This window comes from Glutamicibacter sp. St.4D3, assembly GCF_059728615.1.
Window position 1 is genome coordinate 2,680,226 of sequence record NZ_AP039380.1, and the last position, 57,671, is coordinate 2,737,896.

Genomic DNA, 57,671 nt, shown 5'->3' on the forward strand with positions numbered 1-57,671 from the left:
CAGGTAGATGTCCTCCAGTTCGGCCTTCGTGGTGGCCGCGGCGATGGCGGCTGCCAACTCGTCGGTGAGCTTGCCCATCTCCTCGATCGCCTGGTGCACCGCGACCCTGCGGTCCTCCAATTCGCGCAGGTAGCGCAACCGCTCCTCGAGCAGGCGCAGCTGGGCGTCGTCCAGCGTGCCGGTCACTTCCTTGCGGTAGCGCGCGATGAAGGGCACCGTGGATCCGGAGTCCAGCAGTTCGATGGCCGCCTTGACCTGCCAGGTCTTCACCTGCGTGGTGGCGGAAAGCTCCTCGGCCAGGCGCTGGATAATTCGTTGTTCTGCACTGCTCACCGATCCATTGTGCACCACCGGGTTCACGGCTTGGATGATCGACTCGGCTCTCATTCAGCTGATCCCCAACGTTGCCTATTAAAGTGGTTTTCCATGGGGAAAGAGCACACACGCAAAGTACTGGGTACGGCCGCACTCGCACTGCTGGCCACCGTGGTCACCGGGTGCTCCATGGTCGAGCAGCAGGCCTCGGAGGCCGTGGGGCAACTCACCGATGCCGCGTCCAAGGAGTTCGTGCGCCAGGCCTGCGCGCCGGTACAGGATGGCCAGCTGGAAAACAGTGAGATCAGGGTCCTGACCTCAATGATTGGCGCGATCGACGGAGGCGGCCTGCCGGCCTCGATCATCGATCCGCTCAAGGAGCTGGCCGATCGGGGCGACAGGACGGCGCCCGAAAAAATTGCCAACAGCCTGAAGCAGGCCTGCACCGATGCCGGGGCCTACAGCGGCTAGCCGCAAAGACGGCCCGCGGGCGCTGGGACCACCAAAACGGCGGGCCCGGCACCTGCGCGGGACACGGCCGGTGCACCGGCAGTGCCCTGGCTTTTTCCTGCCCTGGCACCGGTGAGGGGCAGGCATGGGGTGTGATCTTTGCCTCGGCACGGCGGCGGGCGAGGATGGAAGCCGCCGGGTGCCGCGCCGCAGACGCTATCCGGTTCCCGGCTGCATCCTGGCCTAAACTCGTAGACATGGTCCAGATCCCCACTACTTCCAAAGCGCGGCTGGATGCCTGGCTGTGGGCCGTGCGCATCTACAAGACCCGTTCGGCGGCCACCACCGCGTGCCGGGCCGGGCACGTGAAGCTGAACGGCAGCCCGGTGAAGGCCTCCCAGCAGGTGGTGCCCGGGGACCGGCTGCGGGTGCGCAAGGACGGGTTCGACCGCGAGCTGGAGGTCACCGCCCTGATCACCAAGCGGGTCGGTGCCCCAGTGGCCGCCAAGTGCTACATCGACCACACTGCCCCGCGCGAGAAGCTCGTCATCCCGATGGTTCCGGTCCGCGACCGCGGCACCGGCCGGCCCACCAAGAAGGACCGGCGCGAGATGGAGAAGCTGCGCAGCTCCTGGCAGCAGCCCGACCAGTAGCCGCGCCGCGGCCAGAAGTCCACGCCCGGCCACGGCCAGCGCAGTTGGGTCAGGACAATTCCAGCGGCGGCACGTCCGCCTCGAAGCCGAACACCTGGGCGTAGAACGCCAGGGAGGCTTCCAGTGCGGCGATGATGTTCGCCTCCTGGCGGAACCCGTGCTGTTCCCCGGCAAAGAGCAGGTAGGCGTGCGGGATGCCGCGCCGGGCCAGCTCATCGACGACCACCTGTGACTGGGCCGGGGGCACCACCTTGTCCTCATCGCCCTGCAGCACCAGCACCGGGCAGCTGATGTTCTGCAGGTGGTTGATCGGTGCCCGCTGGGCGTAGAGCTCGGCCTCCTGCGGGTAGGGCCCGACCAGGGAGAACATGTACTGGGATTCGAAGTCATGGGTGTCGGCGACCAGTGCCACCAGGTCGGAGACGCCGTAGCGGCTGATCCCGGCGGTGAACCGGTCCGAGTTGGTCAGCGCCGAGAGCACGGTCCAGCCGCCGGCCGAGCCGCCCTCGATCCCGATCCGCTGCGGGTCGGCGATGCCGCGCTCGATCAGCGCGTCGATCACCGCGACGGTGTCGGCCACGTCCACCACGCCCCACTGCCCACGCAGGCGGTTGCGGTAGGCGCGCCCGTAGCCGCTGGAGCCGCCGTAGTTCACATCCACCACCCCGATTCCCCGGGAGGTGTAGTAGGCGATGGTGGCCGAAAGGGTGGCGGCGGCCTGCGAGGTCGGCCCGCCGTGCACCATGGTGATGAACGGCGGCTTGTGCCCCTCCGGCCCCCGGTAGCCCTGGTTGCGCGGACGGTAGAGCAGCGCGTGCACCGCTTCCCCGTCGGCGTTGCGGGCCTCCAGCTCCTCCACCTGCGGCAGCTGGTCGGCCGCGGGCAGCTGATCGATGGCCCGGGCCAGCGGGCGCAGGCAGGCCGCACCCCGGGTGGCTGCCTCGTCCCCGGTGGCTGCCTCGCCCCGGGTGCCGCCCGGTGCGTCCCGGCCGTCCACCGCCGCCAGGTCGATCAGGCTGATCTGCTCGCCCTGGGTCATCGAGGAGGTCGCGGCCAGCAGTTGGCGGCCGCACAGCTGCAGCGGACGGATCCGGGTCACCGGCAGCCGCAGCGGCTGCAGCTGCCCGCCATCGATGCGCAGCCGGGACAGCCCGGTCAGCCCGGTGCCGTGGCTGACCAGCAGGGTGTTCTCCGATTCCACGGTGTACCAGGTGGTGCCGACCTGCCACAGCGGGCCGGCGAATTCCTCCTCGCGCTGCAGCAGCGGGCGGCTGGTGCCGGCGGCCACGTCGTACAGGTACGGGTTCCACCAGCCCGAGGCGTCGCTGATGAACGCCAGGCGCTGCCCGTCAACCCATTCGGGCTGCAGCACCGAGGTCTGCCCGGAGCCGGCGATCACCCGCTCATCGGCCAGCCCGGCGGTGCGCAGCGAGGTGCCGGTGAGGGTGGCCAGGTGCAGCTCGGTGCCGTCCCAGGGCATGTTCGGGTGCTCCCAGCTGATCCAGGCCAGCTGCCGCGCATCGGGGCTCAGCCGCGGGAAGGCGACGAAGCGGGCCGGCGGGGTCAGCACGTTCAGCGCCGCACGGTCGGTGGCGGCGCTGGCATCCAGCGGGACCGCCACGATGTGGCGCACCGGTTCGCCGCAGAGGTCCTCCATGATCGCCAGCACCGCGTCCCCCGCGGCGGTGGGCACCAGCTCGGCGAAGCGCAGGGTCGGATTTCCCTGCTCAAGGCTCGGCGGGGTCAGCGCCACCGGTGCCGCGCCGGGTGCGGAAATGAGGTAGAGCCGCTGGTCGGTGAAGTTCGCGAAGACGATGCCCCACCCGTCCGGCTCCGCCCCGGGCAGCAGGACCCAGGAGGCGCCGCCGTATTCGTGCACCCGGGAGCGCACGTTGTACTCGCGCGGGATCAGCTCCTGCCGGCGCTCACCGCTGGTCGCATCGTGGCGCCACAGCGTGATCCGCCCGCCCTGCTCGGGCCGGGCCTGCTGGATGATGACCTCTTCTCCGGCGAAGGCCGCACCGCCCAGCGGCTTGGTGCCGGCCGCCACCTGTGCGGCGCTGATCGAGGACGGCCAGGAACCATGGGGAAGCTGCTTGCTCATGGTTCGATCCTAGGCCATCGTCGTCCCCCGGCTTCTGCCCCGCCCAAGCCCCACACCGCCCGCTCGACACGCTGACGATGGTGCGCTTGGATGAAGCCATGACACGCACACGCCAGGAGCAAGGGCGGCCGGATCCGGGCCCGGGAGAACGCGGCGAGCAGGTCCTGCTGCTGCGCGGGGTCAACGTTGGCGGGATCAAGCTGCCCATGGCCGAGCTGGCCCGCATCCTGCAGGAGGCCGGGTTCGCCGCGGTGCGCACGGTGCTGGCCACCGGCAACGCGATCCTCACCAGCGAACTGGATCCGCCGGCCACCGGCAGGCGGGCGGAGCAGGCGATCGATGCGCAGTTCGGCCACCGGATCCGCTGTCTGGCCTACCCCGGCCCCGGGTTCGCCGCCTTGGCCACCGGCTTTCCGGTTCAGCCGCCACATGGGAACTACCATCGCTACCTGAGCTTCACCCCTTCCCCCGCGGCGGCCGGCGCGCTGGCCGCGGCGCTGGAGGAACAGCTGGCCTGCCGCGGGCTGCGGGCCGCCGAACCGTTCGCCGTGCACGGCCCGGCCCTTGGCTGGGTGGCCGAACGCGGCACCAGCACCAGTGACCCGCTGGCCCAGGCGCTGCAGCGCCTGGCCCCCACCCACCTGCACACCACCCGGAACCTGAACACGGTCCAGCGCATCGCCCGGATTCTGCGGGCGCCGGAACACGACGCATAATGGGTAGCGTTCGGGGCGCGCGAAGCCGCGCCCACCGTGTCGAAGGGGAGCCCACCAACCCATGATGCCCACCATGGTCCTGGCCGTTGAGCTGATCGGCACGTTCTTCTTCGCGATCGCCGGGTCACTGGTGGCGGTGCGCCGCGGCTTTGACATCATCGGCTCGGTGTTCCTGGCCGGAGTCGGAGGCCTGGGCGGGGGCATCGTGCGCGATCTGATCCTCAGCGACACCCCGGCCACGTTCAGCAACCCGGTCTACTTCATCCCGGTCGTGCTCAGTGCCGTGCTGGTGTACCTGTTCACCCCGGCGGTCAAGAAGCTGCACCGCCTGGTGCTGGTGTTCGACGCCGGCGGGCTGGGACTGTTCTGCATCACCGGCACGCTAAAGGCCCTGGACTACGGGATGAACCCGGTCTCCTCGGTGCTGTTGGGGGTGAGCACCGCGGTGGGCGGCGGGCTGATGCGCGATGTCATCGCCAACGTCACCCCGGAACTGTTCAACCCGCGCGACCTCTACGCGGTTCCGGCGATCGCCGGGGCGGGGCTGACCTCGCTGAGCTGGACGCTGGGCTGGTTCTCCACCACGCTGGGGATCATCACCGCGGTGCTGGTGATCGCCACCCGGCTGGCGGCGATCAAGTACGGCTGGCGGGTGCCGCTGGCGGCCGGGCACTGGCACCGCCAGCCGGCCGCGCCCCCTGGGGACGGGCCGCAGCGCAACTACTAGGCCCCCTGCCGCCGCTTGCGCCGCCCCGGGTCAGTCGATGCGCTCGAGCTTGCCCAGGTCCTCGGCCCCGGGGATGGTGTCCTCGATGGCCCGCGGCGGGTTGATCATGATCGCCCCGGCCAGCATCACCACGATGCACCCGCCGAGCATCGCAAAGGCCGCGCCCCAGGAGTCGGTGGCCTTCTGCACCACGCCGAAGAGCATCGGCACCACGGCCGCCCCGGCGTACCCCAGCCCCTGGGCGAAGCCGGACAGCACGCCCGAACCGTAGGTGGTGCGCGAGCGCAGGTTCATCATCAGCAGTGCGATCGCAAACGTGCCCTGGCCCAGGCCGGCCAGCGCCACCCACACGGCGGTGTTGTTCGTCGGGGACAGGTAGATGCCCAGGTGCCCGCCGATCCAGCAGGCGGTGAACACGCCCACCGCCACGATCGGGTGCTTTAGCCGCGGCACCCACAGCGGCACCAGCAGGCTGACCGGCAGGCCCAGGATCGCAAACAGCGCCAGCATCGAACCGGAGGTGCCCTCGCTCAGGCCCATCGCGGTCAGGTAGGGCGGCAGCCAGGTGAAGTAGACGTAGGTCTGGGCGGAGTTGCCGGCCAGGTAGATCGCCAGCCCCCAGGCCACCTTGGACTTCCAGGGGTTCAGCTTCAGCCCCGGTGCGCTGCCGCCGGCCAGCGGCGCGGGCATGTCCGGGCGCGCCACCTTCCGGTCGGCGATCAGCTGCAGCAGCCAGGGCAGCAGCACCACGGCGGAGAGCAGCGCCCACGAGCCGATGGACACCTGCCAGGTGGAGGCGTTGGCCAGCGGGACCGAGAACTGCGGGGCCACCCAGGTGCCCACGGCCAGCAGGGTCACATACCCGCTGGTGACCACGCCGATGTGGTCCGGGAAGTACTTCTTCACCAGCGGCGGCAGCACCACGTTGCCCATGCCGTAGCCGGCCAGCGCGACGATCGATAGCCCCAGGAAGAGGTACACGTCCGAAACCCAGGGGCGGATCACCTGTCCGACGATGGCCAGCAGCACCGAGACCACCAGGGTGCGCTCCAGGCCCCAGGCCCGGATCAGCCGCGGGGTGAGCAGCCCGAAGACCGCGAAGGCGATGGGGGCCAGCATGGCCAGCAGCCCGGTGGTGAATTCGGTGAACGCGATGTTCTCGGAGATCCGCTGCAGCAGCGGCGGCACGGAGACCACCGCCGCACGCAGTGACAGGGCCATGAGCAGGATGCCCAGCAACGCCCCGATGCGGCCCTTGAGGGGCGTGGTGCCCTGTCGTTGATTCATGTGCTCCCTCAGCAGACCGTCATTGGTTGAAATCACCCAACTTTTTCAGTTTCGGCACCAACTCTAGTAACTGAGCCAGCCGTGCATCAAAATCCGAGTCGTGCCACCACGCCGGGCGTCCGGCGTGGGCGTAGATCCCCTCGCCGATGAGCATGATCGCTTGGGCCACGGTCGGGTCCCCGACCTCGCCCAGGATCAGTTCGTACCAGTCCTGGCTGATGCGCTGCAGGCTCTGGGCCGCGGCGTCCACCCCCGCCTGGGCCAGGCGTTCCACGGCCAGCAGGTAGCGGTCGAATTCGGTGCCCAGTTCCGCCGAGGTGCGCACGAAGTACACCGAGATGCCCTCCGGGGCCCGACTCATTAGTTCACAATCCTGCGCCGCCAGCTCCTCACAGGCGCCGATGACCGCCTGGGCCAGCGCCTCCTTGGAGGCGAAGTGGTAGAGCAGCCCGCCCTTGGAGACCTCGGCCCGGGCGGCGGTGGCGTCCATGGTCGCGGCCCGCTCCCCCTCGTCGCACAGCAGTGCAACGTAGGCGTCGAGGATCTTGGCTTTGGCCAGTGGTGGACGGGCCATGGATTTACCTCCCAATGGCGGTGATGAAGCAGACAACACCTCCGATTGTAACAATACCGTCCAGACGGTACAGTAATGGGGGTGGGCTGCTCCCTACCCACTTTCCCTTCGTTCACAGATGGATTGACCATGACTTCACCAACTACCGGAACCCTGCCGCGCGTCTTGACCCCGCGCCGCCGCTGGGCGGCACTGGTGGTGCTGCTGTTCCCGGTACTGCTGGTCTCGGTGGATAACACCGTGCTGTCCTTCGCGGTACCGGCGATCTCCGCTGCACTGCAACCCACGGGCAACCAGCTGCTGTGGATCATCGACATCTATCCGCTGATCCTGGCCGGCCTGCTGGTCCCCATGGGCTCGCTGGGCGATCGCATCGGGCGGCGCAAGGTGCTGCTCACCGGCGCGGTCGGCTTCGCCCTGGTCTCCGGGCTGGCCGCCTTCGCCACCGACGCCGGGCAGCTGATTGCCGCGCGCACCCTGCTGGGCGTCTTCGGCGCCATGCTCATGCCCGCCACGCTCTCCCTGCTGCGCAACATCTTCAGCGACCCGATGGAACGGCGCACCGCGATCGCCATCTGGGCCGCCGCGTTCTCCGGCGGCGCCGTGCTCGGGCCGGTGATCGGCGGGATCCTGCTGGAGCACTTCTGGTGGGGTTCGGTGTTCTTCCTGGCCGTGCCGATGCTGCTGCCGCTGCTGGTTGGCGGGCTGATCCTGCTGCCCGAATCCCGGGACCCGAACCCGGGCAAGGTCGACCCGATCTCCATCGTGCTGATCATCATGGCGCTGCTGCCCTTCGTCTACGGGATCAAGTCGATCATCTCCGGGCCCTGGTACGTCCCAGTCGCCGCGATCACCATCGGGGTGGTCAGCGCCGTCGCGTTCGTGCGGCGTCAGCTGACGCGCAGCATCCCGATGCTGGACGTGCGCCTGTTCGGCAACCGGGTGTTCTCCGGAGCGCTGGCGGTGAACCTGATCGGCGTGTTCTCGCTGGTCGGCTTCATCTACTTCGTCTCCCAGCACCTGCAGCTGATCTCCGGGCTCACTCCCTTTGAGGCCGGGGTGTGGATGACCCCAGGCCTGGTGCTGACCATGGTGTTCGGGCTGCTGGCGGTGCGCTTCTCGGCCCGCTACGGGACCTCGAACGTCATGATCGCCGGACTGGTGCTCAGCGCACTGGCCTACGCCGTGGTGGTCCTCGCCGGGGCCTCGGGCAGTGACACCTGGCTGATGGTGGCCTTCTGCCTGCTCGGACTCGGGGTGGGGATGAGTGAAACCCTGTCCAACGACCTGGTGCTCTCCGAAGTGCCGGCCGCCAAGGCCGGGGCGGCCTCGGCGATCTCCGAAACCGCCTACGAGGTCGGCTCGGTGCTGGGCACCGCGGTACTGGGTACGATCCTGAACGGGATCTACGCCTCCAGCCTCATGGTCCCCTCCTCGCTCAGCGAGCAGCAGGCCGAGGCCGCCACCCAGACGCTCTCCGGGGCGCACACCGTGGCCGAGCAGCTGGACCCGGCCGCCTCGCAAACCCTGCTGCAGGCCGCGGCCGCCGCGTTCGACCACGGCGTGCTGGTCACCGCGTCCCTGGCGGCATTGCTGGCACTGGTGGCCGCGATCGTGGTTGGAAGGGTCGTCAAGCCCCTCGCAAGGTAACCATTGGTCGATTCTTTACCAAAATCTAGATTAATTCGGGCGAAGTTATTCAGTTAGGCCCGTAGACCACGTAGGCTAGGACATGTAGTTTCAAAGTAATTCGCGAAGTACCCTTTAGAAGCTTGCAGACGTCAACACGTTGAATGTCAGGCAACCTTTCTAGACGTGAAGTGAATGACCTGGCTGCTTCGCACAATCGGCCGGCGGAACTCCCAGCGGGAGAGCCTTCGACGGTTTGCGTGGAAACAACCATTTCCGCCACGAGGTGTGGCGGGATTACGTCTGAAAGGACCAAGGAATAAATGGCAACTGGAATCGTGAAATGGTTCAACGCTGAAAAGGGCTTCGGCTTCATCGCTCCGGACAGCGGCGATCCGGACGTCTTCGCACACTTCTCCGCCATCCAGACCCAGGGCTTCCGCACCCTGGACGAGGGCCAGAAGGTTGAGTTCGAGGTTGTCGAGGGCCCGAAGGGCCTGCAGGCAGCTGACATTCGCGCTCTCTAAAGGCGAAACGGCTACACGCCAAGCTTGAACGGTGCCGAACAGGGACTTTCCCGGTTCGGCACCGTTTTTTGTGAGACTTTCCTCGCCCCCGGACTGCCTCACGACGGAATACCGTGGGTCCCATCGTGGTTGGCACCACTGTGAAGCTTTCCATTCTTGATCTTGCCCCGGTGGCACCGGACTCCACGGTTGCCGACTCCTTCAAATCCTCGGTACGCCTGGCCCAGATGGCCGAACGCGCGAACTACGAACGCATCTGGTACGCCGAACACCACAACATGGCGACCATCGCGTCCTCGGCCACCGCGGTCCTCATCAGCCACATCGCCCACCACACCAACCGGATCCGGCTCGGGTCCGGCGGCATCATGCTTCCCAACCACTCCCCGCTGGTGATCGCCGAGCAATTCGGCACGCTGGCCGAAATCTTCGGGGACCGCATCGATTTGGGTTTGGGCCGGGCCCCGGGCACCGACCCGGTCACCCTCCGCGCGCTGCGCCGTGAACCAAACGCGGCCGACACCTTCCCGCACGACGTGCTGGAGCTGCAGGCCTACCTGGCCGATGAATCGCGCATCCCCACCGTCCGGGCGATCCCCGGGGCCGGCACCCGGGTGCCGCTGTACATCCTGGGCTCCTCGCTGTTCGGCGCGAAGCTGGCCGCGCAGCTGGGCCTGCCCTATTCCTTCGCTTCCCACTTCGCCCCGGATGCCCTGCACCAGGCGGTGCAGCTGTACCGGGACGAGTTCACCCCTTCCCAGCAGCTGGACAAGCCCTACGTGATTGCCGGGGTCGGGGTCCTGGCCGCCGACAGCACCCAGCGCGCCCACGAGTTGATGGAACAGGCCAAGCGCCAGCGGGTGGCCTCCTTCCTGGGCCGCAATCGGGAGGAACCGTTCACCGAGGCGGAAATCGACATGCTCATGGGCACTGCCCCCGCCGCCCAGGTCCTGGACATGATGCGCTACACCGCGGTCGGCGCGCCCTCCGACGTCGCCGAATACCTGGAGCATTTCGCCAAGGCCAGCCAGGCCGACGAGCTGATCACCGTGCACTACCCGCTGCAGGAATCCGAACGCCTGGATTCGGTGTGGCTCACCGCGCAGGCCGCCGGCCTGGCCGCCAACGCCTAGCAACACCACGACCCCGCCCCCATGCCGGCGCCGGCACCTCCGCTCGGGCGTCGGCATGGCCGGTGGGTGAAATCAAAAAATGCCCCGCAACGGGGCATTTTGCGTTGTCTGGAGGTTCGCCGCGGCGGTACACCGCGCAGGGTGGCTCAGGCGCTTAGCCGCACCCAGCGCCGGACTGCCATGAACAGTGCCACGATCAAGGTCACGGTCAGCAGGCCCTCCACGCCGATGTAGGCGTAGTGCCACAGCGAGCCGCCCTCGAAGTTTCCGGCCAGCACCGCGTCGGTGCGGCGGGACCGGCCCGGTCGGATGGCCACGGTCTTGATCAGCAGCCACAACCCGCTCAACCCCAGCACGGCCCACCAGGAGCGGTCCACGCCGCGCCGAACGCTGGCGGCCAGCCAGGCCAGGAACAGGACGATCTCCACCACGTTCATCGCCGCGAAAACCAGTCGGCCAATACCCAGCCCGAGCGGAATGGTGATGCCCGGGGCGGTGAACTTCAGCGGCGCCTCGATGAAGGAGATCCCGATGATCAATCCCAGCCAGATGGCCGGGACCAGGATCCGGGCGGCCACGGCCCATCGGGCGGCGGTGCTGGGTCGGGTGGCGGAATCGGTGTGGGACAAGGCCTTCATGCTTTCCACTCTACGCCGCGCCGGGCAGCCCGCTGCCGCCGGGCGCCTGTGGGGCTAGCGGGTGGCACGGGTCCGCGCGGCGCGGGTGGAGCGCACCGAGGCGATCCCCAGCCCCAGGGCCATCAGCACGCAGCCAATCAGGAACACCTGGATGCTGGCCTGCAGGCCAAAGTGCCCGGCCGCCCACCCCAGGCCGATGACCGGAATGGTGCTGCCCAGGTAGGTGACCACGTAGATCGCCGAGACCGTGCTGGCGTGCTCGGAGGGTGCCACCGCGTCCACGGCGGCGGAAAAGGCGGCACGGAACGCCAGCCCCTGCCCCAGCCCGATCACGATCATGGCCAGCACCACGACGGGCAGCAGCGCCGCCTCCAACCCGAGCAGCAGGGCCCCCATCCCGGCGGCCATCAGCAGCAGCGCCACCGTTTGCAGGTGCCGGCCGCGGATCTGGGTCAGCTGCACCAGGGCGGAGACGCCCAACGCCAGGCCGGCCAGCGCCCCGATCACCGGAAGCCAGGAAATGGCGAAGATCTCGGCCAGGTAGCCCGGGGCCAGGGAAAGAATGAAGCCGAAGATCGCAAAACTGAGGAAACCGGTCAGCGCGGCCAGCCAGAATTCACCACGCGCCCCGGAGGGCACGCTGGCCACGCGTGGCGCCAGCGCCCGGCCCCGGGTGCCCGGTGCGGCCACGGCGATGGCCGGGCGGGCCCGCACCAGCAGCAGGGGCACGAGCAGCAGCACCAGCGCCACGGCCTGGACGGTGAAGGCGGTGCCCAGCCCGCCGGGCAACAGGGCCAACAGCCCACCGATGACCGGTCCGACCGCCACCCCGCCCGAAGAGGCCAGCAGGGTGAAGCGCGAGGCCCATTCGGGCTTACTGGGCAGCAGTTCGCGCAGTGCCGCGGCGCTGGCCCCGGTGGCCAGGGCGACCGAGGCCCCCTGCAGCCCGCGTCCGGCGCACAACCCCAGCAGGTCATCGGCGGTCCCGAAGACCAGCGTGCCGGCCAGGCCGATCAGCACGGCCAACAGCAGCGCGGCGCGTCGGCCGATGTGGTCGGACCAGTGCCCGACCGCGACCAAAAAGACGATGAGTGCCATCACGTAGCTGGCGAAGGCGACCGAGGTGCCCATCGGCCCCAGTCCCAGCGACTGCTGCAGCCCCGGGTAGAGTGGGGTGGCCAGGTTGGCGCCGCACAGCAGCACAAAGATCACCAGCCCGGAGAGCACCAGGCGGGTGCGCGGCGTGGCGTCCCACCGGTCGTAGCTGGCTGCCGTGCCGGGACGCATCCTCAGCTCACTGATCACCGACATCGCCGACCCGCCTTTCTGGTGTCCGCCAGCCACCGGATGTGGCGGCGTGCTGGTCCCCTGCCGATCAACAGGGGTGGAAGAGATTGAGCATTCTGCTTCGAGATGGCTACGCGAATAGCCTGTTCCTTCACTAATATGGAATACTTCAAAGCATTGCATCGCCAATTGACGGTTCCATTGAGCAAAACATCCAAAAATTGGCGGATCGGAAGAGTACGGAGAGTAGTTTTGGTGCGTTTGGACGACGTGGACGTGAAGATCTTGCTGGCCATGATCACGGATCCACGGATCCAGATTTCCGAGCTGGCCGATCAGGTGGGCATCGCCCGCAACACCGCCCAGTCCCGGATGCGCCGGCTGCTGCGGGCCGGGGTGCTGCGCGACGGCGGACGCGACATCGACCTGGCGGGCCTGGGCTACGACGTGCTGGCCTTCGTGACCCTGGAGGTGATGCACCGCGACATTGATGCGGTCATCTCCGCGCTGCGCGGGATCCCGAACATCCTGGAGGTCCATGAGATCTCCGGCAACGGCGATCTGTGGCTGCGCCTGGCCGCCATGGACACCCATCAGCTGCAGTCGGCGCTGCGCCAGATCCTGCGCATCCGCGGTGTGAACCGCTCGGAGACCACGTTCGCGCTGCACACCCACCTGTCCTACCGCTGCGCCCCGCTGCTGGAGCAGTACCGCCAGGACCACGGCTAGGCTTCCGCCGCCTGGGCCCAAATCACTGCCGCAGAAACACGCCGATTTCAAGACTTCCTCTGGCTACCTCCACGCCCTAGGCTGGAGATACCAAGTAGCCACGAGGGGTGTTCCCCGGCTGAGGCAGGATACTCCTCGACAACCGAAGGAGTACGTCATGAGCCGCGACATGGAACCCGGGGACTTCGCCCCGCAGTACGGCAACGATCTGTACGAGCCCGACGACGGACGCGATTCGCAGGCCTATGAGGGCTCCAGCGACATGCCCGAAACCATGCGCAACATCGACCCGCTGGCCCAGCGCGGTTACCTGCTCGACGACGACCTCGAAGAGGACTCGGACCTGGATAACGAGTTCACGGACGAAGACGATGCGGAAGAGGACGACGACGAGGACGAGGAGGACGACGTCCCGGTCGAGGACCTGGAAGACGCCTAACACCTCACAGAAGCATCCTTTCGCCCCTTCCGGGTTCCACCCCGAGCGGGGGCGGCAAACCCGGGGTGCAACGCGCCCGGCTCCGCCCGGGATAGACGGCAGGGTAGGTTCCGGCCGCTTCCCGGCGCCCCGCGTGTCCCGCACCAGCGGCGCCCGGGCCCGGGTGGGCCTCCCGCTCCCCACGCCGTGACGCACGGCCGTTGCCCGCTTCCCGCGCGCACCCCACGCGCCTCTTGTCTTGCACCGGCCCGGGGAACAACACCGCCTAGACTGGGATGCGTGATAAATCCGGTTCACCTGCGCACCCTGCTTGAAGTCATCGCCCACCGCTCCTTTGCCACGGCCGCTGCCCGGTTGGGCTACACCGCCAGCGCCGTGTCACAGCAGATGACCGCCCTGGAGCGCGCCGCAGGAACCACGCTGTTCCTGCGCGGGGCGCGTTCGATCACCCCCACCCCGGCCGCACTGCGCATGGTGCGCCACGCCAAGCGGGTGCTGACGGACATCGACGCGCTGATGGCCGACGTGGCCACCGCGGAGGCGGACACCAGCGAACGCGAGGAAATCCGGGTGGGGATCTTCCCCTCCCTGGCCGCCTACGCGCTGCCGCAGCTGCTGGCGGCCGAGGACTGGCCCGCGCTGGGCATCAACCTGCGGCTGTGGATCGGCGAACCCCAGCAGACCGTGGCGGGCCTGGGGGCCGGCGGGGACCTGGATTTGGCGCTGATCTTCCAGGTCGGGCCCGGCGGGCTGAGCTGGCCGGCGAACCTCTCGCGCACCTGGCTGGGCGATGACCAGTTTCGCGTGGTGATCCCCGCCTCCTGGCCGATGTCCGATGACTCCACCCTCAGCCTGGACCAGCTGGCCCAGTGGCCATGGATCATGCACCATCCCGGCGCATCCGATGCAACGCTGATTGCCCGGCTCTTCGCCTCCTACAACATCCACCCGCAGGTGGCCGCGTACTGCGACGACTTCGAGGCCTCACTGAACCTGGTGGCCGCCGGCTTCGGCGCCGCCCTGGTCCCGGATTTGGCGATGGCCCGCGCCCCGGAGGGACTGCGCCTGGTCGATGCGCCCGAGATCCGCCTGGCCCGTTCCATCTTTGCGCTGATGCCCGACCAGGCCGCCAAGCCCAAGGCCAGCCTGGTGCTTGACCGGCTGGCGCAGGTGCTGGACCGCCACCCGACCGTGCGCTGATCCGCCCCGGCACGCCGGACGGCTGCCGGGGACCGGCCGCGGATCCGGCGCAAACCGGCAATCCTTGGCATACTCGGTGGTGGGCCCGCCCCGGCGGCACTGGCCGCGGACCAAACACAGCAACGATGACAAGGAGCACCGTGAGCGAACTGGTGGTTTCACGAACCCTCGGACCGATAGGACACCTGGAGCTGAACCGGCCGGAAAAGCTCAACGCACTGAACCTTGAGATGCTCAGCGAGCTGGATGTGGTGCTGCGCCGCTGGGCCGATGACCCGCAGATCCAGCTGGTGGTGCTCACCGGCCGCGGCGAGCGCGGGTTCTGCGCCGGCGGGGACATTGCCGCCTTCCACCAGGCCGTGACCAGCGGGGACCACAGCGCCTTCCTGCAGCTGCTGGAGCTGGAGTTCAGGATCGACCATTTCCTCTCGGTCTATCCCAAGCCGGTGCTGAGCATCGCCCACGGCATCACCATGGGCGGCGGGATTGGGCTGGCTAGCCACGCCCCGGTGCGGGTGGTGACCAGTGATGCGCGCATGGGCATGCCCGAGGCCCGCATCGGCTACACCCCGGACGTGGGCGGCAGCCACCTGCTGGCCATGGCTCCGGGACACTTCGGCGAGTACTTCGCGATGACCGCCGCCAGCTTCACCGGTGCCGACGCCCCGTTCCTGGGGTTCGCCGACGTGGTCATCGACCCGCAGACCGCTGCCGGGCTGCTCGATGAGCTCGACGACCTGGTGGGCCTGGAACCGCCGCAACTGATCTCCGCGCTCGAGCTGCTGCACGGTTCGGTGCCGGCCAGCGCGCTGCAGGCCGAGCAGGGCTGGATCGACCACGCCTTCTCCGCCGGCACCGCCGAGCAGGTGCTGCAGCGGTTGGATGAGATGGTGCACCCGAAGGCCGCCGAGGCGGCCGCCGCGATCCGGGCGAACTCCCCCACCAGTGTCACCAGCGGGTTCCTGGCGGTGCGCCGTGCCCGTGAGGAGGCGCTGCTGCGCGGGGCCCTGGACCGGGAGCTGCGCCTGGCCGACTACCTGATGTACCTGCCGGACCTGGCCGAGGGCATCCGCGCCCAGGTGATCGACAAGGACCGCAACCCGGCCTGGGAGCCGGACACGCTGGCCGCGGTGGACACCGCCAGGCTGGCCGAAGTGGTCCAGGGACCCTAACTGCCTTGGTGCTGCATCTTGCCCGGCTTGCCTTCCGGCCGGGTGACATCCTGGTGCACCGGCTTGACCACCTGCCGGTCCTTCGGCTCGATGCGCGGGGCGGGCACGGTGTTCGGGTGCCCCGGCTGCCCGGCCGGCGGCATCAGGACCACCGCGTGCGGGGTGCCGAACCGAAGCGGCGCGTGCTCGCCAAAGTGATCCGAATCCGCCTCCTCCCAGTCCTCCCGCCAGGTGGTGGGCGTGTCCTCCAGCAGCTCGCCGGGGCGCAGCCAGTGGAACAGCGAGGCGTAGGAGCGGGTGCTCTGCAGGTTCACCCGGCGCCGCAGCATCCGGGTGTTCAGCTGGTCCGGGCTGGTCAGCCCCATGGAGGCCATGATCTGGTTGGCCTCGGTCACCGTCAGCCGGTGGTAGTTGTACACCCGGTTGCCCTTGTCGTCCACCACCAGGGCGCGCATCCGGCGCTTGTCCTGCGTCGCCACCCCCACCGGGCAGGTGTTGGTGTGGCACTTCTGGGCCTGGATGCAGCCGGTGGCCATCATCATTGACCGGGCCGCGAAGCAGAAATCCGCGCCCTGGATCAGCCGCTTGACGATGTCATTGCCGTTGGCGATCTTCCCCGCGGCCGCCACCCGCACCTCCGAGCGCAGCCCGGTGCCCATCAACGCGTTGTGCACCAGCATCAGCCCCTCCGTCAGCGGGGTGCCCACGGTGTCCTCGTACTCCAGCGGCGCCGCCCCGGTGCCGCCCTCGGCCCCGTCCACGGTGATGAAATCGACCAGGGTGCCGGTCTCCAGCATCGCCTTGCAGATGGCCAGCACGTCGGTGCGCGAACCGACGCACAGCTTGATGCCCACCGGCTTGCCGCCGGAGAGTTCGCGCAGCCGGGTGACGAAGTCCAGCATCTCGCGCGGGGTGGAGAATTCGGGGTGGCTGGCCGGGGAGATGCAGTCCTCCCCCTCGGGCACGCCGCGGGCCTCGGCGATTTCCGCGGACACCTTCGCGCCGGGAAGCACGCCGCCCAGCCCGGGCTTGGCGCCCTGGGAAAGCTTAATGGTGATGCCCTTGACCTTTTCATGGGCGGCCTTGCGGGCGAAGACCTCCGGGTTGAAGCGGCCCTCACTGGTGCGGCAGCCGAAGTAGCCCGAACCCAGTTCCCAGAACAGGTCCGCCCCGTATTCCAGGTGGTACTTGGTCAGCCCGCCCTCACCGGTTTCATGTACGAAGTCACCCATCGCGGCGCCCTTGTTCATGGCCAGCACCGCGTTCTTGGACAGGGCACCAAAGCTCATCGAGGAGATGTTCAGCAGCGAGATGTCATACGGGGCGCTGCACTGGGAGGAACCCACACGCACCTTGTGCTGGTCCGAGACAGCGGCGGCCGGCGCGGTGGAGTGCAGCAGGTATTCGTAGCCGACCGCGTTCACCTCCCGTTCGGTGCCGAAGGCCTTGTGGCTGTCCGCGCCCTTGGCCCGGGCGTAAATCAGCGAACGGGTGTCCCGGTCAAAGGGCTTGCCGTCGGTGTTCCGCTCAATGAAGTACTGCTGCAGTTCCGGGCGAATGAACTCGAAGAAGAACCGGAAGTGGCCCAGGATCGGGTAGTTGCGCAGGATCGCGTGGCGGGTCTGCAGCAGGTCGTGGATCCCCACCCCCAGCAGCACCGCACAGAAGGCGGCCAGCACCAGCCAGGCGGCGCTGCCCAGCGCGGAGGCGAAGATCGCGGCCACTGCGGCGGCCGTGGTGATCACTATCAGGAAGATCAGAATGAAAAACCGTGCCATGGCCCGAGCCTAGCCCCACTGGGTTGGTGCCCGAAAGTGGCTCTTCCCAGTGATCTGGCAGCTCCCAGCTTCGGGTTTTACACCCCGTCCTCGATGCTGGCCAGTTCGCGCCGACGCATCCTGGCGAAGAGCGAGTCGGGGCGGTCCAGCAGGGCGGCGGCGCTGCCCCGCTCGACGACTTCCCCGTCGGCGAGCACGATCACTTCGGCGAAATCCTGCAGCACACCGAGCTTGTGGCTGATCATCAGCAGCCCCATGCCCGCATCCACGCGGCGTGCCAGGGCCTGCATCACCAGGGTTTCGGTGTGCGTGTCCAGTGCGCTGGTGGCCTCGTCGAGGATCAGGAACTGCGGTTCGCGCAGCAGCGCCCGGGCCAGCACCAGACGCTGGCGCTGCCCGCCGGAGATCCGCGATCCGCGCTCCCCCAGCCGGGTGTCAAGCCCCTCACGCTGGGCGGCGAACCACTGGCCGAGCCCCAGCTCCTGCAGCACGCCGGCCAGCGTCGCATCGGTCATCCCGGTGCGTCCCAGGGTGAGGTTTTCGCGCAGGGTCCCGCGCACCAGCGAGTCGTCCTGCGCCACCAGCACCAGCGCGGTGCGCAGATCGCTCAGCGTCAGCTCGTCGATCGGCACCCCGTCCAGGAGCACGGTGCCGTGCGAGTCGACGGCGCGCAGCAGCGCGGCGGCCAGCGTGGATTTGCCCGACCCGGATTCGCCCACCAACGCCACCCGTTCCCCGCGGCCCAGTTCCAGGTCCAGTGCGCGCAGCACGGTGCGGCCCTGGCGCTGGACGCTCAGGTCCTGCACCTGCAGTCCGTCACCCGCGGCGCCCAGGGCGCGGGCGGCGCCCGGTTCGGCCACCGGCGGTTCGGCCAGGTGGTTGGCGTACAGGGTGCGGATGCTGTGCAGCGATTCCTGCAGCGAGCCGACGAACCCCTCCACGCCGCGCACCGCCTCAAAGGAGGGGACGGTGAGCACCAGCAGCAGGATCAGTTCCCCGCCCGGCACCCGGCCGAGCCCGGCGACCGCCACACCCAGCACGGCCAGCCACGGCACCACCGCGACCGCGCTGGCCCGCAGCCCGCGCACCCAGGAGGCCCGGCGCACCCCGCCGGGCAGCCGGCAGGCGCGGCCCAGCCGGGCGGTCATCGCCGCCTGCGCGTCCAGGCTGAACACCGCTTCGGCCCCGGAAAGCGTGTCGCCGATGGCGCGGGAGGTGCGGGCCCGGGCCGTGGCTTCGGCTCCCGCCGCGCGGCGCAGGCTGCCCAGCCCGAGCCACGGAACCAGCAGCCCCAGCACCAGGTAGCCGCCGAGCAGGATCAGACCGCTGGGCCCGTCCACCCCGAAGCCGACCAGCACGGCGACCAGCACGCTGGTCACCAGCGCGGCCACGGCCGGGGGCAGGGTGTGGGCGAAGAAGACCTCCACCCGGTCGATGTCGCGCACCGCCCGCTGCAGCATGCTGCCGCTGTGCGCGCCGGAGGCGAACGGGGCCTGGCGTTCATAGTCCGCGTAGACCTGAGTGCGCAGCCGGGCCAGCGCCAGGAACGCGACCTTGTGCCCCACGTACTGCTCCGCGTAGCGCAGCACCCCCTTGGCCAGGGCCAGGGCGATCAGCCAGCCGGCCAGCACCCCGTAGCCGGCCGCGGACCCGGGCAGCGCCAGCGCCAGCCCGCTGGCCCGGATGAGGCCGAGTCCGGCCACATAGTAGATGGCCAGGGCCACCAGCCGGGTCAGGCAGGCCAACACGCTGGCCAGCAGCAGCGGGGCGATGATGTCCCGCGTGCTGGCCAGGATCCAGCGCACCGCGCCGGCCGTGGCGTGCGGGCGCTGCCCACGTGCGGGGGCCTGGTGGTGTTCGGCGCTCATCGTGCCCCTTTCGCTTCCCCGGCCCGCTGCCGGTACTGGCCCATCACCCGGTACAGGTAGCCGCCGGTGTCCTGCATCAAATCCTCACGCCGCCCGGCCTGCACCACCTGCCCGTCGTGCATCACCACCACCCGGTCGTAGTCCGCCAGCAGGGAAAGCCGGTGGGTCACCGTGATCACGGTGCGCCCCTGCCCGGCGGTGCGCAGCAGCTGCAGCACCTGCTGTTCGGTGTGCACGTCCAGGGCGCTGGTCGGCTCATCGAGCAGCAGCACCGGACGCTCGGCCAGCAGGGCGCGGGCGATCGCCAGGCGCTGGCCCTGCCCGCCGGAGAGCCGCGCCCCGGCCTCCCCCAGCTGCAGGTCCAGCCCCTCGTCCAGCGCGTCAAACCAGGGCCCGAGCCCCACCTGGCGCAGCAGCCGCACCAGCTGTTCGTCCTCGGCGCCCGGGTCGGCCAGGAGCAGGTTATCGCGCAGGCTCATCGCAAACAGCGCCGCCTGCTGTTCAACCACCGCGGTGTTCAGCCGCAGCGTGGCCGGGCCCAGCGCCTGGCGGGCATCATGCACGATGCCGGCGTTGGTCTCCAGCTGCCCGCTCAACACCCGCAACAGCGTGGACTTGCCGCTGCCCGACGCGCCGATCACCGCGGTGCGTGAACCGGGCGGGAAGCTGAGGTTCACGGCGCGGATCGCCTGCGGGTTGCGCTCATACCCGGCGGCCAGGTCCTGCAGCTGCAGCCCGCTGGCGGCCAGGTCCACCGGCACCGGGTGCAGCATCGCCGGGTGCGCCGGTTCGGCCAGCGCCTCGGCGATCTTCTCCTGCGCCGCCCGCCCGGTCATGCCGATGTAGAAGAAGCTGCCCACGTAGTTCACCGGGGCCAGCATCAGGAAGCTGAGCAGCACCAGCGCGGTGCCCTGTCCGGGGCTGAGCACCCCGGCGCCCACCCGCCACCAGGCCAGACCCGCCGCCGCGGCCAGCAGCAGCAGGGCGAAACTCGCGTCGATCACCAGCAGCAGCAGTTGGTTGCGCGCCAGCAGGCGCATCACCTGCACCCGCACCGCCTCCGCCGCGGCGGCGACCTTCGCCCCCATCCACAAGCTGGCGTTGTTCAGCTTCAGCATCCCCAGGTTGCGCAGCGCATCCATGAACACGGCCGCCAAAATCCCCTGCGAGCGCCGGTACTGGCCGGAGGATGCCCGGAACAGCCGACCGAACCCGAACACCAGCAGCGGCACCAACAGCAACAGCACCCCCAGGACCGCGGCGCACAGCGGGTCCAGGGCGAGCGCCACACAACCAAGCACCACGAACGGGGTGATCACCGCCGCCAGCGCCGGCCCGGTGAACCCGGCCCGGAAGCGCACCTTGCGGTCCACCGCGTCCATCGCCGTGTTAACCCGCTCCCCCTGCCCGCGCCGGCGCAGCCCCAGCGGCCCGATCGCCAGGTAGTGCTCCAGCAGCTGGCGCCGGGTGCCCTCCAGCATCCGCTCGCTGGCCCGGTCGATGACCACCGGCACCAGCAGGGTTCCGGCCACCGCCAGCACCAGCGCGGTTCCGGCCATCATGAACCAGGACCCGGGCAGCGCCGGCGCCGCGGCCCCGCCGGCCGGGGCGTCCAACGCCGCGTCCACCGCCGCGCCCAGCAGCACGGCCAGCCAGGCCGTGGCCGCGCCGGAAAGCACCGAAAGCCCCACCACGATCCCGGTGGGTGAAGAAGTTCCCGCCAAATCCTTACGCACCCTCCCATCGTAGGCCGTCACGCCAGCGTCCCCGGGCCGGGCGCCGCGGCGGTCCAGCAGCCGGGCGCCGGGCGTCATCCAATTGCGCCCGCGCGCGGCGGTACACCACACTTGGAGCATGGAAACCTCCGGCGAAGCACCCCGCCCCCACCAGATCACCCTGCGCTTCCTGGCCGCGCCCATGGATGTGGGCCTGTCCGGCACCGTCGAGGCCGGCACCGTGCTGGAGTGGGTGGACAAGGCCGCGTACGCCGCGGCCGTGGGCTGGGCCGCCAGCTACTGCGTCACCGCGTACGTGGGCAACATCCACTTCTCCGACCCGGTGGGCAGCGGGGATTTGGTGGAGGTCACCGCCAGCATCGTCTACACCGGCACCTCCTCCATGCACGTGCACACCGAGGTCTCCTTCCGCGACCCGCGCGGCGAGCGCACCGGCACCTCCACCACCTGCCTGGTGATCTTCGTGGCCGTGGACGAGCACGGCAAGCCGCGCCCGGTGCCCAGCTTCACCCCACGCACCGAGCTGCAGACCCGGCGCCGGGACGACGCGCTGGCCCGGATCGGGATCCGCGACGCCATCGTGGAGGAAATGAAGGGCCAAAGCTACACGCAGGCCGGCACCGCCGAACGCATTACGCTGCGCTTCCTGGCCGAGCCGACGGACGTGAACTGGGGCGGGATGGTGCACGGCGGGATCGTGATGAAGTGGATCGACACCGCCGCGGCGCTGTGCGCCTCGCGGTACTGCGGGCAGGACACCGTCGCGGTGTTCTCCGGCGGGATCCGCTTCTACCGGCCGCTGCGCATCGGGGACCTGGTGGAGGTCGAGGCCCGCCTGGTCTACACCGGGGTGAAGGGCATGCACATTGCGGTGCATGTGCGCTCCGGGGACCCCAAGGGCGGGCAGCTGAACCTGACCACCTACTGCCTGACGGTGATGGTGGCGCGCGACGCGACCGGAACCGCGGTGCCGGTGACCCCCTGGGTGCCGCGCTCCGCGGAGGACCGGGCGCTGTGGGAGCACGCCCGCACCCTGGTGCGCATCCGCGCCAACTCCCCCGGCGGCTACCGCCCGGGGCACCTGGAGCAGTCCGTGCCGGTGGGACGGCAGGCCGCCCGGTGAGCGCGCCCAGCGAAACCCCGGCGGTGCCCGGCCCGTGGGTGAAGATCTGCGGGTTGTCCACCGCCGCCGATGTGGCGGTGGCCATCGAGCACGGGGCCGCGGCGCTGGGCTTTGTGCTCACCGATTCGCCGCGGCGCATCAGCCTGCAGCGGGCGGCCGAACTGGTGGCCGCGGTGCCCGAATCGGTGGCCAGCGTGGCGGTGGTGCGCCACGAGGACGTGGACACCGCGATCGACCGGGCGCGGGCGGCCGGGGTGGGGTGGATCCAGCTGCATGGGCAGCGCACCGCCGCCGAGGTGCGCCAGGTGCGCTCCGCCGGCTTCCAGGTGATCCGCGCGGTGCGGATGGATGACCCGCCGCAGGTGTTCGAGGACTGGGGCGAGCAGCTGCTGCTGATCGACGCCGCCGTGCCCGGCAGCGGTGCGGCGTGGGACTACTCGCTGGTGCGCGAGGCCGCGGCCGGGCGGCGCTGGCTGGTGGCCGGGGGCCTGGATCCGCGCAACGTGGCCGCGGCGCTGGCCGCCTCCGGGGCGGCGGGGGCCGATGTCTCCTCCGGGGTGGAGTCCTCCCGCGGAGTCAAGGACCCGCAGCTGATCGCCCGCTTCCTGCACGCCGCCCACGGCCGGCACGACGCCGGCGCCCCCGCCGCGGACTCACCGAACGGGGCCTGACCCGGCCGTGGCCCGCCAAACGGCCAGATGATCCGCGCCGGCTTAGCCCACCCAGCTGTGCGGGGCCGGGCGGCGGGCCGAGGGCAGGGAGCTGTCCTCACGCCACTGGGTGATCCAGGCCGGGACCTGCCGGTCATCGGGCATGCTCACCCCGGCGGCGGCGAAGATCTGCTCATTGGGCACCGGACCGGACTTGGAGACCAGTCGGGTAGCGATGTAGCCGCGGGCATAGATCTCCCCGTCGACCACGATGCGCTGTTCAAAGTAGATGCACTTCTCATCGGCTCCCAGCACCTGGGTCTCCTGGGTGAACTTCACCCCGAACTTCACCGACTTGCGGAAGGTGATCATCTCCGCCTGCACCACCGGGGTCCACTTGTTCCGGCGCAGCGCCGCCCACATCCCGGAGCGGAACATCAAATCAAAGCGGCCCAGGTCGAAGATCGAGAAGTACATGCCGTTGTTGATGTGCCCGGCGAAGTCGATGTCGGTCAGGGTGGCGCGCATCGGCACGCTGCCGGCATCCAGCATGCTCAGCTTCGGTCGACGACGGCTGCTGAACAGCAGGATGAGGATACGGAAGATCATGTGCATACGGTCACATTACCGCCGGGTAACAATATCTTCCACCCCCGCCACCGCCGGGCACGACCTTTGGCGTAATCCTCCCGGCGCATCCGCCCCCGCCCGGACACCGGGTAAAGTGCGAAGCACCCCCGCCGGATGCTGCCCCAGGAGAAGGCCATGGCCCGACTCGCCGATTACGTGCACCTCCTGCTGCCCTCCCTGCCCCCGGCCGAATGGGAACGCCCGGCCCCCGCGCCGGCCTCCCTGCGCCGCGATGTGTGGGCCGGCTTGGGGTTCCTGGTGCTGGCGCTGTTCATGCAGGAACTGGTCCAGTCCCTCAGCGAACGCGAGGACGCGGTCAGCCGCACCATCGCCTACCTGGTCATCGCCGGACTGGTGGCGCCCCTGCTGGTGCGCCGGCGCTGGCCGATCCTCGTCATGCTCAGTTCCTCGGCCGTGTTCATGCTCGCCGGGGTCGGGGACAGTGCGATCGTGGCCATGCAGCTGTGCGCCCAGCTGGCCTACTTCCTGGCGATCTACACGGCCGTCGCCTGGGCCCGCAACCGCCGCGCGCTGTGGACCGCGCTGGCCGTGGTGCTGCTGGCCATGGCGCTGTGGCTCGTGCTCTCCTTCTTCACCTCCGACCTGGCCACCGCCACCGGCCGGACCCTGGTCGAGGACCCCGCCGGGGCGTTCGACCCGCTGGGGGCACTGCCGCTGTACACCTTCCTGATCAACCTGCTCTACTTCGGCGGGGCCATCTTCCTGGGGCTGATCAGCTGGTCCAACGCCTACGCGAACCAGGTGGTCGGCGAACAGGCGGCCCGCATCGCCGCGCAGGCCGAGGAACTGGCCGCCCGGGCGGTCAGCGAGGAACGGCTGCGCATCGCCCGGGAACTGCACGACGTCATCGCCCACCACATCTCCTCGGTGGGAGTGCAGGCCTCCGCGGCCCGGCTGGTGCAGGACCGCGACCCGCAGCGCGCCACCGAGCTGCTGCGCGGCATCGAATCCTCCGCCCGCAGCGCCGTCAGCGAAACCCGCGCCCTGCTGGGGGTGCTGCGCGACCCCGCCCACCACACCCAGGCTCAGGCCCAGAGCCCGGAACTGGGCGATACCCGCCACCCCGAACCCTCCCTAGGGCAGCTGGAGAAGCTGATCACCCACAACGCCGGGCTGGGGCTGCAGGTGCAGCTGAGCGTCGCCGAACACCGCCCGGGCTTCCTTGCCACGCTGCCCCAGGGCCTGTCCCTGGCCCTGTACCGAATCAGCAGCGAGGCCCTGTCCAACGTGCGCCAGCACTCCACCGCCCGCACCGCCCGGCTCAGCCTGCGTTCGGGCCGCGACGCGCACGGGGACTGGGTGGAAACCGAAACCACCGATGCGGGCACCGCGCGCCCGGGCACCGCCGGATCCGGGTTTGGGCTGCGCGGCATCCGGGAACGGGCCGGCCTGCACCACGGGCAGGTGGAGATCGGGCCGCGCGCCGAACGCGGCTGGCGCACCCGCGCCCGGCTTCGGGTCCAGGCCCCCGCCGATCCGGCGACCGGCGCGGCCGCTTCCCCCGGTGCGGTGCCCGGCGGCGGACCCGTCACGGATCCGGGCGCCGGCCCGGCGCGGCAGTAGGCTGAAGGCATGCCTGCTATCCGCGTGGTGATCGCCGATGACCAGCCCCTGATCGTCTCCAGCCTGCAGCTGATCCTGGAAACCGACCCGGGGATCAGCGTGGTGGGCACCGCCGGCACCGGGCGCCAGGCGATCAACACCGCCACCGCCCTGGACCCGGACGTGGTGCTCATGGACATCCAGATGCCAGAACTCGACGGGATCGCCGCCACCGCCCAGCTGGCCGGCCAGACCGGCGCCAAGATCATCGTGCTGACCACCTTCAACCGCGACGACTACCTGTTCGACGCACTGCAGGCCGGCGCCAGCGGGTTCCTGCTGAAGAACGCCGAACCGGAAATGCTCATCCACGCGGTGCACCAGGTCGCGGCCGGGCACGGGCTGCTGGCCCCGGAGGTCACGCTGAAGCTGATCCGCCACCGGCTGCACCCCGCCGCCCACCCCGACCCGGTCCCGCCCACCGGCCCCGGCGCGCACCCCGCCGACGGCGGCGGCACCGCCGCGTCCCGCCCGGTTGCGGAGCAGGCGGTGCTGCAGCGGCTGACCGAACGCGAAACCCAGGTGCTGCGCGCCCTGGCCGGCGGGCAGAACAACCAGGAAATCGCCGCCCAGCTCGGGCTGAGCGAGGCCACGGTGAAAACCCACCTGTCCAACCTGCTGGCCAAGGCCGGGCTGCGCGACCGGGTCCAGGCGGTGCTCTTCGCCCACCGCGCCGGCCTCATCCAATAGTTTCATCCCTGCGCGTGAGCCGTACCGGCCAAAGCCCACCTAGGCTGGAGGGCAGAACCCCCACCCCGCCCGCACGGCGCGGAACCCAGCCAAGGAGCCCACGTGCTTGAACTGCGAAACATCAGCCGGTCCTTCGCCGAGCACCAGGTGCTGCACGATGTCAGCTTCCAGGTGCCCGCCGGTTCCCTGACCGGCTTCGTCGGCGCGAACGGGGCCGGGAAGACCACCACGATGCGCATCATCATGGGGCTGCTGGCCGCCCACCACGGCACGGTCCGGCTCAACGGCGGCGATCTGGGCGCAGGCACCCGCCGCGGCTTTGGCTACATGCCCGAGGAGCGCGGTCTCTACCCGAAGCAGCCGGTCATCGACCAGCTGGTATACCTCGGCTCCCTGCACGGCCTGACCCGCTCCACCGCCCGGCAGCGGGCCATGGAACTGCTGGAACGCTTCGGCCTGGCCGAACGGGCCCGGGCCAAGCTCGAATCCCTGTCCCTGGGCAACCAGCAGCGCGTGCAGGTCACCGCCGCGCTGCTGCACGAACCGCAGGTGCTGGTGCTCGACGAACCGTTCAGCGGCCTGGACCCGCTGGCGGTGGACGCGATGAGCTCCATTCTGCGCGACTACGCCAATCGCGGAGTGCCGATCCTGTTCTCCAGCCACCAGCTGGACCTGCTGGAAAACCTCGTCGACCACCTGGTCATCATCCAGGACGGACGCATCCTGGCCAACGACGCGGCCGGGGCCCTGCGCCGGCGCCACACCGACAAGCACCGGCTGGTGCTGGAGCACGACGCCGGCTGGCTGCGCGAGCACCCCGGGGTCACCGCCCTGGATGTTTCCGGGCCCGAGGCGCTGGTCAGCTTCGCCGACCCCCAGCTGGCCCAGCAGGTGCTCGCCGAGGCGATGCGCCGCGGCGCCGTCCACGAATTCGCCACCCACCGCCCCACCCTGGCCGACATCTACCGGGAGATCATCCGATGAGCACCACCCCCGCCTGGCTGACCGTGACCTTGCGCGAAGTCGAGACCAAGGTCCGCGACAAGGCGTTCATCATCTCCACCCTGATCACGGTCGGGCTGATCGTCGGCTCCATCGCGCTCTCCGGGTTCCTGGCCAACCGCACCAGCACCTACACGGTGGCCGGCGCCGACCAGCCCAGCCTGCGGGTGCTGGAGCACGCCCAGCAGACCCAGCCGCAGGATGTGGACCTCTCGGTGCAGAACCTGCCCGACGACCAGGCCCGCCAACAGCTGGAGGCCGGCACCCTGGACGCGGTGCTGCACTCCACCGGCCCCGGGAAGTTCACGCTCACCGGTGGCGAAGAGGTGCCCGCCAAGCTGCGCAGCCTGCTGGACACCTCCGTCGAGCAGGTGCTGACCGCCGAGCTGCTCAGCAGTGCCGGCATCGATCCGGGGCAGCTGCCGGCGGACACGGCGCTGAGCGTCACCCTGCTGCAGGGGGACGCCGAACGCAACTCGATGATCCAGGCCATGGCGTTCGTCTTCTCCTTCCTGTTCTACATGGCCGCACTGATCTTCGGGATGCCGATCGCCAACTCCGTGATCGAGGAGAAGCAGAACCGGGTGGTGGAGATCCTGGCCAGCACGATCCGGCTGCGCGAACTGCTGGCCGGGAAGATCATCGGCAACGTCATCCTGGCCCTGGGCCAGCTGCTGTTGTTCCTCGGCGTGGGGCTGCTGGCCGCCTGGCTGGCCCCCATTGAGATCCCGTTCCTGGGCGTCGTCTTCCAGGTGGCGACCTGGTTCGTCGTGTTCTTCCTGGCCGGGTTCCTGGTGCTGGCCGGATGCTGGGCCGCGCTGGGTGCCCTGGCCACCCGCACCGAGGACCTGCAACAGTCCTCCGGGCCGGTGGTCACGGTGCTGATCGGCATCCTGTTCATCGGCCTCTACGCCAAGGGTACGGTGCTGGTGATCGCCTCCTACGTGCCGATCGTCTCCTCCGTGGCCATGCCCATCAGGCTGCTGACCGGGCAGGTGCCCTGGTTCGAGCCGGTGCTCTCACTGCTGGTGGCGCTCGCGTTCTGCTGGGTGGTGTTGGTGTTCGCGGAGAGGATCTACCGCCGCGCGGTGATGCACACCGGCGGGGCGCTGACCCTGCGCAAGGCGCTGAAGCTCGAGGAGTAGCCCGTCCCGGGCAGGGCCAAACCCAACGCCTGCACCCAACGCCTGCACCCAGCACCGGCACAGCCACGGGCGCTAGGCTGTTCGGTGGAGAATTTCCCGATCCCGCCCAGAACCAAGGAGCCGACGGCCCGTGAGCCCTACCACCCGACGCGTGGACCTGCCCGCCAAGCACATCCTGATCTGGCTGGTGCTGCTGGCCGGGCTGATCGCCAACAGCATGCTCAGCCTGGTTCACCTCTCCTTCGGCGGCAGCGGCCTGCTGGTGGTGAGCCTGTGGGCGGTGCGCCTGGTCGTGCTCGGCGCCTGCTGGCTGCTGCCGGCCCCACGCACCGCCAAGGCCTGGGGGCTCGGGTTGATCCTGGGGTTCCTGGTGCTCGACGCGCTGCTCAAGGCTCCGGTGCTTGGCCACATCGAATACGGGGACTGGTTCCTGGCCCGCGCCTTCGACCTGACCGGGCAGTACGCCGGCTACCTGGGCTTCTGCGGGTTCCTCTTCCCGCTGCTGCTGCTCACCGGCTGGTTCATCTTCCGCACCCGCCAACTGGCCGGCTGGCTGACCGGGTTCGCCGCCAGCCTGCTGCTGAGCTGGGCGATGCTGGCGGCCAGCAACTCCGAACGGGCCACCACCACGCTCTTCGTGCTGCTCGGGGTTGCCCGCTACGTGCTGCCGGCCTGGTTGGCGGCCGCCGCCGACGCGGTGGCCGCGCGCCGCGGGTTATCCACAAAACCCTAGCCCCCCATCGGCGCCCGCTGGCCGGCGGGGCACACTGGGGACATGACCACCACGGAACTGGCCGCGAGCCTGAACGGGATGCAGCGGGTGCTGGCACAAGCCACCGGCAACGCCTCCCCGGTGGTGCCCGAAAACGACGGGACGCTGCTGCGTTCCCTGCTCACCCACGGCCGCCAGCTGCTCAGCTCCCTGCGGGAGGCGCTGGCCGCCACCACGGATCCCCGGCTGGCCCTGGAGCTGGCCACCGCGGCCCGGGAACTGCAAAATGAGGCCACGCGCATGTCCCTGGCCGCCGCCGACCGGCTCGCGGCCACCAACGCCCACCTGCTGGATCCGGCCGAATACGAACAGCTGCGCACCACCCCCGCGGATACGACTCGCCCGGCCCGCCAGTGCAAGGGCCGGGCATCGTTCAAGAACACCGCCGAACTGCTGGCCGCCTGGCTGCGCATCCCCTACTCCCAGGCCAACAAGATGGTGCTGGATGCCGCCGACCTGATCGCCCGCCGCGACCCGTCGGGCAACCAGCTGCCCCCGCGCTTCAGCCACCTGGGCCAACTGTTCAACGACCCCGGCCAGGACCCGCAGCAGGTGCGGGAAACCAGCGGCAAGCTCTCCCGCCACGAACCGAAGGACACCAGTTTCGAGGGTGCCAGCAGCGCCCCGACGCTGACCCACGAGGACGGGCGCAGCATCGAGGAACACGCCGCCGAGGTTCTGCGCCGGGGGCACACCCCACGGGAAACCGACCAGCTGGTGCGCACGCTAATCGGCCGCGCCGCCGCAAACCCGCAGAACAGCTCCCCCGCTGCTCTGCGCCGCGGCCTGTTCCGGCTGCCCACGAACAACCCGTTGGTGCGCGAATACCTGCTGCGCGTCTCCATCCTGGAGGCCGAACGGCTTGAATCGGCGATCGCCCAGGCCAACAACCCGCGCACCAATGCCGGGCAGGCGGCCCGCAGCACCGAGCGTGAGGTCGGTGAACAGCAGGCGAACGCCGGGGCAGCTGACCGTCCGGACTTCCTGCCGGACGACGTGGATGACTCGGCCCGCTGGGAACCGGCGGCCCCGGGGCTGGAACCCACCCCACCGGAACGGGCGCTGAACGCGATCATGGACCTGCTCACCAGTTCCCCCACCGGCACCGGGCAACGCAAGACGATCCGCCCCGAAGCGGTCGTCTACCTGCAGCTGCAGGACCTGCGCGATCTGGCCTCGGCCCACGCGCAAACGGCCCACGGGCTGGATCTACCGCCAGGAGAACTCAGGCGGCTGCTGTGCCAGGCCAACATCATTTCGGCCGTGCTGGGTGCCAAGAGCGAACTGCTGGACTACGGGCGAACCCAACGCCTGGTTCCGCTCTCGCTGCAGCGCGCGGTGTTGGCCCGGGACCGATGTTGCCTGGTGCCCGGGTGCACCGCGCCACCCTCCCAACTGCAGTTCCACCACATCAAACCGTGGTACCTCGGTGGGAAAACGGAGCTGGCCAACATCGGGCCGTTCTGCGACTCCGACCACCACGCGGTGGACAGCGGGCAGATCGAGGTGGTGGTGATCGACGGGCTGCCCTACGTGATCATGCCCAAGCACATCGATCCGGAACAAAAGCCGCAGCGCAACACCTACTGGAACCCAAACCCGTAATTCCTAACTTCAAAGGTCGCGAAGGTACGTAACTGGCTGTCGGCTACTAGATTCGTGGTGGTTTCCGAAACATCGCGTTGGCGATTGAATTGCCGTTTCCAACGGATCTCAGCTGCGACTCGTAAGCGACAGTGACATTCCGTCACGTTCTTGAGCATCAAAACTGATCAATCTTTCCAGATGAAATGCCGCAGTAAATACCGATCTTTCATCGTAGGGAGCTCCGACAATTTGCAGTCCTATCGGCACACCTTCGTCCCCAACGCCAACGGGGATACTAATCGCAGGGCGGCGGTTGGCGATATTAAATGGGCTTGTCATGTGCCCCTCCCAGTAATGTTCGAGTGTCTGCCCGGCAACTGTCACGCCATTTAGATACTGGCCCTCAGCTTCAAGCCAATCAACAGCGTTGGTGGGACAGAGCAACACATCTACCATTGCGGTGGCGGCGTTGAGCTCGTTGTTTAGCTGCGAATCCATTCTTAAGGAATCGATCAACTGGTATTTCTCTCCCGCAAGAAGTGCTTCCTCAATGAACCTATCTGTGTAAGGCGCTCGCTCATCTGTAGTGCCTTCAACGATCTGCGCCATTGCGGGACCGAGAATTTGGCCGAAGTGAGCAAAGAACGTTTCGCGTACTTGTTCTGTTGTCCAAGGTAAATCCACTTCGACTACTGAGGCTCCAGTCTCGCGCAACATCGATACCGTGCGTTGAAAAGCATCTGCGACAGAGGGACTCACGGGAAAAGCACCTAAGGTTTGGCTCACCCCAAAACGAATCGTCCGTATTTCTGGGATGAGTTGAGGGAGCGGTGCTACGCCGTTCGAACCCCACGAATTCGCGTCAGATACATGCCGTCCGCTAATTACTGATGACATCATGGAAACATCCGATACTGTGCGCCCCATAGGGCCATCGCCTCGATACCAGTCAGAGGCGAGGAACCCTGCGCCCGGGACGCGCCCGTAAGGGGCTTTATACCCGACCGTGCCCGTAAAAGCGGCGGGAATTCGGGTAGACCCGGCAATGTCAGAAGCCGTGGCCAAAGTTGTGTATCCCGCTGCTAACGCCGCCCCAGCTCCGCCTGATGAGCCCCCTGGCGATTTTGTTAAATTCCAGGGATTGCGCGTCACGCCCCACATGGGTGAGTGCGTCACGGTTGCACAGCTGAACTCCGGACTCGTTGTCCTAGCGTGAATGATAGCGCCAGCTTTCTTGAGTCTTTCCACGATCGGGTGATCCTCAACCGCGACAGCGTCTCGTTGGCACTGTAGACCTTGTGTAATGCTTTGTCCGGCTAAAGCGTGCTTCTCCTTTGTCGCAACCGTAATGCCTAGTAGCGGAGGGAGATCGACGGTACTCCTACGTGCCTGGGCATAAAGGTCATCTGCCAGACGAGCTTGTTCCATCGCTTGCTCAGGGAAGTATTCTGTCAACGCGTTGATGCCAGTCGCGCCACCATTGTGACGCTCAATGCGTTCCAACTGTGCTCGCAGAACGTCACTTGGAGACAATTCCCCATCACGAAATTTCTGCCTCTGTTCCATAGCATCTAAGAATGCGATTTCCACTTTTCTCACCGCTCCCGTACTGCTGCACCTGCGAGCTCAGGTCGCTCGACTAGCTGGCCTGCGGACATCCTGAATCCCACCTCGGTGAGAACCCGCAACCCCTCGCACATGTCGCGATCCGTACTGAATTCCCGTTCGCAATGGCTGACTCCATCAATAGAGGGAATGAACATCATGACCGTGGGGGCGATCTTGTTCATGGCGACTGAGTCGTGACCAGCCATAGTTCGCAGACGGCGGACCGAGAGCCCTAGATCTGCACAAACACGTTCAGTTAGTGAGATTCCGGGCTCCGGATATTCCTGGATCTCACGAATATCGAAGTCATTCACTAGGATCCTGATGTCGTGTTCTTCGGCAATCTCAGCAATTTGTTCCAGTAGGACTCGTCTAGCTTCTAGAACCGTGAATTTATCGACGGCTCGAAGATCCGCGACCAAGTGCACCCTGCGAGCAACAACAATTGGCGAGTTCGGTTCAAGTACCAAACGCCCTACTGAAGAAACAATGCTTTCCTCTTCAAAACGTTGCACTACTTCGTGCACTTTAAGAACTACTTTGCTGGCCGCCACCAAGGCATCATGGCGGTCAGCCATCGCTGTTGCCCCTGTATGGGATTGTTCGCCTAGAACTTCAACGTCTAGTTTTTGCGTGTGCCACGAGTAGTCAACGGCACCAATGGCGATGTTCTCACGCTCTAGAATTCGCCCCTGTTCGATATGGATTTCTGCGTATCCAGCAACTTCAGGACCCACGTCAGTTCCCAAATACCCGATGTCCGAGAGAGCTTGTGCCACCGAAACACCGTCTAGATCCTGCACTTCGAGCATTTCCTGCTCATTCATCAACCCCGAAAAGACCGACGATCCCATAATGGAGGGGGCGAACCGCCCGCCTTCCTCGTTGAACCAGTTGACCACCCCAATGTTGTAAGCCGGTCTCCCTTCTTCTCGATTCCATCGTTCTTGAATTTTCTTCGCTGCATGGAGACCAGCGATCACTCCATACGCCCCGTCAAAACGGCCACCCAACGGCTGCGAATCAAGATGCGACCCAAGAAGGATGTATGGTGCCCCCGCCCTTAGCTCAATGAGAGCGAACATGTTTCCAATACTGTCGACCTTCAATTCCCAGCCGGCGTTTCTTGCAAATAACGCGAACCAGTCACGCGTCATCTTGTCTTCAGATGTAGCCGCTTGACGATCGACTCCGTTATTCTCTGTGGCTCCAATAGTTGCCACCTGGTGAAAGTCCTTGAGAAATTCCTGGCTCATGACTGGTTTAGACCTTTCATCTTGGAAACTGAAACGATGTTTTTCGGATGCCGTTTGCATTGATATAACTCTTTCGCTGAAGCAATCGAGTTCGATCAACTCTGCTTTGAAGCACCAACGAGAGGGTGTGTTTCGGGAACAGGGGTAAAGACCAAGAGACAAAAGACAACCGCCGCAGCCATGGCCATGTAGAAGCCCGGTATCATCGCCAGGCCGGTTGCGGACACAAGCATGGTTCCAATAAACGGAGCTGTGCCTCCAAAAACTGCGTAAGCCACGTTGTAGCTGATAGCAGAAGAAGTGAATCTAGTCTTAGTCTTAAAGATCTCGACAAAGAACGTGTAGCAGCCGCCGCCATAAACACACATGGGGATCACAAAGAGTAGCTGTCCGGCTACAGCGAGCGTCAACGAACCGCTTGTCACCAGCCAAAAACATGGGACCGACATCAGAGCCAACAGCGCCGATCCAGCAATGAGCATGGCTTTGCGGCCGAATTTGTCCCCCAGTTTGCCGCCCAGAGGGAGCAACAGAGCGTAAAACGCCATCGCTACTGCATTTGCTGTGAGCGACTGTTCCCGGGAGAGATTTCCCGAGACTTCAACATAGGAAACAAAGTAACCAGATAAGAAATAGAACCCCATAGCCGTTAAAGCCATCACGAAAATAACTTGCAACATGCGTAGTTTATTTTCAGCAAAGGTCTCACGGAGCGGGCTGTATTCTTTGTGTTCGTTTTTCCGGAGTACTTCCTTGAATGCCTCTGATTCCTCCGTACGGGCCCGTATCCAAAGTCCAAAAAAGGCCATTGGAAGCGCCAAGAGGAACGGAATGCGCCACCCATACGATGAGAAGGACTCACTGCTCATGGTCGAAGAAAGAACTAGAATCAGCGTGCCTCCAAAAACCGACGGCAACGCAGTAGCAGCCAAGGTGATATTTAGCCAAAAACCCCGTCGATCTAGCGGTGCATGTTCAAATACGAATGCCGGTGCTCCAACGGACTCTCCACCGGCGGAGAATCCCTGAATCAATCGACACAAAACCAGAAGAGCTGGCGCTAGCGCCCCAATTTGGGCGTAGGTCGGCAGAAGACCAATCGCACACGTAGCGATGCCGATTGCCATGAGGGTTATGAATAGCACCTTGCGGCGACCAATCCTGTCACCCAACGCCCCAAAGAACACTCCCCCCAGGGGGCGAATCAAGAAGGCGACTCCGAAAGTCGCGAAGGTCGCCAACAATCCAGCCATTGTGCTGTCGGAAGGAAAGAAGAGACGGGAAAGCGTAACCGCAGAGAGTCCATAGAGAGTGAAGTCGTAGAACTCAATAAATTGGCCGACGCTTCCACCCGCCAGCACGCGACGCTGCATGCTGGAGGAGATGGAACTCCCTAGGGAATTCACCGGATCCATACTCTTGATCGGTGCATTACTCGTTGTCACAGTGCTGCCTTCCTGCAAGAGAAAACCGCCTATGCGGTCGAAGGAGATGGTGCGCCTTCATGCGCACCTTCAGCTTCGCGTGATCTGCAACACAGTGTCCAACGCATTTCTTTGCTCAGTGTGATCGCATTTTTCGATCAGACAGTATCGAGCCCACTCAAGGAGACGATTGCGAATTCTGAAAACGCTTGCGCCTTTCGACTCATAGGTTGATCTCTTGCACTGACTACTACGATGTCAATTGGTTGAACTGGGTCCGCAATTGGCACTCTGACTACAGTTTTTCCGGTATAGGTTACGTCGTGCCCTAATTTGCGATTCAATATGGAATATCCCAGGCCCATAGCCACATATGACCGGACGGTTTCATATCCAGTAACCAGATACCGAATATTCGGTCGTATGCTTAGGGAGCTGAAGATTCTTAAAAAATATTCGCGCGAATGCTCTTGGTCAAGCAGAACAAAAGGTTCATCCTTGAGTTGCGATAAATGGATCGGTTGAGCTGGATCAGCTAACCGATGGCCTTCGTCAAGAATGATGTGGGCTCCAATTCTCTCCACCGGGAGCATGGAGAATTCTGCGCCGACGCCCAAGTCGTACATAAGGGCTATCTCGCATTCTCCACGCTGCAAAGCGGTTAGGAGAACCTGTTGAGATGCTTCGATGAACGAGAGTGATATCCCGGGGAATGCTTTTGTGAAACCCTTGAGTAGTATCGGCGCAATAAATGGAGCAATGGGCGCGAAGATTCCTACACGGAGATTTCCCGTTAACTGTTGCGACTGTCCGCTGACGGTCGCTTGGAGCAGTTCAGCTTCTTCCAATAAGGAGCGAGCGCCGACCACCAAGCGCTTTCCTTCCTCAGTTAGCCGCAGACCTCTGTTGGACATTCGGTGGAACAGCGCAACCTCTAGATCCGTCTCAAGCTGATTAACCGCAGCCGAAAGTGTTGACTGTGTAACGTTCATCGACTGCGCTGCAGCTCGCATGTTCTCGAGCCGCGCGACCTCCATGAAATAGCGGAGTTGGATAAGAGTAAAAGACCTCGCCATGCTCTGAATCCTATTCGGTGCTACGCGCGATCCTGAACAGTAATAACGGCGCCGGGCCCAGTTTCCCTCAGGAAGCTGGGCCCGGCGCCGTGGCGGCTGACGCGGCCGGAGCCGGTCACACCGGATATTCAGTTAGCGCGCAGACCGCGGACTAGATGACACCGTCGCTTAGGGTGTTCGGGGTACCGAAACGGTGGGCGGTGATCGACACGGCCTGCTCGTGCAGGAACGGCAGCAGCTCAACGCGTCCGGCGGAGGTCACCGGCGAGGCGTAGATGGCCACATCCGGCTTGCCGTCGGTGGCCTCGGCGACCTCGGCCAGCGACCCGCCGATCAGGCGGATACGGGCGGCCGAGTCCGGGCCGGTCTTCCCGGCAAGGGCGGCGGCCCGCTGGGCGAAGGCCGCAGCGTCCTCGATGACCACGACCACGGAGTGCTCGGCCAGCAGTTCACGCACCCGGCGCGGCAGCTCCACCGCGCTGGAGAACGTCACGCGCGAGCCTGCGGTGACACCGGCGGCGACCACGCGCAGGGCCTCGGCGATGCCGTGGCCGCTGGTTTCGTTCTCATAGCGCACGGTCACATCCAGCGCACGGTAGCGCAGCAGGTTGCGTTCGGCCTGCAGGCCGGAGCGGTCCTTGGCCACGTTGAATTCGGTGGCCCACCAGTGCTGGTCGCTGCCCAGGGCGTCTTCCAGCCAGCTGGCGTCGGCGACTTCCAGGTCGGCGGCCTGCAGCAGGCGCTGCCCGAAGCTGGACAGCGGCGCCTTCTGGCTGACCGGGGCGTCGCTCCAGGTGCCCATCCCGATCAGGTAGTTCGGGCCGCCGGCCTTGGTGCCGGCACCAATCGCGGACTTCTTCCAGCCGCCGAAGGGCTGGCGCTGCACGATCGCACCGGTGATGCCGCGGTTGACGTACAGGTTGCCGGCCTGGATGTTTTCCAGCCAGTAGGCCAGTTCATCGGCGTCCAGCGAGTGCAGCCCGCTGGTCAGCCCGTAGTCGATCTCGTTGACCATGGCCACGGCTTCTTCCAGGGTTTCGGCGGTCATCACGCCGAGGATCGGGCCGAAGTACTCGGTCAGGTGGTATTCGCTGCCGCGCTTGACCCCGTAGCGCACGCCCGGGGAGTACAGCTTGCCCGAGTCATCGAGCTCCTTGGGCTCCAAGGCCCAGCGCTCGCCCTCGCCGAGGGTGGTCAGCCCGCGCATCAGCTTCTCGCCGGGCTTGTCGATCACCGGGCCCATCTGGGATTCCGGGTTCCACGGGTAGCCGACGGTCAGCGACTTCACCGCGTCGACCAGCTGGCTGTTGAAGCGGCGGGATTCGGCGACCGAACCGACCAGGATCACCAACGAGGAGGCCGAGCACTTCTGCCCGGCGTGCCCGAAGGCCGACTGCACGACGTCGCGCGCGGCCAGGTCCAGGTCGGCGTGCGGGGTGACGATGATGGCGTTCTTCCCGGAGGTTTCGGCCAGCAGCTGCAGGTCCTTGCGGAAGGAGCGGAACAGTTCGGCGGTCTCGTAGCCGCCGGTGAGGATCAGGCGGTCCACCCGCGGGTCGCTGACCAGTTCACGGCCCAGGTCGCGCTCGGCCAGGAACACCAGCTGCAGCACGTCCTTGGGCACCCCGGCATCCCACAGCGCCTGCACCATGGTGGCACCGATGCGGGCGGCCTGGCTGGCCGGCTTGATGATGACCGCCGAGCCGGAGGCCAGCGCGGAGAGAGTCGAGCCGGCGGGGATCGCCATCGGGAAGTTCCACGGCGGGGTCACCACGGTCAGCTTCGAGGGGGTGTAGCTCGCCCCGTCGACGTTCTCCAGCTCCAGGCCGCGCTGGGCGTAGTAGTGGGCGAAGTCGATCGCCTCGGAGACTTCCGGGTCGCCCTGGTCCAGGGTCTTGCCGCATTCGGAGCCCATAACCTCCAGCATCAGCCCGCGGCGCTCCTCGAAGAGCGCGCCGGCGCGGTGCAGGATCTCGGCGCGCTTGGCGGCTCCCATGGCTTGCCAGTCGGCGGCGGCGTCCACGCCCATGGCGATGGCCTCATCCAGTTCGGCGGAGGACTTCAGCGTGTTGGCTTTCACCGCGTCGGCGCCGACGGTGGAGTCCTTCATGCGTTCCAGGATGCCGCGCGCCCATTCGCGGTTCGCGGGCAAGTCCGGGTCGGAGTCGGGGGTGTTGAAGAAGTCGCGGTCCCCGCTGATCAGCCCGTCGACGGCGCTGGCCAGGGTCGGGTCGGCCTCCTGGCGGTTCTGCACCCGGTGCGGGCCCGGGACGGTGTCGCCCATGGCGTGCAGCGAGGCCAGGAAGCGCTGCTTCTCGCGCTCAAACAGTTCGCGGCTGGAATCCAGTTCGAAGACCGCGGACATGAAGTTTTCCTGGCTGGCGCCTTCCTCCAGGCGGCGGATCAGGTAGGCGATGGCCACGTCGAATTCCGCGGGGTGCACCACCGGCGTGTAGAGCAGCAGCTTGCCCACGTCGCGGCGCACCGCTTCGGCCTGGCCGGTGGCCATGCCCAGCAGCATCTCGAATTCGATGCCCTCGGTGACCCCGCGGGCCTTGGCCAGCAGCCAGGCCAGGGCGATGTCGAACAGGTTGTGCCCGGCGATGCCGATCTGCACATTGCCGATGTGGTCCGGGCGCAGCGCGTACTCCAGCACCTGCTTGTAGCTGGTGTCCGAGTCCTGCTTGCTGTGCCAGGTGGCCAGCGGCCAGCCGTGCAGGTCCGCCTCCATGGTTTCCATCGGCAGGTTCGCGCCCTTGACCACGCGCACCTTGATCGGGGCCCCGCCCTCGGCGACGCGGGCGGCGGCAAATTCCTGCAGCCCGATCATCGCGCCCAGCGCGTCGGGCAGGTAGGCCTGCAGCACGATGCCGGTGCGCAGGTCCTTGAATTCCTCGCGGGAGAGCAGCTTGGTGTAGACCGCGATGGTCAGCTCCAGGTCCTTGTACTCTTCCATGTCCAGGTTGATGAACTTCTTCGGCGAGGCGTTGTTGGCCTGGCGGTAGAGCGGCACCAGCTTCTCGACGATGTTCTCCACCGCTTCGTCGAAGGCCCAGTGGTTGTGCGGGGCGACGGTCGAGGAGACCTTGATCGAGACGTAGTCCACGTCATCGCGGGCCAGCAGCTTCTCGGTGCCGGCGATGCGGCGGGCGGCTTCGCCCTCACCCAGGATGTATTCGCCGAGCAGGTTGACGTTCAGGTCCACCCCTTCGCGGCGGATCTTGGAGATCGACTTGCCCAGCTTCGCATCGGAGGCGTCAATGATCAGATGCCCAACCATTTCGCGCAGCACGCGCCGGGCGATCGGCACCACGATGCCGGGCATGATCGGGGCCATGGTCCCACCCAGAGCTACGGCCTTGCGCATGTACCAGGGCAGGAAGGAGGGCACCTTGGGGGCCAGCATCTTCAGGTTCGCGGCGGCCACCTTCAAGTCCTCGGGGCGGATGACCCCGTCGACGAATCCGACGGTGAAGTCCAGGCCGTTGGGGTCCTTCAACACCCCGGCCAGGCGCGCGGCGGCGGCGTCGGCCGGGATTTCGGAGGCCTGCTGCAGCCAGCTCTTGACCAGTTCGATGGCCTCGTCGGCCAGTTCGGTTGGCTGGACGAGGGCGCTGCCGTCGGCGGCCTGCGCCGGGGGAATGTTCTTGGGGATGTGGCTAGTGACTGACACGTTGCGCCTTTCCTAATGCTTCATCTGATTGGACCGGAGCACCAACGCATCTTTCGTTCTGGGACCGGCCGGGGACGGGTGGGTTCCGATGCGGCGTCTTGCTGCGAAAAAGCTGTGTGCACTAAGAGTATGGCCCTTAAATCAGTTCAGGAAAAGTGAACAAAACTTAACTATTCCATTCGGTTTTCCCAAGGTATCGTTGGGGGTGCCAAAACCCCGGTTTTTCCCGGGTTCCCTAGGGCGAAAGGTACGAGGAACATGCTGGAAATGCGCCGTCTGCGCCTGCTGCGCGAACTGAGCCTGCGCGGCACGATCGCGGAGGTTGCCTACGAGCTGAGCTACTCCCCCTCATCGGTCTCCCAGCAGCTGAGCCTGCTGGAGGCGGAGGCCGGGGTGAAGCTGCTGCAGCGCAACGGGCGCACCCTGAGCCTCACGCCCCAGGCACAGGTGCTGGTCGCACACACCGAGCAGCTGCTGGACTCGATGGAACGGGCCGAGGCGGACCTGTCCGCGACCCTGTCCACCGTCTCGGGCACGGTGCGCCTGGCCGTGTTCCAGACCGCGATGCTGGCGATCCTGCCCGGGGCGCTGGGCCAGCTGCGCCAGCAGCACCCGCACCTGCGCGTGGAGATGAGCCAGCAGGAGCCCGAACGCGCCCTGCATGAGACCGCGGCGCGCAACTTTGACCTGGTGGTCGCCGAACAGTACCCGGGGCACGCGGCCCGCCACTTTGAGAACCTGGACCGGCGCACGCTCACCCACGACGCGCTGCGCCTGGCGCTGCCGGCCACCGACCCCACCGAGGTCTCGGAGTTCGATCGGGTCATCCGCATCGAGGACGCCGCCCACCTGCCCTGGGTCATGGAGCCGGTGGGCGCCGCCAGCCGGCACTGGGCCGAACAGGCCTGCCGGACGGCCGGGTTCGAACCCGACGTGCGCTACGAGACCGCTGACCTGCAGGCGCATGTGCAGCTGGTGGAGTCGGGCAACGCGGTGGCGCTGCTGCCAGATCTGGTGTGGGCCCAGCGTCGGCGGGGGCTGCGCATCGCCGATTTGCCCGGGGCGCCGGTGCGTACCGTGTTCACCGCGATGCGTCATTCCTCCGAGCGCAACCCGGCGATCCTGGCGGTGCGCGAATGCCTGCACGACCAGGCGCAGTCGCTGCCCTCCCCGCACGCCGCGGAGCGGAACGCCGAGGTGGTGACCCCAGCCACAGACTAGGTCACGAAATGGTAACGACGCGGGCTTTCGTGAGCGACAAATCACTCAAAGGATGCCATAGTGGTTTTCCGCACCCGGTGACCGTGCGCCCCATTCGTTCATGGGGGAACCACCCCGCACGGGAGCACTAGCAATGAGGAAATCATGTCCGACCATACATTCCAGATGATCGCGATCGTCTTCTATATGTGCGTGATGCTCGGTATCGGCTACTTCGCCTACCGTCGCACCAGCAACATCGACGATTACATGCTCGCCGACCGCGGGCTCAAACCCTGGGTGGCCGCGCTGTCCGCGGGGGCCTCCGACATGTCCGGCTGGCTGCTGATGGGCCTGCCCGGCGCCATCTACGTCACCGGCCTGCACGAAGCATGGATCGCCATCGGCCTGACCATCGGCGCATGGCTGAACTGGAAGTTCGTCGCCCCGCGACTGCGCTCCTACACGCAGATCGCGCAGAACGCCATCACCATCCCCAGCTTCTTCGAAAAGCGCCTGAAGGACCGCAAGCACCTGCTGCGCATCGCCTCGGCGCTGATCATCCTGGTGTTCTTCACCTTCTACGTCTCCTCGGGCATGGTCGCCGCCGGCAAGTTCTTCCAGGCCTCCTTCGGGTGGCCATACCTGAACGGCATGCTGTTCGTCGCGGCCATCACCCTGCTCTACACCCTGTTCGGCGGGTTCCTCGGCGCCTCGCTGACCGACGTCGCCCAGGGCGTGCTGATGTTCGCCGCGCTCATCGCGGTGCCGATCGTGGCGGTCTTCCGCAGCGGGGACATCTCCACGCTGGGCAGCCGGATCACCGAGGCCAACCCGCAGGCGTTCAACCTGTTCTCCTCCTTCGATGAAACCAGCTGGATCCTGGCGCTGGTGGCCATCATCTCCACCGCCGCCTGGGGCCTGGGCTACTTCGGCCAGCCGCACATCATCGTGCGCTTCATGGCGCTGCGCACCCCGGGCGAGGCCAAGGTGGCCCGCCGCATCGGCATCGGCTGGATGTTCCTGACCGCGCTGGGCGCCATCTGCACCGCGCTGATCGGCGTGGCGTACTTCGCCGACGAGCCGCTGAGCACCGCCGACAGCGAAACCGTGTTCCTGCTGCTCTCGCAGATCTTCTTCCACCCGCTGATCGCCGGGCTGGTGCTGGCCGCGGTGCTGGCGGCCATCATGTCCACCATGTCCTCGCAGATGATCGTGTGCTCCTCGGCGCTGGTGGAGGACCTGTACAACCTGATGGGCCGCAAGGGCAGCCCCAAGTCGCTGGTGCTGCTGGGCCGGCTGGGCGTGCTCGCCGTGGCGGTCATCGCCGCACTGCTGGCGTTGAACCCGGATTCCTCGATCCTGGAACTGGTGGCGTTCGCCTGGGCCGGGTTCGGCGGCGCATTCGGCCCGATCATCCTGCTCAGCCTCTACTGGCGCAAGCTGACCGCCGTTGGCGCCTTTGCCGGCATGGTCAGCGGCGCGGTCGTGGTCTTCGTGTGGGGCAACATCGCGGCCCTGAGCGGTGTGATGTACGAAATCGTGCCCGGCTTCCTGGTCAACCTGCTGGTGGCCTGGCTGGTGTCGCGTTCCACCTACCGTCCGAACGAGACCATCGAGTCCGAGTTCACCGCCATGGAGGACGAGGTCGGGGCCAAGGCCCGCGCCTAAGCCTCCCGCCCGCGGCCTGCCGTCTGCGCCCCGCTACGCCCCACCGGCGTGGCGGGGCGCAACCCGTTAAGCACCCAGCGCCCTCGGCCCGGCCAGCGGCCACGCACCTGGACGCGAATGCTGTGCAGCGGCGCACGCCGTGCCTACGATGGAGACACGATCCCTGCCCGGTGCCCCGACCGGACGGGGCAGGACCGAACCCGAAGGACTGATGACCCTGGCCTCGCTGAAGCACACGCTGACCTCCTGGCAGCGCACCGAATCCCGTTTCCTCTCCGCCAACCCGGACGCGATCTTCGCCGTGGTGGGCAATCTGAAGCAGACCGGGCAGTGGACGAAGAGTTTCGACGGGTTCCTGGTGCACGACGACCAGCGCGGGGTGGGCAGCACCGTGGACCTGTTGCCCCCGGGCCGCCTGCTGGGCGCCCTGCACCGCGAGACCGCCCCTTCCGGGTCCATCACCCGGCGCAACCAGGCCCAACGCCTGGTCGAATTCACCCAGCCGCAGCCCGGCGGCTCCCTGGCGCTGCGCTGGGCAGTGGAGGCGGTCCAGGGCGGGGCCCGGCTGCACTTCACCGTGGAGCTGACCGGCCCGGGCACCACCGCGTTCAAGCACACGGTCGCCAATCCCCTGTTCGACGATTTCGACATCAGCTGCGCGCGCCTCTACCGGCTGATCCCGCACCAGGGCCGGTATCGGGTGCGCCGCCACGTGGTGATCGCCGGCGGCCGCGGCTATCTGGGCCGGAGGCTGACCGCGGACCTGGTGTGCCGCGGCAACTCGGTGGTCGTGCTCACCCGCACCCAGGAACCGGATTTTCCGGCCGCCCAATTCCTCTGGGACGGCAAGCACCAGGGTCCGTGGCGGGCGGCGTTCCTGCGCGAGAACTACCCGGTGAGCCTGGTCAACCTGGCCGGTGAGCTGGTGGAACAGCGCAACACCCCGGCTTCCCTTGACCGGTTGCGCAGCTCCCGCGTGGATTCCACCCGAGCCCTGGCCGATGCGGTGGCCCGCCTTGGCGTTCCGGTGCAGACCTGGGTGCAGTCCAGCACCACTGCGATCTTTGGCGACGCCGGCGAGGCCCGGCTCACCGAATCCAGCGCGCTGCCCACCGGCAGCGCCGCGCTGCCGGAGACGACCGGGGTCGCCCGCCCCTGGGAGGAGGCGTTCGCCCAGGCCCCGGTGCGGGCCGAGCACAATTACGTACTGCGCACCTCACTGGTTTTCGGCGAGCAGGCGCCGCTGCTGCGCCGGCTGCTGTTGCTGGTGCGTTCCGGGCTCGGCGGCCCGGTGGGTACCGGGGCCCAGTGGGTCAGCTGGATCGCACTGGCGGACTGGCTGAAGCTGGTGCGCCAGCTGCTGGGCATCGAAGGCGAGCGCCCGGCGGAGGGCATCGTGCATGCCGCGGCCCCGCATCCGGTGCGCAACGAGGAGATGATGAGGGCGCTGCGCGCCAAGTACTCCATGCCCGGTATCGGGGCGCCGGCCCGCCTGGTGCAGGCCGGGGCGAACCTGCTGGGCAGCAATCCGCGCATGGCGCTGACCGGACGCCACGTCACCAGCAGCGTGCTGGAGGAGCTGGGTTTCCAGTTCGACGAGCCCACTTTCGACCAGATGCTGCAACGGCTGCCGTAGCGCGCGTCCGCCCCACATTGGTGCTGGGGTACTGGCGGGCAAGGCGCTCACATGGCAAGGTAGTCTTCACGAGGCACAGATCACATTGGATGCCCGTGCTGGATCGGTCTTCGGACTGGTTCAGCACGGGCATTTCTCGTTCCGGCAGGGCCCGGGGCGGTGCCTGGAAAATTGCATAGCGCTGGAAGTTCATCATGATTTCACATCCAGGCACGCGTCCGATTACGTCGGCGGTGTCACATGGATGTGACATAAATTGATTTTCAACGCCTGTTGACACAAGCTCTTGTCTACACGAGATTTCGATCACACTAAGACTACGAGAACCTGAACAGTGGGGGACCTGATGATGGGCAAGGATGTAGCCGCACCTGAAATTCGCCGCAAGCAGCGGATGCCGAAACCGAGCGATATCGCCCGCTGGCGGGCCACCCCTCCCAGCGAGGACGTGCCCACGGCCAACGTGGGCACCGACGCCGCCTACACCACCGAGATTGCCGAAGACAGCGAAGCGCGGATCGTGAAGTTCACCCGGCCGCTGAAGAACATGAGCGAGGTGCGCCATTTCTTCCGGACCAACGAAACCCCGATCTACTTCGTGGGTGCCACCCCCTTCAATCTGCTCGGGCTGGACCGCTGGGTGCGCCGCTTCAGCTACATCTCCTACTACGACGGCTGGGACGGGGCCCATCCCCGGGTCTTCTCCCCCACCGAGAAGCCGTACATCGAATTCGAAAGCGGCGAGGCGATCAACAACTGGCTGCTGCAGAACCCGGAGGTGCGCGAGCACATCGATTCCCGGCGCCCGGCCAGCGGCGAGCGCCCGAAGATCGCCATGGTGTTCTTCGATGAGGAAACCGAGCAGATCTGCGAGGAGCTGGGCTACGACCTGATCCTGCCGCCGGCGGAACTGCGCACCCACCTGGACTCCAAGATCGTCACCACCGAGCTGGGCAACAAGGCCGGGGCCGCCTCGGTGCCCAACGTGCTGGGCTATGCGACGAACTATGCGGATCTGCTGGAACTGGCGCGCAGCAACCGGCTGGGCACCGACCTGGTGGTGCAGACCCCCTACGGGGACTCGGGCAAGACCACGTTCTTCATCGCCGAGGAAGCGGACTGGGACAAGAACGCGGCGAACATGATCGGCGAGCAGCTGAAGGTCATGAAGCGGATCAACAACGTGCCGGTGGCCGTGGAGGCGGTGCTCACCCGCTGCGGCACCGTCGTCGGCCCGTTCCTGACCGAACTGGCCGGCTACGACGAGCTGACCCCCTACAAGGGCGGCTGGTGCGGCAACGAGATGCACCCCGACGTGCTCACCGCCTCCCAGCGGGCGCGGGCCATCGAGCTGGTGCGCAAGGTGGGCAGCGGGCTGCAGGACAAGGGCTACCGCGGCTTCTTCGAGGTCGACGTGCTGGTGGACACGGACAGCGACGAGGTGTACCTGGGTGAGCTGAACCCCCGCATCTCCGGGGCCAGCGCCATCACGAACGTGACCGCCGGGGCCTACGCGGACGTACCGCTGTTCCTCTTCCACCTGCTGGAGTTCCTGGACGTCGACTTCGAGCTGGACGTCGACGAGATCAACGAGCGCTGGGAGGCGCTGAGCGGGGCCGATATCTGGAGCCACATGATCATCAAGGAAACCGATGACATTGTGGAGTACCTCACCCACGCCCCACGCACCGGGCAGTACGTGCTGGACTCCTCCGGCAAGCTGCAGTACGTGCGCGCCGCGCTGGACTGGCACCAGCTGCAGCACCACAAGGAGGCTTTCTTCCTGCGCATCTACGGGGCGGAGGACTACCGCTGGAAGGGCGCTGATCTGGGGGTACTGGTCACCAAGGCGAAACTGCAGTACGAGGGGCGCAAGGGCACCAGGCTGAGTATCGACGCCAAGCACTTCATCTCCTCGGTGCGTTCGCTCTACAAGGGCATCCCGGTGCCCCCGGCGGCCGCCGAGTAGCCGCGCTTGCCCGGCGTCCGGCGGCTGGCGGTGGTATCCTCCGATGGATTGCAACTGACCACCGGGGAAAGGACAATGGGCGCCCGATGACACCTGCCAAGCCGAACCGGACCGTGACGGTCGAGAATTGGCAGCACCCGGAAAACCTGGCGTGGAGCTTCCAGAACCTCTCCGAAGTCCTGCCCACCGCCAGGGTCAGCCGCGGCGGTGAGCCGATCGCCAAGCTGCACCTGGTGCCGATGGACCTGGGCCGCATCGAGTTGCTGAAAAACAACGAGAACGAGCCGTCGCTGACCGTGCGCAGCGTCATCCAGGCCACCAACACCGACGGCTGGCTGGTGATGCACCAGGGCAAGATGCTGGTTGAGGAATACTTCGGGTCGATGACCTCGGTGACCGACCACCTGCTGATGAGCGTGAGCAAGACCCTGGTGGGCACCGTGGCCGGGATCCTGTGCGGGCAGGGCCAGCTGCAGGTCGACCGGCCGGTCACCGACTATGTCCCGCAGCTGGAGGCCAGCGGCTATGCCGGGGCCACCGTGCGCCACCTGCTGGACATGCGCTCGGGCATCAAATTCTCCGAGGAGTACCTGGACCAGCAGGCCGAGGTGCGCCTGCTGGAGCAGGCGATCGGCTGGGCAGTGCGCGATGAGCAGAACCAGAACCCGGCCCACGGCATGTACGAATACCTGGCCACCCTGCAGGCCAAGGCGCCGCACGGCGGCCCGTTCGAGTACCGTTCCTGCGAAACCGATGTGCTGGGCTGGGTGTGTGAGGCCGCCGGCGGGCAGCCGATGCAGCAGCTGTTGTCCGACCTGGTGTGGTCGCGCATCGGCGCGCAGCAGGACCTGGTAATGGGCACCGACCAGCTGGGCACCGGGATGTTCGACGGCGGCTTCAACGCGACCCTGCGCGACCTGGCCCGCTTCGGGCAGATCTACGTCAACGGCGGGACCGCGCTGAACGGCAACAAGGTGCTGGACGAGACCTGGATCCAGGACACGTTCACCGGGGCGGCGGACTCCCGGCAGGCCTTTGAGGACTCCCCGGGCGACAACCGGATGCCCGGTGGGATGTACCGCAACCAAATCTGGTTCCCGTACCCCGGCTCCGACGTCGCCCTGGCCCTGGGGATCCACGGGCAGATGATCTACATGAATCCGAACACCGCCACCGTGGGGGTCAAGCTCTCCAGCTGGCCCTACCCGCAGGATCCGGGCAAGCTCTTCCCCACGATCCGGGCGTTCGACGCGATCGCGAACCACCTGGCGGCCAACCCTCCGCTGTAGGAGGCCCTGGTCCCCGCCCGCCTTGGTCTTTCCCGCCCCGGGTCCCTTTCCGGGGTTAGCGCGCCGGCCCCGGCCTTTCACGGTCTTGCGTGCCCGCCCCGCTCCTTCGGGAGGTCTGCATCTGGCCGAAGCACGGGAAGCGGCGCACCGGTGCCCGTTCCCGGGCCGTCGGCGGCGCCTGGCATAGGGTGGGTGGTGCCGCTACCCGCCACCCGAAGGAAGGCCGATGACCCGATCCGCCCAGGCAGCCCTGTCCACCCTGGCCGCCACCGCGCTGCGCCTGGTGGTCGGCGCGGTGTTCATGATCCACGGCTGGCAGAAGTACCGTGAGGGCGTGCCGGCCACAGTGAAATGGCTGGAGACCATGGCCGTGCCCTATCCGACCCTGGCCGCCCCGGTGCTGATCGGCGTGGAACTCCTGGGCGGGGCGCTGCTGGTGCTCGGGCTGGCGACCCGGTTCGTGTCGCTGCTGCTGCTGGCGGAAATGGTGGCCGCGTTTTTCCTGGTGCACCGGGAAGCCGGGTTCTTTGCCGCCGACGGCGGGTATGAGCTGGTGCTGCTCCTGGCCGTGGTGCTGGCCGGTTTCGCGCTGACCGGGGCCGGGCGGGCCGGCGTGGACCGCTTCATCGGCCGACGCCGCGGGTTCTAAAACCGCCGGCCCGGTAACCAGGGGTGCTAAAACCACCGGCTCCGGCCACAGGTTCTGCACCCCACGCACGTCCGGTTCGATGCCGGCGCAGGTTCAGCGCACCTGGTGGCCCAGCAGCTGCGGCGCACCGGCCAAATAGGCCTGCAGCACCTGCAGCACCCCGTACTCGCTGTTCGGCGGGGCGGTGAACCGCGCCTCCTGCCGGATGGTGGGGTGTGCGTTGTGCATCGCGAAGGAATACGTCGCGGCCTGCAGCATCTGCAGGTCGTTGAGGTAGTCCCCGAACACCGCCGTCTGCTGTGGCCCGATGCCCAGGGATTCCTGCAGCCGGCGCACCGCGATGCCCTTGTGCACGCCCAGGTTCATCACATCCACCCAGTCCGGCCCGGAAATCACCACCTGCAGCTCCTGGCTGAGCGGTTCCAACACCTTGGCCACGGCCGCGGAATTCGCGGGGCTGTGGATCGCCAGCTTGATGGTCTCGTCGCGGACCTGCAGGAGATCGGGCACCGACTCGGTGCGCGCATAATAGGGGGCGACCGCCCGCGCCACCCGTTCGGTGGGCTGCTGCAGGTATCCCACCCGTCGCCCGCAGCGCACCACCGCCGCGTCCAGTTCCGGCCCGGCGTCCCGCAGCCGCCGGATCACGTGTTCCAACCGCTGCGGGTCGATCACGTTTGAGTAGACCTCGGTCTCCCCACGCATCACCACGGTGCCGTTCTCGGCGATGATCGTCAATTCCGGGCCCAGTGCGGCGAACTGCTCGGCCAGCCGGGCGTGCTGCCGGCCGCTGGCCGGGGCGAAGGTGATGCCGCGCCGGTGCAGCTGGTCGATCACCGCCCAGGCGGCCTGGGGGATGTTCCCCTCCGGATCCAGGAAGGTGCCGTCCATGTCCACCGCGACCAGTTTGATCTGCGCGGTGGGGTCAATCGCGTCGAAACGCAAGGTTCTCCTTTCCGCCCCGGCCGCCTAGCTCAGCAGCCGTTCGCCCAACGCCTCCAGACGCTGGGGTGCCAGCCCTCCGGCCAGCAGGTAGTCGGCGGCGCTGCCGTGGCGTTCCTCCACCCGGCGCAGCGCCCTGTCCAGGCCGGGGACACTGGTCCCCACCATCATTTCCACCATTTTCTCATCCACCCGCACCCCGGCCTGGGTGATCTGCTCGCGCATCGACTCCAGCCAGGCCCCGGACAGGGCGGCGGTGGAGGCGGCGTAGTCCTCGAATACGGCGTCGCGTTCGGCGCCGACCGCCAACAGCAGCAGCGCCACCGCCACCCCGGTGCGGTCCTTGCCGGCCGTGCAGTGCACCAGGGTGGAGTGCCGGTTGCCGGCGACCTCGTCGGCGATCCGCGCCCACACCGGGGCGTGTTCCAGCACCAGGGGCAGGTAGAGCTCCTCCAGCGAGGGCAGCTGACCGCCCGGGGCGAACGCCCCCTCCAGCAGCGGCAGCCTGGTGCGCACCACGGCTCCGGAGGTTTCCGGGAAGCCGTTGACCCGCCGGGCCTCAAAGTCGCTGCGCAGATCGAAGATGCGGGTGATGCCGGCCTGGGCGACCCACCCTGAGATCGCCTCATCCACATGGTGTGGTGCGGCGCTGCGGAAGAGCACCCCGGGGCGCACGGTGGCCGAGCCGGCCGCGATGCCCCCGACCTGGCGCACATTGGCCAGGCTGGCCGGGAACCGGGTTTGCGACGTGTCCGGCCCGGTGGCGGTGGGCGTGGGCCGCGCTGTCTGGCCGGCCTGCTCAAAAGTGTCCATCTGCTACCTCCTGCTCGTGCCGCAGTTCCCACGCTACCAAGTCCGGCGTCGCTTCCGGGGCCGCTGCTGCTCCCCCACGACCCGTTCCCGGCGCCGCCGCCACGACGCCGCCACCTTGGCAGGCTGCGGCACCTTGGCAGGCTGCGGCACCATGCCTTCCCGGCTGCTGGGTGCTGGCTCCTGGCCCTTTGTTCCCTGGCGCGTCTGTTCCGGCGGGAGGAGCCGTGCCGGTTAGCCCGGTGAGCCTCCCGGGGCGACGGCATACAGCTCGGGGCGGATCCGGGAAAGGTACGGATCCAGCTTGCGGATCGCCTGCTGGCGGATCGGGTCCACGTCGGCCATGATCAGCTGCGGGTCGTTGCCCGCCACCCGCAGGTTCTGCCCGTCCGCGCCGATGATGGTGCTGGTGCCGGCCATCGGGATCCCGCCCTGCACCGAGCTGTGGTTCGCCCAGGCCAGGTAGATGCCGTTCTCCATGGCCCGGGTGGGCAGCAGCTTCACCGCCAGGGACTCGGAGCCCTGCTCGGCGGCGGCCGGCACCAGCAGGATCCCGGCCCCGGCCAGGGCCGCGGCGCGGGCATGTTCGGGGAACTGCACGTCATAGCCGCTGGAGAGCGCGAACCCGGTGCCCTGGTAGTCGAAAACCTGCGGGGGCAGCTGGCCGGGGTCGAAGGTGTCGTGTTCCGCGGCGCTGCGCAGGTGGGCGCGCGCATAGCTGGCCAGCAGGTCCCCGGCGTCGTCCACGAAGTAGCTGGTGATCTGCGGCCGGCCGGCCGCCCCGTCCGGCGGGTAGGCGGGCAGCGAATAGGCCAGGGCGATGTTGTAGGAGCTGGCGATCCCCGCCACCGCCTGGTGCACATCGCGCAGCCCGGCCGGGGAGAGCACCCGGGTGACCAGGTGCGGGTCCGCGCCGGTGAGGAACAGCTCCGGGCTGAGCAGCACGTTGCCGTGGTGTTCGGCGGCCATCTGCGCCGCCTGTTCCAGGTGGTGCAGGTTGCTGGTCACATCCGAGGGATGCGCGTCGTGCTGCAGTACTGCCAGGCGCATGGCCTTCCGCCTTCCCACCCCGTGCCGGTTCATCCGGTGCGGGCCTTTTCCCGCTGCCACCAGCCTAGACCCGTGGGCCGGGCCCCGGCCAGCGCCTGCGAGCCAGCTCCCAGCAGCCGCGGCCGCCAGGTGGAGGCGACGGGCAGGACCGGGCAAAGTGGTCGGGCCGGCAAGGCGCCCGGTCCGGGCAAGGTGACCTGGTCGGGCCGGCTACTCCTGCTGGCTGGCGTACTGTTCCTCGCTCAGCGATCCCAGCCGGGAGTGGCGTCGGCCGTATCCCAGGTAGATCCCGGCGCCGATCACCATCCAGATCCCGAAGACCGCCCAGGTGCGCCAGTCCAGGTTCAGCATCAGGAACAGGCAGGCGGCGATGCCCAGGATCGGGGTCAGCGGGTACAGCGGCACCCGGAAGGTGCGTTCGGCCTTGGGCTGGGTGCGGCGCAGGTAGATCACCGCGGCGCCCACCAGCGCGAACGCGAACAGGGTGCCGATGCTGGTCGCCTCGGCCAGTTGCCCCAGCGGGATCAGCGCGGCGGTGAGCGCCACGACGGATCCGACCACCAGGGTGCCGGCCACCGGGGTGCCGGTGCGCGGGGACACCCGGGCGAACAGCCGCGGGACCAGCCCGTCGCGGCCCATGCTCATCAGGATGCGGGTCTGCCCGTAGAGCACGGTGAGCACCACGGAGAGGATCGCCACGACCGCGGCCAGCGCGAACAGCAGCACCACCCAGCGCTGTCCGGTCAGTTCGGCTACGATCTGCACCAGCGCCGCCTCGGTCCCGTCGAACCACTGCCAGGGGCGCACCCCGATCGCGGCGACCGCGACCAGCACGTATACGGCGGTGACGATGAACATGGCGATCAGGATCGCCCGGGGCAGGTCGCGCTGCGGGTTGACCGCCTCCTCCCCGGCCGTGGAGGCGGCGTCGAACCCGATGTAGGAGAAGAAGACCATGGAGGCGGCCGCGCTCATTCCGGCGGCGCCCATCGGCAGCAGCGGCTGGAAGTTCCCGGCGTTGAACGCGGTGAACGCCACGACGGCGAAGAACACCAGGATGCCGATCTTGATGAGCACCATCACCGTGTTGGCCAGCGCCGATTCGCGGGCCCCGCGGGCCAGCAGCACCATGGCCAGCACGACGGTGGCCAGCGCCGGCAGGTTGACGGCCCCGCCCTCGGCCGGGCCGGCGGCCAGGGCATCGGGCAGCGCCAGGCCGAACACCGCCAGGGTCTGGTTCACGTACTGCCCTGAGCCAACCGCGACGGCCGCGACCGAGACCGCGTACTCCAGCACCAGGCACCAGCCGCACACCCAGGCGATGCCCTCGCCCAGGGTGGCGTAGGAGTAGGAGTAGCTGGACCCGGAGACCGGCACCATGCCGGCCATTTCCGCGTAACTGACCGCCGAGAGCAGGGCGGTGACACCGGCCAGCACGAAGGAGAGCCAGATGGCCGGGCCGGCGATCGGCACGGCGTCGCCCAGGATCACCAGGATGCCGGTGCCCAGGGTGGCGCCCACGGAGATCATCGTCAGCTGCAGGACCCCGAAGCTGCGCCGCAGCTTGCCGTGCCCGGCGTTGTCGGCGGCCTCGCTGACCATGTGGTTGATGGATTTGCGGCGGCGCAGCTGTGCCGCCAGGGCGGTGCGGGCCGTTGGGGAGTGGTGGTGGGGCAGCTGGGGTGCGCTGCCGGTGCCGGTTGGCTGTTTGCCAGAGGGCGTGCTCACTTCTCTGTCGTTCCTTCGCCGTTGTCCTTCGTCAAGCCCGCACGACGGCAGCGCTGCGCTGTGCCGTGTGCTTCCGGTTGCGAAAGCTCGGGCGGGGCCGGCAGGTCCCGCCCAAGGGCGTCAGCCATGCTACCAACGTCCACTGTGAGCCACCGCCCGTCCGGCCCGCCGCCGCGGGTCCTCCGGCGGCTGGCCACCGCACTTCGTGGAACGCTGCGCAACGCCCCTGGGCCGGTGCGCACGGTTCCCGTGCGGCCTCGTCCGGGGCAGCGGGCCCGCGGTTTCCAGCCTTCGCGCCGTTTTTGCGAAAATTAGTTTGACTTGGATGGATTCCGTTCGAGCGGGCGGCGTGCCCGGCCCGCGAAGCGCGGGGTCCAGGGGGTTGTTCCGCCCCGGTCCGGCGCCCGCGGTTCGGCGCCGGCAGCGGATCGGGCCCGGGCAAAGGCGCCTGCGCCGGATGCACATGGCATGCCCGGCTTCACCCGCGGCTGTGGCGCAGAGCACGGGCAACGCGCCCCTGTTCGGGCGCTGGAGGGTGTGGCCGCGCCCGGCCGGCTGCGTCTAGAGTCAAGACATGAGCGATGCGATCTTCCCCCTGGCCACCGGACGGCTGGAACTGCGATTCCACTCGGCCGAGGACGCCGCGGACCTGCTGCGCGTCTACGCGCAGGAACCGGTGGCCCGCTACCTGCTGGAGGAGCGCTGGGATGAGGAGTACACCCAGGAGCAGCTGGCCAAGCGCGTGGTGCGCACCAGCCTGGACGAACCGCCGCACGCCCTGGCCCTGGTGATCGCCGACGGCTCGGGGCGCTACGTCGGGGACCTGGCCCTGTGGCTGACCGACATCCCGCACCGGCAGGCGGAGATCGGCTGGGTGCTCGATCCCCAATGCGCCGGGCTGGGCTACGCGACCGAGGCGGCCGCCGCCCTGCTGCAGGTGGCCTTCACCCGGCTGGGCGTGCACCGGATCGCCGCCGAAATGGATGCCCGCAACACCGCCAGCGCGGCGCTGGCCCGGCGCCTGGGCTTCCGGCTGGAGGGGCACCTGCAGGAGCACCTGTACAGCAAGGGCGAATACACCGACACCCTGATCTTCGGCATGCTCGCCGGGGACCTGCCGGGGCAGGGCCCCGCAGCGGCGGACGCTGAGACACCGACGGACGCTGAGACACCGGCCGCGGATCCCGCCTGCAGCCCGGCCGCCGCGACGGCGCAAGGCACGGGCCGCCCATGACCGGCGAGGGGAACGCCCCGGAGGACGGCGGAATGGGCGTGAACGCCCTGCCGGCGGGGGCCGGGCACGGTGCGGCGGCCGTCGCCGCCATCGGCACCGGTGCGGTGCGCGGGCGGCTGCTCACCGCGAAGGTCATGCGCCTGGGCCAGCATGCGATCACCGGGGTCCTGCTGGTGATCGCGGTGGTGCGCGGCATGGCCGAAAGCACCGGACCGGGCTGGCTGGTGCCGATCGTCGGGATCGGCTTCGCGCTGTGGTACCTGGGCGGGCTGCCGCGGCTGGCCCGGCGGGAATCGGCGGCCGGGCTGGACGCCTCGGGCAGGACCATGCTCTGGCTGGGGGTGCTGCTGGCGATCTGGGCGGCCGGGCTGGCGGCCAGCAGCGAATTCATGTGGCTGGCGTTCAGCCTGTGGCTGCTGATCGGGCACCTGCTGCCGCTGGCCAGCTCCGTGCTGGTCTCGCTGCTGGTGTACGCGCTGGCGATCGTCGCGCCCTTCCTGCACCACGGGCAGACCAGTTACGCCAGCATCATCGGCCCGCTGGTGGGCGGGTGCTTCGCATGGGGCATCTCCCGCGGCTACCTGCAGCTGCTGCGCGACGCACAGGAACGCAACGCGCTGGTCAGCTCGCTGCTGCAGGCGCACCGCGAGATGGCCGGGCTGCACGAGGAGCTGGCCCGGTCCCAGCACCAGGCCGGGGTGCTGGCCGAGCGGGCCCGGCTGGCCCGCGACATCCACGACACCGTCGCCCAGCAGCTGGCCTCCATCTCGCTGCACGCCCGGGCCGCCACCGGCGCGGGTGACGCCGCCGGGGCGGTCAACGCCTTGGAACGGGTGCAGCAGCTGGCCGGCCAGGCGCTGGCGGACCTGCGCCGGATCATCGCCGCGCTGGCGCCGGCCGAACTGGAGGACCAGGCGCTGGCGGGGGCGCTGGGGCGGATGCTGGAAAAGCTGGGCGAGGAGACCGGGATCCGCACCGAACTGCGGGCCGACGCGGACGTGCCGGCGCTGGACACCACGGTGCAGGTGGCGCTGCTGCGCGTCGCCCAGTCGGCGCTGGCCAACATCCGCCGCCACGCGCACGCCAACCAGGTGGTGCTCTCGCTGCAGCTGGCCGGTGGTATGGTGCGTCTGGACATTTTCGACGACGGAATCGGGTTCGACGCCGACAGCTGGCAGCAGGCGCCCACCCACCTGGGCGACGGCGGGTTCGGGCTGCGCTCGATGCGCGAACGGCTGCGGGAGCTGGGCGGCGGGCTGGATGTGGAAAGCACCCCGGGCACCGGCACCGGGCTGTCCGCCTACCTGCCGTTGCGGCCCTGACCGAGGAACTCTGACCAAGGAACTCTGACCATGGAAAGGGGAGGAGCGCGCCGATGATCCGCATCATGCTGGTCGACGACCACCCGATCGTGCGCACCGGACTGAAGGCCGTGTTCGACAACTACCCGGACATCACCGTCGCCTGCCAGGCCGGCAGCGGCGAGCAGGCCGTCGAACTGGCCCGGCAGTGCCCCATCGACGTGGTGCTGTGCGACCTGCGCCTGGGCGAGGGGATGAATGGGGTGCAAACCACCGCGGCGCTGCGCGCCCTGCCCGATCCCCCACAGGTGCTGATCCTGACCACGTTCGACAAGGACGCCGAAATCCTGGCCTGCGTGGAGGCCGGCGCGGCCGGGTACCTGCTCAAGGACGTCGCCTCGGACACCATCGTCGATTCGGTGCGCCAGGCCGCGGCCGGCCGGATGGTGCTGGCCCCGGAGATGGCCCAGCGCGTGCTGGCCGGGCTGCGCACCGCCCGCCCGGTGCTCACCGCCCGGGAACGCGAGGTGCTGCAGCTGCTGGCGACCGGGGCCAGCAACCGGCAGATCGCCGGCTCCCTGTTCGTCACCGAGGCCACGGTGAAGACCCACCTGGTGCACATCTTCGACAAGCTGCAGGCCGCCAGCCGCACCCAGGCCGTAGCCGCGGCGCGTGAACAGGGCTTGATCTAACACTCCCCCTCCGTCCCCGCACCCCGGCCCGCGCGGCGCACTAACGCACCCGACGCCGGTGCGCATCAACCAAACGGTTGAGCCGGCTTTCGACCGCTTCCCCGATTTGGATCCCGCCAAAAATCGGTTGACTGGAAGCATGTTGACTTCCCTCTCTTCCTCGCTGACCTCCCGGCGCGGCGCGACCGGCTGGCTGCTGGGCTTCCTGGCCGTCATCGCCGTGCTGTTCTCCGTGCTCTCCTCCGCCGACGCGGCCACCCGCGCCCCGGACAGCGGCGTGCCGGGCTCCGAATCCGCCCGGGTGCAGCAGCTGCTGGACGGATTCGAATCCTCCGGCCGCAGCACCGCCGTGCTGGTGGCCACCCGGCCCGACGCCGCAACGCTGACCGACGCGGACCGGACCGCGCTGGATCAGCTTCAGGGGCGCCTGGACCTGGCCGGGGTGCAGCTGGGCAAGCCGCTGCTCAGTGATGACGCCCAGGCCGGGATGCTCACCGCCAGCTGGGACGAGCGCGGCAGCCTGGCCGACCGGCAGGTGGTCGCCGAACTGCGTGAGCAGCTGGCCGCCGCCCCCGCCGCCGCCCTGCAGGTGCAGGTGACCGGCGGGCCGGCGTTCGCGCTGGACGTGGCCCACTCCTTCGACGGGGCCAATTTCACGCTGCTGGCGGTGACCGTCGCCATCGTGGCGGTCCTGCTGATCCTCACCTACCGCTCCCCCATCCTGTGGCTGCTGCCGCTGGCCGTGGTCGGCCTGGCCGACCGGGCCGCCAGCCTGGTCACCGCCGCGCTGGCCGGGGTGTGGGACCTGCACTTTGACACCGGGGTGCTCTCGGTGCTGGTGTTCGGCGCCGGCACCAACTATGCGCTGCTGCTGATCTCCCGCTACCGCGATGAGCTGCGGGTGCACGCCGGGCACCGCACGGCGCTGGCCGCCGCCTGGCGCTCGAGCTTCGAGGCCATCGCCACCTCCAACCTCACCGTCGTACTGGCGCTGGCCAGCCTGGTGCTGGCGGTCATGGAGGACACCCGCGGCCTGGGGATCGCCTGCGCGGTGGGGCTGCTGATCGCCGCGCTGTTCGTGCTCGGGCTGCTGCCCCCGGTGCTGGCCCTGGCCGGACGCAAGGTGTTCTGGCCACTGGTGCCGGCCCCGCACCAGCCGGCCCCACGCCGCAGCCGGTGGGCGCAGATCGCCACCGCGGTCACCGCCCGCCCGGTGCTCTCCCTGGTCTCGGTCGGTGCCGTGCTGGCGGTGTTGGCCGCCGTGCTCACCGGCACCGGCCTGGGCCTGAAGCCCGCCGAGCAGTTCCGCAGCCCGATGGAATCGGCGAGCGCCTCAACGGTGCTCACCGAGCACTTCCCGGCCGGGGAAACCCAGCCGGCCACCATCCTCACCCATCCTGACCAGGCCCCACAGGTGGCCCGGGCCGCCGAACAGGTGCCCGGCGTGCAGCGGGTGAGCGAAATGGGCCGCAGCGCCGACGGCTCCTGGCAGCGGCTGCTGCTGGTGGGCCAGGCGGACCCCGGATCGAGCGAAGACCAGCAGATGCTGCGTGAGGTGCGCACCGCCATCCATGCGGTGGACGGGGCCGATGCCCTGCTGGGCGGGGCGGGGGCCGAACAGCTCGATGCCCACAACGGGCACCTGCGGGACTTTGCCGTGATCGCCCCACTGGTCTTGGGCATCTGCTTCGTGATGCTGCTGGTGCTCACCCGTTCCTGGCTGACCGCCGCCCTGCTGGCGCTGGTGAACCTGCTCAGCGCCGCGGCCGCACTGGGGCTGGGCGGGCTGATCGGCTCACTGGTGCTGGGCACCAGCGCATTCGATGTGCAGGTCCCGCTGCTGGCCTTCCTGTTCCTGGTCGCGCTCGGGGTGGACTACACGATCTTCCTCACCCAGCGGATCAAGCAGGAGGCGGCCCGCCAGCCGATCCGGGAGGCGGTGATCGACGCCGTCGGGCACACCGGTGCGGTGATCACTTCCGCCGGCGTGGTGCTGGCCGGGGTGTTCGCGGCGCTGGCCACCCTGCCGCTGATGGTGCTGGGCCAGCTGGGCCTGGTCGTCGGGCTCGGGGTGCTGCTCGATACCTTCCTGGTGCGCACCGTGCTGGTTCCGGCGCTGTTCACGCTGCTGGGGCGGCGCAACATCCCGGCCTGGGCGCCGACCCGGCAGCCGGAAACCGCTGCGGCGTCCCGCACCGAGATGGCGCAGACGCCGCGCAGCTAGCGCGCCACCGTGCCGGCTCGGGGTCGTGAGCGGCGGGCGGCGAGCGGGGACATTT

The 57,671-nt window shown here is 68.0% G+C and carries 48 protein-coding genes (1 of these 48 cut by a window edge); 29 read left to right on the plus strand and 19 right to left on the minus strand.

Going from position 1 to position 57,671, the window contains the following annotated elements:
* Positions 1–387: the 5' portion of a Tex family protein gene (locus AC6I21_RS12360; protein ID WP_497762487.1), read on the minus strand. It extends 2,034 nt beyond the left edge of the window; the window shows 387 of its 2,421 coding nt (coding positions 1–387); it begins with the start codon at positions 385–387; its stop codon lies off the left edge, out of view.
* Between the two features lie 39 nt (positions 388–426).
* On the opposite strand from AC6I21_RS12360, the gene AC6I21_RS12365 reads away from it, so the two are divergent.
* On the plus strand, positions 427–786 hold the full coding sequence (locus AC6I21_RS12365) for a hypothetical protein (RefSeq protein ID WP_054821897.1): 360 nt from the start codon (positions 427–429) through the stop codon (positions 784–786).
* A gap of 236 nt (positions 787–1,022) precedes the next feature.
* On the plus strand, positions 1,023–1,418 hold the full coding sequence (locus AC6I21_RS12370) for an RNA-binding S4 domain-containing protein (RefSeq protein ID WP_497762488.1): 396 nt from the start codon (positions 1,023–1,025) through the stop codon (positions 1,416–1,418).
* Between the two features lie 49 nt (positions 1,419–1,467).
* On the opposite strand, the gene AC6I21_RS12375 is transcribed toward AC6I21_RS12370, so the two are convergent.
* Entirely contained in the window at positions 1,468–3,522 is a 2,055-nt protein-coding gene (locus tag AC6I21_RS12375) for a S9 family peptidase (protein WP_497762489.1), read from the minus strand.
* A gap of 98 nt (positions 3,523–3,620) precedes the next feature.
* On the opposite strand from AC6I21_RS12375, the gene AC6I21_RS12380 reads away from it, so the two are divergent.
* Complete coding sequence (locus AC6I21_RS12380) at positions 3,621–4,238, plus strand: DUF1697 domain-containing protein (RefSeq protein WP_497762490.1); 618 nt, start codon at positions 3,621–3,623, stop codon at positions 4,236–4,238.
* A 61-nt stretch (positions 4,239–4,299) separates the two neighbouring features.
* A complete protein-coding gene (locus AC6I21_RS12385; RefSeq protein ID WP_246049621.1) occupies positions 4,300–4,965 on the plus strand; it encodes a trimeric intracellular cation channel family protein in 666 nt (221 codons plus the stop codon).
* 30 nt (positions 4,966–4,995) lie between these two features.
* Here AC6I21_RS12385 and AC6I21_RS12390 read toward each other — a convergent pair whose 3' ends face one another.
* Both AC6I21_RS12390 and AC6I21_RS12395 read right to left on the minus strand, forming a co-directional pair.
* Positions 4,996–6,252 (minus strand): MFS transporter, encoded by a 1,257-nt coding sequence (locus tag AC6I21_RS12390; protein WP_497762491.1) that lies wholly within the window; start codon positions 6,250–6,252, stop codon positions 4,996–4,998.
* A 19-nt stretch (positions 6,253–6,271) separates the two neighbouring features.
* Positions 6,272–6,826: a TetR/AcrR family transcriptional regulator gene (locus AC6I21_RS12395; RefSeq protein WP_138176098.1), complete on the minus strand. Its 555-nt coding sequence runs from the start codon at positions 6,824–6,826 to the stop codon at positions 6,272–6,274.
* Between the two features lie 129 nt (positions 6,827–6,955).
* Between AC6I21_RS12395 and AC6I21_RS12400 the strand changes: the two genes are divergently transcribed.
* The 3 genes from AC6I21_RS12400 to AC6I21_RS12410 all read left to right on the plus strand — a co-directional run bounded on the left by AC6I21_RS12400 (position 6,956) and on the right by AC6I21_RS12410 (position 10,115).
* Positions 6,956–8,476: an MFS transporter gene (locus AC6I21_RS12400; RefSeq protein ID WP_497762492.1), complete on the plus strand. Its 1,521-nt coding sequence runs from the start codon at positions 6,956–6,958 to the stop codon at positions 8,474–8,476.
* Between the two features lie 302 nt (positions 8,477–8,778).
* On the plus strand, positions 8,779–8,982 hold the full coding sequence (locus tag AC6I21_RS12405) for a cold-shock protein (protein ID WP_013349999.1): 204 nt from the start codon (positions 8,779–8,781) through the stop codon (positions 8,980–8,982).
* Positions 8,983–9,107: 125 nt separating this feature from the next.
* Positions 9,108–10,115, plus strand: a complete 1,008-nt coding sequence (locus AC6I21_RS12410) for an LLM class flavin-dependent oxidoreductase (RefSeq protein ID WP_497762493.1) — start codon at positions 9,108–9,110, stop codon at positions 10,113–10,115.
* Positions 10,116–10,261: 146 nt separating this feature from the next.
* Here AC6I21_RS12410 and AC6I21_RS12415 read toward each other — a convergent pair whose 3' ends face one another.
* Together AC6I21_RS12415 and AC6I21_RS12420 are read right to left on the minus strand one after the other, a co-directional pair.
* Positions 10,262–10,753, minus strand: coding sequence for a hypothetical protein (locus AC6I21_RS12415; RefSeq protein ID WP_497762494.1), 492 nt, complete (start codon positions 10,751–10,753; stop codon positions 10,262–10,264).
* Between the two features lie 54 nt (positions 10,754–10,807).
* Positions 10,808–12,064 carry an MFS transporter gene (locus tag AC6I21_RS12420; protein ID WP_497762495.1) on the minus strand — a complete coding sequence of 419 codons (1,257 nt, stop codon included), beginning with the start codon at positions 12,062–12,064 and terminating at the stop codon, positions 10,808–10,810.
* Positions 12,065–12,292: 228 nt separating this feature from the next.
* Between AC6I21_RS12420 and AC6I21_RS12425 the strand changes: the two genes are divergently transcribed.
* The 4 genes from AC6I21_RS12425 (at position 12,293) to AC6I21_RS12440 (ending at position 15,580) form a co-directional block, all read left to right on the plus strand.
* The gene (locus tag AC6I21_RS12425) at positions 12,293–12,769 is read left to right on the plus strand and encodes an Lrp/AsnC family transcriptional regulator (protein WP_497762496.1); all 477 of its coding nucleotides are present in this window, start codon (positions 12,293–12,295) and stop codon (positions 12,767–12,769) included.
* 157 nt (positions 12,770–12,926) lie between these two features.
* Positions 12,927–13,208 (plus strand): hypothetical protein, encoded by a 282-nt coding sequence (locus AC6I21_RS12430; RefSeq protein WP_138176087.1) that lies wholly within the window; start codon positions 12,927–12,929, stop codon positions 13,206–13,208.
* Between the two features lie 279 nt (positions 13,209–13,487).
* The gene (locus tag AC6I21_RS12435; protein WP_138176085.1) at positions 13,488–14,408 is read left to right on the plus strand and encodes a LysR family transcriptional regulator; all 921 of its coding nucleotides are present in this window, start codon (positions 13,488–13,490) and stop codon (positions 14,406–14,408) included.
* Positions 14,409–14,548: 140 nt separating this feature from the next.
* Positions 14,549–15,580 carry an enoyl-CoA hydratase/isomerase family protein gene (locus AC6I21_RS12440; RefSeq protein WP_497762497.1) on the plus strand — a complete coding sequence of 344 codons (1,032 nt, stop codon included), beginning with the start codon at positions 14,549–14,551 and terminating at the stop codon, positions 15,578–15,580.
* Here AC6I21_RS12440 and AC6I21_RS12445 read toward each other — a convergent pair.
* From AC6I21_RS12445 to AC6I21_RS12455, 3 genes are all read right to left on the minus strand, one after another.
* Positions 15,577–17,358, minus strand: coding sequence for an FMN-binding glutamate synthase family protein (locus tag AC6I21_RS12445; protein WP_497762498.1), 1,782 nt, complete (start codon positions 17,356–17,358; stop codon positions 15,577–15,579). The two genes, AC6I21_RS12440 and AC6I21_RS12445, sit on opposite strands and share 4 nt — an antisense overlap.
* Positions 17,359–17,435: 77 nt before the next feature.
* Positions 17,436–19,226 carry an amino acid ABC transporter ATP-binding/permease protein gene (locus tag AC6I21_RS12450; RefSeq protein ID WP_497762499.1) on the minus strand — a complete coding sequence of 597 codons (1,791 nt, stop codon included), beginning with the start codon at positions 19,224–19,226 and terminating at the stop codon, positions 17,436–17,438.
* A complete protein-coding gene (locus AC6I21_RS12455; RefSeq protein WP_497762500.1) occupies positions 19,223–21,040 on the minus strand; it encodes an ATP-binding cassette domain-containing protein in 1,818 nt (605 codons plus the stop codon). Before AC6I21_RS12455 ends, AC6I21_RS12450 begins: the two co-directional genes overlap by 4 nt.
* 40 nt (positions 21,041–21,080) lie before the next feature.
* Between AC6I21_RS12455 and AC6I21_RS12460 the strand changes: the two genes are divergently transcribed.
* Together AC6I21_RS12460 and AC6I21_RS12465 are read left to right on the plus strand one after the other, a co-directional pair.
* Positions 21,081–22,085 (plus strand): acyl-CoA thioesterase, encoded by a 1,005-nt coding sequence (locus AC6I21_RS12460; RefSeq protein WP_497762501.1) that lies wholly within the window; start codon positions 21,081–21,083, stop codon positions 22,083–22,085.
* Positions 22,082–22,756: a phosphoribosylanthranilate isomerase gene (locus AC6I21_RS12465; protein ID WP_497762502.1), complete on the plus strand. Its 675-nt coding sequence runs from the start codon at positions 22,082–22,084 to the stop codon at positions 22,754–22,756. Before AC6I21_RS12460 ends, AC6I21_RS12465 begins: the two co-directional genes overlap by 4 nt.
* A gap of 42 nt (positions 22,757–22,798) precedes the next feature.
* On the opposite strand, the gene AC6I21_RS12470 is transcribed toward AC6I21_RS12465, so the two are convergent.
* Complete coding sequence (locus AC6I21_RS12470) at positions 22,799–23,350, minus strand: thioesterase family protein (protein WP_497762503.1); 552 nt, start codon at positions 23,348–23,350, stop codon at positions 22,799–22,801.
* Positions 23,351–23,500: 150 nt separating this feature from the next.
* Between AC6I21_RS12470 and AC6I21_RS12475 the strand changes: the two genes are divergently transcribed.
* From AC6I21_RS12475 to AC6I21_RS12500, 6 genes are all read left to right on the plus strand, one after another.
* On the plus strand, positions 23,501–24,949 hold the full coding sequence (locus AC6I21_RS12475) for a sensor histidine kinase (RefSeq protein WP_497762504.1): 1,449 nt from the start codon (positions 23,501–23,503) through the stop codon (positions 24,947–24,949).
* A gap of 9 nt (positions 24,950–24,958) precedes the next feature.
* Positions 24,959–25,678 carry a response regulator gene (locus AC6I21_RS12480; protein WP_497762505.1) on the plus strand — a complete coding sequence of 240 codons (720 nt, stop codon included), beginning with the start codon at positions 24,959–24,961 and terminating at the stop codon, positions 25,676–25,678.
* Between the two features lie 102 nt (positions 25,679–25,780).
* The gene (locus AC6I21_RS12485) at positions 25,781–26,662 is read left to right on the plus strand and encodes an ABC transporter ATP-binding protein (protein WP_497762506.1); all 882 of its coding nucleotides are present in this window, start codon (positions 25,781–25,783) and stop codon (positions 26,660–26,662) included.
* Positions 26,659–27,825, plus strand: a complete 1,167-nt coding sequence (locus tag AC6I21_RS12490; RefSeq protein ID WP_421014420.1) for an ABC transporter permease — start codon at positions 26,659–26,661, stop codon at positions 27,823–27,825. The genes AC6I21_RS12485 and AC6I21_RS12490 overlap by 4 nt, the downstream gene beginning before the upstream one ends.
* A 130-nt stretch (positions 27,826–27,955) precedes the next feature.
* Positions 27,956–28,558, plus strand: a complete 603-nt coding sequence (locus AC6I21_RS12495) for a hypothetical protein (RefSeq protein ID WP_497762507.1) — start codon at positions 27,956–27,958, stop codon at positions 28,556–28,558.
* A 42-nt stretch (positions 28,559–28,600) separates the two neighbouring features.
* The gene (locus AC6I21_RS12500) at positions 28,601–30,202 is read left to right on the plus strand and encodes an HNH endonuclease signature motif containing protein (RefSeq protein WP_497762508.1); all 1,602 of its coding nucleotides are present in this window, start codon (positions 28,601–28,603) and stop codon (positions 30,200–30,202) included.
* A 108-nt stretch (positions 30,203–30,310) separates the two neighbouring features.
* Here AC6I21_RS12500 and AC6I21_RS12505 read toward each other — a convergent pair whose 3' ends face one another.
* The 5 genes from AC6I21_RS12505 to AC6I21_RS12525 form a co-directional block, all read right to left on the minus strand.
* Positions 30,311–31,750, minus strand: coding sequence for an amidase (locus AC6I21_RS12505; RefSeq protein WP_497763423.1), 1,440 nt, complete (start codon positions 31,748–31,750; stop codon positions 30,311–30,313).
* A gap of 29 nt (positions 31,751–31,779) precedes the next feature.
* Positions 31,780–33,108 (minus strand): M20 family metallo-hydrolase, encoded by a 1,329-nt coding sequence (locus AC6I21_RS12510; RefSeq protein WP_497762509.1) that lies wholly within the window; start codon positions 33,106–33,108, stop codon positions 31,780–31,782.
* A gap of 35 nt (positions 33,109–33,143) precedes the next feature.
* Positions 33,144–34,493: an MFS transporter gene (locus tag AC6I21_RS12515; protein ID WP_497762510.1), complete on the minus strand. Its 1,350-nt coding sequence runs from the start codon at positions 34,491–34,493 to the stop codon at positions 33,144–33,146.
* Positions 34,494–34,630: 137 nt separating this feature from the next.
* The gene (locus tag AC6I21_RS12520) at positions 34,631–35,548 is read right to left on the minus strand and encodes a LysR family transcriptional regulator (RefSeq protein ID WP_497762511.1); all 918 of its coding nucleotides are present in this window, start codon (positions 35,546–35,548) and stop codon (positions 34,631–34,633) included.
* Positions 35,549–35,699: 151 nt separating this feature from the next.
* Positions 35,700–39,203: a proline dehydrogenase family protein gene (locus AC6I21_RS12525; protein ID WP_497763424.1), complete on the minus strand. Its 3,504-nt coding sequence runs from the start codon at positions 39,201–39,203 to the stop codon at positions 35,700–35,702.
* Between the two features lie 276 nt (positions 39,204–39,479).
* Here AC6I21_RS12525 and AC6I21_RS12530 point away from each other — a divergent pair, with 276 nt between their 5' ends.
* The 6 genes from AC6I21_RS12530 to AC6I21_RS12555 all read left to right on the plus strand — a co-directional run bounded on the left by AC6I21_RS12530 (position 39,480) and on the right by AC6I21_RS12555 (position 47,635).
* Positions 39,480–40,442 (plus strand): LysR substrate-binding domain-containing protein, encoded by a 963-nt coding sequence (locus AC6I21_RS12530; RefSeq protein ID WP_138176059.1) that lies wholly within the window; start codon positions 39,480–39,482, stop codon positions 40,440–40,442.
* 144 nt (positions 40,443–40,586) lie between these two features.
* The gene (putP, locus tag AC6I21_RS12535; RefSeq protein ID WP_138176057.1) at positions 40,587–42,092 is read left to right on the plus strand and encodes a sodium/proline symporter PutP; all 1,506 of its coding nucleotides are present in this window, start codon (positions 40,587–40,589) and stop codon (positions 42,090–42,092) included.
* 148 nt (positions 42,093–42,240) lie between these two features.
* A complete protein-coding gene (locus AC6I21_RS12540; protein WP_497762512.1) occupies positions 42,241–43,728 on the plus strand; it encodes an NAD-dependent epimerase/dehydratase family protein in 1,488 nt (495 codons plus the stop codon).
* Between the two features lie 346 nt (positions 43,729–44,074).
* Positions 44,075–45,697, plus strand: a complete 1,623-nt coding sequence (locus tag AC6I21_RS12545; protein ID WP_497762513.1) for a biotin carboxylase — start codon at positions 44,075–44,077, stop codon at positions 45,695–45,697.
* Positions 45,698–45,783: 86 nt separating this feature from the next.
* Positions 45,784–46,986 carry a serine hydrolase domain-containing protein gene (locus AC6I21_RS12550; RefSeq protein WP_497762514.1) on the plus strand — a complete coding sequence of 401 codons (1,203 nt, stop codon included), beginning with the start codon at positions 45,784–45,786 and terminating at the stop codon, positions 46,984–46,986.
* A gap of 226 nt (positions 46,987–47,212) precedes the next feature.
* Complete coding sequence (locus AC6I21_RS12555; RefSeq protein WP_138926997.1) at positions 47,213–47,635, plus strand: DoxX family protein; 423 nt, start codon at positions 47,213–47,215, stop codon at positions 47,633–47,635.
* A 93-nt stretch (positions 47,636–47,728) separates the two neighbouring features.
* Here the strand turns inward: AC6I21_RS12555 and AC6I21_RS12560 are convergent, their stop codons facing one another.
* From AC6I21_RS12560 to AC6I21_RS12575, 4 genes are all read right to left on the minus strand, one after another.
* Entirely contained in the window at positions 47,729–48,580 is an 852-nt protein-coding gene (locus tag AC6I21_RS12560; protein WP_497762515.1) for a Cof-type HAD-IIB family hydrolase, read from the minus strand.
* Positions 48,581–48,604: 24 nt separating this feature from the next.
* Positions 48,605–49,390 (minus strand): tyrosine-protein phosphatase, encoded by a 786-nt coding sequence (locus tag AC6I21_RS12565; RefSeq protein ID WP_497762516.1) that lies wholly within the window; start codon positions 49,388–49,390, stop codon positions 48,605–48,607.
* A gap of 231 nt (positions 49,391–49,621) precedes the next feature.
* Positions 49,622–50,437 carry a nitrilase-related carbon-nitrogen hydrolase gene (locus AC6I21_RS12570; RefSeq protein ID WP_497762517.1) on the minus strand — a complete coding sequence of 272 codons (816 nt, stop codon included), beginning with the start codon at positions 50,435–50,437 and terminating at the stop codon, positions 49,622–49,624.
* A gap of 210 nt (positions 50,438–50,647) precedes the next feature.
* Positions 50,648–52,039: an APC family permease gene (locus AC6I21_RS12575; RefSeq protein ID WP_497763425.1), complete on the minus strand. Its 1,392-nt coding sequence runs from the start codon at positions 52,037–52,039 to the stop codon at positions 50,648–50,650.
* Positions 52,040–52,739: 700 nt separating this feature from the next.
* On the opposite strand from AC6I21_RS12575, the gene AC6I21_RS12580 reads away from it, so the two are divergent.
* From AC6I21_RS12580 to AC6I21_RS12595, 4 genes are all read left to right on the plus strand, one after another.
* A complete protein-coding gene (locus AC6I21_RS12580) occupies positions 52,740–53,399 on the plus strand; it encodes a GNAT family N-acetyltransferase (RefSeq protein WP_343834049.1) in 660 nt (219 codons plus the stop codon).
* Positions 53,396–54,721 (plus strand): sensor histidine kinase, encoded by a 1,326-nt coding sequence (locus AC6I21_RS12585; protein ID WP_212743886.1) that lies wholly within the window; start codon positions 53,396–53,398, stop codon positions 54,719–54,721. Before AC6I21_RS12580 ends, AC6I21_RS12585 begins: the two co-directional genes overlap by 4 nt.
* A 53-nt stretch (positions 54,722–54,774) precedes the next feature.
* Complete coding sequence (locus tag AC6I21_RS12590; RefSeq protein ID WP_497762518.1) at positions 54,775–55,392, plus strand: response regulator; 618 nt, start codon at positions 54,775–54,777, stop codon at positions 55,390–55,392.
* 139 nt (positions 55,393–55,531) lie between these two features.
* On the plus strand, positions 55,532–57,616 hold the full coding sequence (locus AC6I21_RS12595; protein WP_497762519.1) for an MMPL family transporter: 2,085 nt from the start codon (positions 55,532–55,534) through the stop codon (positions 57,614–57,616).
* Positions 57,617–57,671 lie beyond the last annotated feature (55 nt).

Bases quoted from the DNA above. Each gene is read 5' to 3' on its own strand.
- AC6I21_RS12380 (WP_497762490.1), top strand. From the start codon at position 3,621: ATGACACGCACACGCCAGGAGCAAGGGCGGCCGGATCCGGGCCCGGGA.
- putP (WP_138176057.1), top strand. From the start codon at position 40,587: ATGTCCGACCATACATTCCAGATGATCGCGATCGTCTTCTATATGTGC.
- AC6I21_RS12470 (WP_497762503.1), bottom strand. From the start codon at position 23,350: ATGCACATGATCTTCCGTATCCTCATCCTGCTGTTCAGCAGCCGTCGT.
- AC6I21_RS12550 (WP_497762514.1), top strand. From the start codon at position 45,784: ATGACACCTGCCAAGCCGAACCGGACCGTGACGGTCGAGAATTGGCAG.
- AC6I21_RS12415 (WP_497762494.1), bottom strand. From the start codon at position 10,753: ATGAAGGCCTTGTCCCACACCGATTCCGCCACCCGACCCAGCACCGCC.
- AC6I21_RS12570 (WP_497762517.1), bottom strand. From the start codon at position 50,437: ATGCGCCTGGCAGTACTGCAGCACGACGCGCATCCCTCGGATGTGACC.
- AC6I21_RS12585 (WP_212743886.1), top strand. From the start codon at position 53,396: ATGACCGGCGAGGGGAACGCCCCGGAGGACGGCGGAATGGGCGTGAAC.
- AC6I21_RS12450 (WP_497762499.1), bottom strand. From the start codon at position 19,226: ATGAGCGCCGAACACCACCAGGCCCCCGCACGTGGGCAGCGCCCGCAC.
- AC6I21_RS12400 (WP_497762492.1), top strand. From the start codon at position 6,956: ATGACTTCACCAACTACCGGAACCCTGCCGCGCGTCTTGACCCCGCGC.
- AC6I21_RS12405 (WP_013349999.1), top strand. From the start codon at position 8,779: ATGGCAACTGGAATCGTGAAATGGTTCAACGCTGAAAAGGGCTTCGGC.
- AC6I21_RS12490 (WP_421014420.1), top strand. From the start codon at position 26,659: ATGAGCACCACCCCCGCCTGGCTGACCGTGACCTTGCGCGAAGTCGAG.
- AC6I21_RS12575 (WP_497763425.1), bottom strand. From the start codon at position 52,039: ATGGTCAGCGAGGCCGCCGACAACGCCGGGCACGGCAAGCTGCGGCGC.
- AC6I21_RS12565 (WP_497762516.1), bottom strand. From the start codon at position 49,390: ATGGACACTTTTGAGCAGGCCGGCCAGACAGCGCGGCCCACGCCCACC.
- AC6I21_RS12375 (WP_497762489.1), bottom strand. From the start codon at position 3,522: ATGAGCAAGCAGCTTCCCCATGGTTCCTGGCCGTCCTCGATCAGCGCC.
- AC6I21_RS12505 (WP_497763423.1), bottom strand. From the start codon at position 31,750: ATGGAACAGAGGCAGAAATTTCGTGATGGGGAATTGTCTCCAAGTGAC.
- AC6I21_RS12500 (WP_497762508.1), top strand. From the start codon at position 28,601: ATGACCACCACGGAACTGGCCGCGAGCCTGAACGGGATGCAGCGGGTG.
- AC6I21_RS12590 (WP_497762518.1), top strand. From the start codon at position 54,775: ATGATCCGCATCATGCTGGTCGACGACCACCCGATCGTGCGCACCGGA.
- AC6I21_RS12385 (WP_246049621.1), top strand. From the start codon at position 4,300: ATGATGCCCACCATGGTCCTGGCCGTTGAGCTGATCGGCACGTTCTTC.
- AC6I21_RS12390 (WP_497762491.1), bottom strand. From the start codon at position 6,252: ATGAATCAACGACAGGGCACCACGCCCCTCAAGGGCCGCATCGGGGCG.
- AC6I21_RS12395 (WP_138176098.1), bottom strand. From the start codon at position 6,826: ATGGCCCGTCCACCACTGGCCAAAGCCAAGATCCTCGACGCCTACGTT.
- AC6I21_RS12460 (WP_497762501.1), top strand. From the start codon at position 21,081: ATGGAAACCTCCGGCGAAGCACCCCGCCCCCACCAGATCACCCTGCGC.
- AC6I21_RS12580 (WP_343834049.1), top strand. From the start codon at position 52,740: ATGAGCGATGCGATCTTCCCCCTGGCCACCGGACGGCTGGAACTGCGA.
- AC6I21_RS12520 (WP_497762511.1), bottom strand. From the start codon at position 35,548: ATGGCGAGGTCTTTTACTCTTATCCAACTCCGCTATTTCATGGAGGTC.
- AC6I21_RS12510 (WP_497762509.1), bottom strand. From the start codon at position 33,108: ATGCAAACGGCATCCGAAAAACATCGTTTCAGTTTCCAAGATGAAAGG.
- AC6I21_RS12540 (WP_497762512.1), top strand. From the start codon at position 42,241: ATGGAGACACGATCCCTGCCCGGTGCCCCGACCGGACGGGGCAGGACC.
- AC6I21_RS12545 (WP_497762513.1), top strand. From the start codon at position 44,075: ATGATGGGCAAGGATGTAGCCGCACCTGAAATTCGCCGCAAGCAGCGG.
- AC6I21_RS12445 (WP_497762498.1), bottom strand. From the start codon at position 17,358: ATGGCACGGTTTTTCATTCTGATCTTCCTGATAGTGATCACCACGGCC.
- AC6I21_RS12420 (WP_497762495.1), bottom strand. From the start codon at position 12,064: ATGTCGGTGATCAGTGAGCTGAGGATGCGTCCCGGCACGGCAGCCAGC.
- AC6I21_RS12430 (WP_138176087.1), top strand. From the start codon at position 12,927: ATGAGCCGCGACATGGAACCCGGGGACTTCGCCCCGCAGTACGGCAAC.
- AC6I21_RS12455 (WP_497762500.1), bottom strand. From the start codon at position 21,040: ATGACGCCCGGCGCCCGGCTGCTGGACCGCCGCGGCGCCCGGCCCGGG.
- AC6I21_RS12555 (WP_138926997.1), top strand. From the start codon at position 47,213: ATGACCCGATCCGCCCAGGCAGCCCTGTCCACCCTGGCCGCCACCGCG.
- AC6I21_RS12370 (WP_497762488.1), top strand. From the start codon at position 1,023: ATGGTCCAGATCCCCACTACTTCCAAAGCGCGGCTGGATGCCTGGCTG.
- AC6I21_RS12595 (WP_497762519.1), top strand. From the start codon at position 55,532: ATGTTGACTTCCCTCTCTTCCTCGCTGACCTCCCGGCGCGGCGCGACC.
- AC6I21_RS12530 (WP_138176059.1), top strand. From the start codon at position 39,480: ATGCTGGAAATGCGCCGTCTGCGCCTGCTGCGCGAACTGAGCCTGCGC.
- AC6I21_RS12365 (WP_054821897.1), top strand. From the start codon at position 427: ATGGGGAAAGAGCACACACGCAAAGTACTGGGTACGGCCGCACTCGCA.
- AC6I21_RS12475 (WP_497762504.1), top strand. From the start codon at position 23,501: ATGGCCCGACTCGCCGATTACGTGCACCTCCTGCTGCCCTCCCTGCCC.
- AC6I21_RS12480 (WP_497762505.1), top strand. From the start codon at position 24,959: ATGCCTGCTATCCGCGTGGTGATCGCCGATGACCAGCCCCTGATCGTC.